The sequence below is a fragment of the Gemmatimonadaceae bacterium genome (genome assembly GCA_016720905.1).
Taxonomy (GTDB): domain Bacteria; phylum Gemmatimonadota; class Gemmatimonadetes; order Gemmatimonadales; family Gemmatimonadaceae; genus Gemmatimonas.
Map to the genome: position 1 here is coordinate 1 of JADKJT010000011.1, position 57,671 is coordinate 57,671.

At 64.4% G+C, this 57,671-nt stretch carries 43 protein-coding genes and 2 pseudogenes (1 of these 45 running past the window's edge); 29 read left to right on the forward strand and 16 right to left on the reverse strand.

Annotated features, from left to right (window positions below):
• Positions 1-160: 160 nt before the first annotated feature.
• A complete protein-coding gene (locus tag IPP90_10585) occupies positions 161-1,495 on the reverse strand; it encodes an AarF/ABC1/UbiB kinase family protein (GenBank protein MBL0171159.1) in 1,335 nt (444 codons plus the stop codon).
• A 651-nt stretch (positions 1,496-2,146) separates the two neighbouring features.
• Here IPP90_10585 and IPP90_10590 point away from each other — a divergent pair.
• The 4 genes from IPP90_10590 (at position 2,147) to IPP90_10605 (ending at position 3,983) form a co-directional block, all read left to right on the forward strand.
• Positions 2,147-2,557: a hypothetical protein gene (locus IPP90_10590; protein MBL0171160.1), complete on the forward strand. Its 411-nt coding sequence runs from the start codon at positions 2,147-2,149 to the stop codon at positions 2,555-2,557.
• 290 nt (positions 2,558-2,847) lie between these two features.
• On the forward strand, positions 2,848-3,219 hold the full coding sequence (locus IPP90_10595; GenBank protein ID MBL0171161.1) for a hypothetical protein: 372 nt from the start codon (positions 2,848-2,850) through the stop codon (positions 3,217-3,219).
• Positions 3,216-3,431, forward strand: a complete 216-nt coding sequence (locus IPP90_10600) for a hypothetical protein (GenBank protein ID MBL0171162.1) — start codon at positions 3,216-3,218, stop codon at positions 3,429-3,431. Before IPP90_10595 ends, IPP90_10600 begins: the two co-directional genes overlap by 4 nt.
• A 39-nt stretch (positions 3,432-3,470) precedes the next feature.
• Positions 3,471-3,983: a hypothetical protein gene (locus tag IPP90_10605; GenBank protein MBL0171163.1), complete on the forward strand. Its 513-nt coding sequence runs from the start codon at positions 3,471-3,473 to the stop codon at positions 3,981-3,983.
• A 21-nt stretch (positions 3,984-4,004) separates the two neighbouring features.
• Here the strand turns inward: IPP90_10605 and IPP90_10610 are convergent, their stop codons facing one another.
• The 8 genes from IPP90_10610 to IPP90_10645 all read right to left on the reverse strand — a co-directional run bounded on the left by IPP90_10610 (position 4,005) and on the right by IPP90_10645 (position 12,695).
• Complete coding sequence (locus IPP90_10610; protein MBL0171164.1) at positions 4,005-4,400, reverse strand: TonB-dependent receptor; 396 nt, start codon at positions 4,398-4,400, stop codon at positions 4,005-4,007.
• Positions 4,303-5,238 (reverse strand): TonB-dependent receptor, encoded by a 936-nt coding sequence (locus IPP90_10615; protein MBL0171165.1) that lies wholly within the window; start codon positions 5,236-5,238, stop codon positions 4,303-4,305. Before IPP90_10615 ends, IPP90_10610 begins: the two co-directional genes overlap by 98 nt.
• 62 nt (positions 5,239-5,300) lie before the next feature.
• Positions 5,301-5,945, reverse strand: coding sequence for a TonB-dependent receptor plug domain-containing protein (locus IPP90_10620; GenBank protein ID MBL0171166.1), 645 nt, complete (start codon positions 5,943-5,945; stop codon positions 5,301-5,303).
• On the reverse strand, positions 5,872-6,513 hold the full coding sequence (locus IPP90_10625; GenBank protein MBL0171167.1) for a carboxypeptidase-like regulatory domain-containing protein: 642 nt from the start codon (positions 6,511-6,513) through the stop codon (positions 5,872-5,874). The genes IPP90_10620 and IPP90_10625 overlap by 74 nt, the downstream gene beginning before the upstream one ends.
• A gap of 95 nt (positions 6,514-6,608) precedes the next feature.
• A complete protein-coding gene (locus tag IPP90_10630; protein ID MBL0171168.1) occupies positions 6,609-8,702 on the reverse strand; it encodes a GAF domain-containing protein in 2,094 nt (697 codons plus the stop codon).
• Positions 8,703-8,850: 148 nt separating this feature from the next.
• A complete protein-coding gene (locus IPP90_10635) occupies positions 8,851-11,502 on the reverse strand; it encodes an AAA family ATPase (GenBank protein ID MBL0171169.1) in 2,652 nt (883 codons plus the stop codon).
• Positions 11,474-11,779, reverse strand: a complete 306-nt coding sequence (locus tag IPP90_10640; protein ID MBL0171170.1) for a hypothetical protein — start codon at positions 11,777-11,779, stop codon at positions 11,474-11,476. The genes IPP90_10635 and IPP90_10640 overlap by 29 nt, the downstream gene beginning before the upstream one ends.
• Before the next feature lie 31 nt (positions 11,780-11,810).
• Positions 11,811-12,695: a methyltransferase domain-containing protein gene (locus tag IPP90_10645; protein MBL0171171.1), complete on the reverse strand. Its 885-nt coding sequence runs from the start codon at positions 12,693-12,695 to the stop codon at positions 11,811-11,813.
• 330 nt (positions 12,696-13,025) lie between these two features.
• Between IPP90_10645 and IPP90_10650 the strand changes: the two genes are divergently transcribed.
• The 11 genes from IPP90_10650 (at position 13,026) to IPP90_10700 (ending at position 28,732) form a co-directional block, all read left to right on the forward strand.
• Positions 13,026-13,508 (forward strand): hypothetical protein, encoded by a 483-nt coding sequence (locus tag IPP90_10650; GenBank protein ID MBL0171172.1) that lies wholly within the window; start codon positions 13,026-13,028, stop codon positions 13,506-13,508.
• 19 nt (positions 13,509-13,527) lie between these two features.
• Positions 13,528-17,061: a hypothetical protein gene (locus tag IPP90_10655; GenBank protein ID MBL0171173.1), complete on the forward strand. Its 3,534-nt coding sequence runs from the start codon at positions 13,528-13,530 to the stop codon at positions 17,059-17,061.
• Positions 17,062-17,092: 31 nt separating this feature from the next.
• The gene (locus IPP90_10660; GenBank protein MBL0171174.1) at positions 17,093-17,500 is read left to right on the forward strand and encodes a hypothetical protein; all 408 of its coding nucleotides are present in this window, start codon (positions 17,093-17,095) and stop codon (positions 17,498-17,500) included.
• The gene (locus tag IPP90_10665) at positions 17,497-19,236 is read left to right on the forward strand and encodes a M28 family peptidase (protein ID MBL0171175.1); all 1,740 of its coding nucleotides are present in this window, start codon (positions 17,497-17,499) and stop codon (positions 19,234-19,236) included. The genes IPP90_10660 and IPP90_10665 overlap by 4 nt, the downstream gene beginning before the upstream one ends.
• Entirely contained in the window at positions 19,233-20,528 is a 1,296-nt protein-coding gene (locus IPP90_10670) for an amidohydrolase family protein (protein MBL0171176.1), read from the forward strand. Before IPP90_10665 ends, IPP90_10670 begins: the two co-directional genes overlap by 4 nt.
• A gap of 282 nt (positions 20,529-20,810) precedes the next feature.
• Positions 20,811-22,406 (forward strand): hypothetical protein, encoded by a 1,596-nt coding sequence (locus IPP90_10675; protein ID MBL0171177.1) that lies wholly within the window; start codon positions 20,811-20,813, stop codon positions 22,404-22,406.
• The gene (locus tag IPP90_10680; GenBank protein ID MBL0171178.1) at positions 22,400-23,611 is read left to right on the forward strand and encodes a hypothetical protein; all 1,212 of its coding nucleotides are present in this window, start codon (positions 22,400-22,402) and stop codon (positions 23,609-23,611) included. The genes IPP90_10675 and IPP90_10680 overlap by 7 nt, the downstream gene beginning before the upstream one ends.
• A gap of 71 nt (positions 23,612-23,682) precedes the next feature.
• Positions 23,683-24,789 carry an alkaline phosphatase family protein gene (locus IPP90_10685; GenBank protein MBL0171179.1) on the forward strand — a complete coding sequence of 369 codons (1,107 nt, stop codon included), beginning with the start codon at positions 23,683-23,685 and terminating at the stop codon, positions 24,787-24,789.
• Positions 24,790-24,823: 34 nt separating this feature from the next.
• Entirely contained in the window at positions 24,824-26,179 is a 1,356-nt protein-coding gene (locus IPP90_10690; GenBank protein MBL0171180.1) for an Ig-like domain-containing protein, read from the forward strand.
• A gap of 8 nt (positions 26,180-26,187) precedes the next feature.
• On the forward strand, positions 26,188-27,531 hold the full coding sequence (locus IPP90_10695; GenBank protein MBL0171181.1) for a hypothetical protein: 1,344 nt from the start codon (positions 26,188-26,190) through the stop codon (positions 27,529-27,531).
• Between the two features lie 46 nt (positions 27,532-27,577).
• Complete coding sequence (locus IPP90_10700) at positions 27,578-28,732, forward strand: FAD-binding oxidoreductase (protein MBL0171182.1); 1,155 nt, start codon at positions 27,578-27,580, stop codon at positions 28,730-28,732.
• Positions 28,733-28,747: 15 nt separating this feature from the next.
• Here the strand turns inward: IPP90_10700 and IPP90_10705 are convergent, their stop codons facing one another.
• Positions 28,748-30,658, reverse strand: coding sequence for a serine hydrolase (locus IPP90_10705; protein MBL0171183.1), 1,911 nt, complete (start codon positions 30,656-30,658; stop codon positions 28,748-28,750).
• Between the two features lie 212 nt (positions 30,659-30,870).
• Between IPP90_10705 and IPP90_10710 the strand changes: the two genes are divergently transcribed.
• The 4 genes from IPP90_10710 (at position 30,871) to IPP90_10725 (ending at position 35,488) form a co-directional block, all read left to right on the forward strand.
• Entirely contained in the window at positions 30,871-31,524 is a 654-nt protein-coding gene (locus IPP90_10710; GenBank protein MBL0171184.1) for a PorT family protein, read from the forward strand.
• Positions 31,525-31,527: 3 nt separating this feature from the next.
• Entirely contained in the window at positions 31,528-32,187 is a 660-nt protein-coding gene (locus IPP90_10715) for a hypothetical protein (GenBank protein MBL0171185.1), read from the forward strand.
• Between the two features lie 170 nt (positions 32,188-32,357).
• Positions 32,358-32,846 (forward strand): RidA family protein, encoded by a 489-nt coding sequence (locus tag IPP90_10720; GenBank protein ID MBL0171186.1) that lies wholly within the window; start codon positions 32,358-32,360, stop codon positions 32,844-32,846.
• A 23-nt stretch (positions 32,847-32,869) separates the two neighbouring features.
• The gene (locus tag IPP90_10725) at positions 32,870-35,488 is read left to right on the forward strand and encodes a serine/threonine-protein kinase (protein ID MBL0171187.1); all 2,619 of its coding nucleotides are present in this window, start codon (positions 32,870-32,872) and stop codon (positions 35,486-35,488) included.
• A gap of 43 nt (positions 35,489-35,531) precedes the next feature.
• Here IPP90_10725 and IPP90_10730 read toward each other — a convergent pair whose 3' ends face one another.
• Positions 35,532-36,896, reverse strand: a complete 1,365-nt coding sequence (locus IPP90_10730) for an aminopeptidase P family protein (GenBank protein MBL0171188.1) — start codon at positions 36,894-36,896, stop codon at positions 35,532-35,534.
• Between the two features lie 162 nt (positions 36,897-37,058).
• Here IPP90_10730 and IPP90_10735 point away from each other — a divergent pair, with 162 nt between their 5' ends.
• Complete coding sequence (locus tag IPP90_10735) at positions 37,059-38,339, forward strand: amidohydrolase family protein (protein MBL0171189.1); 1,281 nt, start codon at positions 37,059-37,061, stop codon at positions 38,337-38,339.
• Here IPP90_10735 and IPP90_10740 read toward each other — a convergent pair.
• The 3 genes from IPP90_10740 to IPP90_10750 all read right to left on the reverse strand — a co-directional run bounded on the left by IPP90_10740 (position 38,326) and on the right by IPP90_10750 (position 40,665).
• Entirely contained in the window at positions 38,326-39,687 is a 1,362-nt protein-coding gene (locus tag IPP90_10740) for an L-serine ammonia-lyase, iron-sulfur-dependent, subunit alpha (protein MBL0171190.1), read from the reverse strand. The genes IPP90_10735 and IPP90_10740 overlap by 14 nt on opposite strands.
• A 38-nt stretch (positions 39,688-39,725) precedes the next feature.
• Positions 39,726-40,028 carry a DUF4342 domain-containing protein gene (locus IPP90_10745; protein MBL0171191.1) on the reverse strand — a complete coding sequence of 101 codons (303 nt, stop codon included), beginning with the start codon at positions 40,026-40,028 and terminating at the stop codon, positions 39,726-39,728.
• 85 nt (positions 40,029-40,113) lie between these two features.
• Positions 40,114-40,665: a Uma2 family endonuclease gene (locus tag IPP90_10750; GenBank protein MBL0171192.1), complete on the reverse strand. Its 552-nt coding sequence runs from the start codon at positions 40,663-40,665 to the stop codon at positions 40,114-40,116.
• A 255-nt stretch (positions 40,666-40,920) separates the two neighbouring features.
• Here IPP90_10750 and IPP90_10755 point away from each other — a divergent pair, with 255 nt between their 5' ends.
• Positions 40,921-43,254, forward strand: coding sequence for a carbohydrate binding family 9 domain-containing protein (locus tag IPP90_10755; protein ID MBL0171193.1), 2,334 nt, complete (start codon positions 40,921-40,923; stop codon positions 43,252-43,254).
• Between the two features lie 110 nt (positions 43,255-43,364).
• Positions 43,365-45,327 (forward strand): annotated as a pseudogene (locus IPP90_10760) (hypothetical protein).
• Between the two features lie 68 nt (positions 45,328-45,395).
• On the opposite strand, the gene IPP90_10765 reads toward IPP90_10760, so the two are convergent.
• A complete protein-coding gene (locus IPP90_10765) occupies positions 45,396-46,406 on the reverse strand; it encodes a YncE family protein (GenBank protein MBL0171194.1) in 1,011 nt (336 codons plus the stop codon).
• A 112-nt stretch (positions 46,407-46,518) separates the two neighbouring features.
• Between IPP90_10765 and IPP90_10770 the strand changes: the two genes are divergently transcribed.
• From IPP90_10770 to IPP90_10785, 4 genes and pseudogenes are all read left to right on the forward strand, one after another.
• Positions 46,519-49,155 (forward strand): VCBS repeat-containing protein, encoded by a 2,637-nt coding sequence (locus tag IPP90_10770; GenBank protein MBL0171195.1) that lies wholly within the window; start codon positions 46,519-46,521, stop codon positions 49,153-49,155.
• Between the two features lie 36 nt (positions 49,156-49,191).
• Positions 49,192-49,533 (forward strand): annotated as a pseudogene (locus IPP90_10775) (gamma-glutamylcyclotransferase).
• A gap of 45 nt (positions 49,534-49,578) precedes the next feature.
• Positions 49,579-50,103, forward strand: coding sequence for a DinB family protein (locus tag IPP90_10780; protein MBL0171196.1), 525 nt, complete (start codon positions 49,579-49,581; stop codon positions 50,101-50,103).
• An 85-nt stretch (positions 50,104-50,188) separates the two neighbouring features.
• Positions 50,189-51,772 (forward strand): hypothetical protein, encoded by a 1,584-nt coding sequence (locus tag IPP90_10785; protein ID MBL0171197.1) that lies wholly within the window; start codon positions 50,189-50,191, stop codon positions 51,770-51,772.
• A gap of 33 nt (positions 51,773-51,805) precedes the next feature.
• Here IPP90_10785 and IPP90_10790 read toward each other — a convergent pair whose 3' ends face one another.
• Complete coding sequence (locus tag IPP90_10790; GenBank protein MBL0171198.1) at positions 51,806-52,657, reverse strand: alpha/beta hydrolase; 852 nt, start codon at positions 52,655-52,657, stop codon at positions 51,806-51,808.
• Between the two features lie 69 nt (positions 52,658-52,726).
• On the opposite strand from IPP90_10790, the gene IPP90_10795 reads away from it, so the two are divergent.
• The 3 genes from IPP90_10795 to IPP90_10805 form a co-directional block, all read left to right on the forward strand.
• Entirely contained in the window at positions 52,727-54,010 is a 1,284-nt protein-coding gene (locus IPP90_10795) for a metal-dependent hydrolase (GenBank protein ID MBL0171199.1), read from the forward strand.
• 145 nt (positions 54,011-54,155) lie between these two features.
• Complete coding sequence (locus IPP90_10800; protein ID MBL0171200.1) at positions 54,156-54,974, forward strand: hypothetical protein; 819 nt, start codon at positions 54,156-54,158, stop codon at positions 54,972-54,974.
• Positions 54,975-55,211: 237 nt separating this feature from the next.
• Positions 55,212-57,671: the 5' portion of a DPP IV N-terminal domain-containing protein gene (locus IPP90_10805; GenBank protein MBL0171201.1), read on the forward strand. It continues 306 nt past the right edge of the window; 2,460 of the gene's 2,766 nt are visible here — the first part of the coding sequence; it begins with the start codon at positions 55,212-55,214; its stop codon lies off the right edge, out of view.

A 57,671-nucleotide genomic window follows, 5' to 3' on the forward strand; every position in this document is an offset into this window, starting at 1 on the left:
GCATCCAGATTGCCACGAGTCCGACCCGCCGTCCACCACGCGTATGGCCGCACGGCTTCGATTCCAGGCGTCAGGAGCCCCGGCAACCAGTCAACCGGCAGCCGTGGTGCGACGAATAATTCGAGGCGGTCGCGGTCACCGCTAGCTTCTACCCGCCCGATCAACCGCCGTACCTGCCCGGGCCGACCGGCTGATGGATCGCGTTCGCGCGTTCGCCGACGACGCCGGTTTCCTGGAACGCTTCACGCGTCGACGAGGAGGTCCGGCCCCTCCACCGCCAGTTCGATCGCCGCGCGGGCGTTGACCAGACTCGGTCCACGTTCGCAAAGATCGACGGTCTGTCGAGTCGTTCGTCCGCTACGAAATCGCGAATGAGACTCTGCCTGTTCACGCTCCGGGTCCAGCTGCGACACGACCATGTCCCCGATGATGATGGTGCGATAAAGCCGTACCAGCGGCGCGGCAGTCGCAGTCCGCACGACGCACCGCGCCAGGGTTTGCGAGAACAGGTGAAAATTGCGCGCCGCTCAACGCCGCTAGCGTCCAGGCTCCTCACTGGGCTGCTCCACCTCCGCGCCAGCCAGTCACGCAGGATGCGCCTAGAATTCCGCCTCGAACTGCGAGATCGGCGGGGCGGCGGTTCGACGGTGGCCAGCAGGTGACGATAAGCGGCATCCAGTAAGCCCTCGGCGATCGCCTCGGCGCAACCGGAATTCATGTTCCCCACAGGCGCCTCGTCGAGCCACCCGATCATGCCCAGATCGATCCCGCCAACGTACCGCCCTTCATGACGATCATATTCGCCGCGTGCGGATCGGCGAAACAGCCGATGTCGCATGGCTTGTTCGAGAAACGAGCGCACCAGCAACCGCGCGGTGCGTTCCGGTGATGCCGAGTGCGCCCATTGGGCGAGTTGCGCGATGGCCGCCAATCGTTCAGGACGGTCCGCCGACCTACGGTCCGCCGGTGTGCCCCGCGCCGCCGACGACGCCTGCATCAGGGTCTTCACCGACACGCCCACGATCTCTTCCATCGTGATGACCGTCAGCGCACTGAGCTCCGGATAGACGACGGGACAATAGTGATCGATGTCGTCGTCCAGCATCCGTTGCCGGAGCTGCCGGAAGTTGCGCACCTCTCGGGTAAAGTCGAGTTCCTCGCACGTCAGCTGATGAAGCTCGTTGGCCAGCGCGCGAATACCCATGCGACGAAATGCCTGATGCCAGGCCAGCAGGCGCGCGCACGTGCCGGCGATTGCCAGGTCGACACGGAATCGTTTCTCGATGCCCGGCCGCATCACTTTGACCACCACCCGCGTGCCGTCCAGCAATCTGGCCCGATGGACTTGCGCAATGGACGCTGCGCTGAGCGGCATCACTTCGAATTCGGCGAAGCGCTGTTCGAGCGATTCCAGATGCAGGGCGCGCACCATCCGCTTCGTGATCAACGGCGTGGGTACCGACGGGAGGTCGTCGAGAATGCTCGCGAACTCCATGCAGTAGCGGTCGGGCAGACATCGTGACGGTGCGCCAGCAGCTGCCCGATCTTAGCGAAAGCCTGCTGCTCAACCTCTCCAGCTGCCACCGGAGCAATCGCGGCCCGAACACCGGATATCGGCGACGCAGCAGTCCTCGGTCACTCGCACGACGATGACGCCGGGCGAGGAGGAACGGTGCCCGGATCGACCGCGTAATCAGCACGACGGGCAACGGAAGACCCGCGACGATCGTCGCCAGCAACACGTCGTCTTCAGGCCTTCGTCGCTGTCGAGCCAACCGCCCCCAGTTTTGTGTCAGTGCCACTGGAAGGCCGCCCAGTATACTTTCTGCCAGCCGGAAAGTACGAGCGCGAACCAACCCCGACTAGACGCAATGACCACTCGCCCGAAGCCGAAGAAGATGCGCGTTGCCATTCTGGGCGGTGGCGTCGGGCGCGATTTCGGCGGCCTTTGCGCTCACCTCGCCGGACAATCCGGCACATCAGGACCACGAGGTCACCATCTACCAGATGGGATGCGGCTTGGCGGCAAAGGCGCGAGCGGTCGGAACGCGCGGTTTCATCAGCGTATCGAGGAACACGGACTCCACATTTGGATGGGATGGTACCACAGCGCTTTTCGCCTCATCAGGAGAGTGTTACCGCGAGCTTGGCCGCGACGCTGGGCAAGCCACTGGCCAGCTGGCGGGAGGCGTTCAAGCCGCAAAGCCTCGCCACCTTGATGGACAGGCACAAGACGTTGTGGAAACGATGGGACATCTGCTTTCCCCGCACCCCCGACGTGCCGGGCGGGCGCTACGCCTCGATGTACGGACAACTGCGCATGCTGCGCGGCTGGATACTGAGCCGCGCGGGCGATGCTGCGCGCGGATCCAGAGGGGCAGAACGTTTCTCGCCACGGTGTTTGGCGTACGGTCTCACTGCCCGGCGTGCTCGAACAGGGCTGCCCGACGTGCTGCTGTTTCTGGCGCAATCAGCGCGGATCAACGTCAGAGCGCGGCGCGATGCCGCCGCGTCCGGCGCCTCGCCGACGCACTGCGGGGACGGGTACACGCGGTGATGCGCGCCGGCGAGTTCGACGACCATGACACGCTGCGGCGATTGACCGCGATGCTCGACATGCTGTTGACCGTGACGGTCGGACTGATCGACGAAGGCGTCGGCACCGGCGAACGCACCTTACGCGCTGGACGAACTGGAGTTGCGCGAGTTCCTGCGCACCCACGGCTGCGAACCGGCCACGCTGGATTGTGCGTTTCTGCGCGCCTACAACCTCGCGCTCGCGTATCGACATGGCGATTGGACCGACCCCGCCAATGAAAACGCGCCGCCGGGGTCGCCATCAACATCATGCTGCGCGGGTGCTTCCAGTATCAGGGCGCCTTCATGTGGGAGATGCAGTCGGGAATGGGCGACACGATCTTTGCCCCATACTACGACGTGCTGGTACAGCGTGGTGTGCAGTTCAAGTTCTTCCATCAAGTACGCGAGCTGGAGCTCTCACCGGATGCGTCGCGCATCCAGACCATTCATATCGAGCGCCAGGCGGAACCGCGCGACGGACGATACGATCCGTTGATCGACATCAACGGACTGCGCTGCTGGCCATCGGGCCGCGCTATGATCAACTCGTTGATGGCGAGCGCCTGCGCGCGCGGGTGGCCGCCAGTGACAGCCGTCTGGAAGCGAATGCCGGTGGTGGCACAACGGCGGGCGCCGTGACGTTGCAGGCGGGACGCGACTTCGACCGCGTCATTCTGGGCATCCCGGCCATGGCCCTGTCAATCCACCGAACCGCTGGCCCGGCAGGTGTGAAGTGGAAGCACATGCTGAGCGGCGTGGAGACGGTGGCGACACAGGCGGTGCAACTCTGGCTTCAACCGTCCGTCGAGCAGATGGGCTGGCGCCTGATCCCTCCCCGATCAGGTCAGTAGGCGAGCGGTGCTTGGTGCGTACGCCCAACCGTTTCACACGTGGCCGACTTCCAGCCATCTCGCCGCCAGCGGGTTGGCCGGACCATCTTCGGCCGCACACCGTGGCCTACTTTCTCGGCACGATACCACGACGCGGAAGACGCGGCACAGGCGACCACCGTCAAGGGCAACAGTCAGTATGTGCTACGCGAGTCGGTGCAATGGCTCTCGGCATACGCCACGGCGCTCTGGCCGGGCTTTGTCCGCGAGGACGGCGAGCTTGCCTGGGATCTCCTGGTCGATCCCGAGGCGGCCCTCGGTGCGGCGCGCATGGACGCGCAATATCATCGTGCCAACACGCACGGCACCGAGCGCTATGTGCCAACACGGCGGGCACGACGAAGTATCGCCTCAAGGCCCACGAATCCGGTTTTGAAAATCTGGTGCTTGCCAGGGACTGGACCGATACCGGCATCTGCGGCGGCTGCGTGGAGACCGCCACCATGTCAGGACTGCAGGCCTCGCGTGCTATCTCCGGGCTATCCGCGTACGGTGATTGGCGAGTCACGCTAGCGGCGCCGGCACGACCGCCGTTCAGAATGTGCCGGTCACGCCGGCGAGGACGCGTCGGCGATCGATCGATCCACCGTAGATCTGGTACGTGCGCTGGTCGAACAGGTTGGTGGCAATCGTGTGCAGTCGGACGCGTGGACGCACCAGATAGCCCGCCCCAGCGTCAATCCGCTGGCTGGATGGAATACGACCCTGAAAGAACCCCGATGACCATTCGTGGGCGGAGGTGACATTCACACCACCCCATGCATCGAAACGTCCGGCCGTGTACGACGCCCGCAGGTTTCCTTTGTGTTTGGGCGTGTTGGGCGCAATCAGATCACCGGGCACCAACGGCACCCCTTCGTCGATGGTGTACCCGAAATACGAGTAATTCCCATCCACGCGGATGCGCTTTGCTGAGTTCGACAGCGACACCGACTTCCACTCCCGTTCCGTCGCCCGACCGGCGTTTCCGTAGGGTAGACAATGGCCGTGGTGCCTGCGGCGTCCTGCAGGCGCGTAAGGCCCGAGGCTGGCCCAGCGCCGCCACCACGGCGGATTCCACGGCCCCGCGCGCCGATGCGTCGACCGATGCGGGCGCCGTCCACCGACCGAACGTCGGATTCGCATACGGCAGCAGCGCACTGACGAAATCCCTCACCACCGAGTAGTACCCGTCGAGCGTGAGGTTGACACGACGCGCAATCTCCCGCCGGAATCCGACCTCGTAACTCGTCACGTGCTCCACGTCGAGTGTGGGATTGCCCAGGGCCAGCGCGGGAACGGCACCGGACTGCGTGAACAGCGTGCCGGACGGCACATTCGCCAACGCCGATCCAAGCGCGGTGCGCAGCCCTCCCTCCAGCGCGCGCAAGTCCGCCGGCAGTCCCAGCGGCACGTGGAGAAAGAAATTCGTCATCCGCGGCGTCTGAAATCCCTTGCCGACCGACGCGCGCAGCGACTGCACCGGCGTGGGTGCATACACCATCGCCAACTTCGGTGAGAACTGTGCGTCGTACAGATCGGACCCATCCGCGCGACCGGCCGCGACGATGCTCAGACCCGGCCTGAGTTCGAATTTCACCTGACCAAACGCGCCGCCCGACCAATCGTTACGCGCATCGTCTGCGGCGGCGACCAACGTGCCGCGGGAATCCACCAGGCTCCGTCGATAGGATCCACCCAGCACGAATTTCACCCGGTCATTCCGCGCCGCTCCGTTCCATTGCGTTTCCACATGCAACAGGCTGGACTGCTCTTCGATCGGCACCACTGGCCATCGAATGCTGGTCGGAACTGCGTCCGGAATACCAGCCCATGACGTAGTACCGCCGATCAGTCCACGCGGCCCGCCCACGGTCGCCAGGCGTGATCCACCTGAAAACGCCCCACATTGGTCATGAACAGTTGATTGGCCGTGCGTGCCGCACCGCCTTCCAGCGTGCCGATGGCACCGCTGGGGCGATAGTAATCGAGCCGCGCGGTCCCATACACGTTTTCGACCGGATCAGGGGTGCCGGTGGCCGCGCCTGGCAGGCCAGTCAGACGCTGCCCGTTCAACGGCAGCACCTCGAAACCCGGTGCGGGTGTGTGCACGGGATAGTCCGCGGTATCCACGCGGCGCCCATACTCCCGCTCCAGATCTCCGAGGTTCGTGCGTGAAAGATGCCAATCGTCGCTGCGCGAAAGACCCACGTTGGCGCGCACGCCGAACTGTTGCGCGCGGCCGAAGACCTTCGCATGCCGCAGGTCAACGCGCACGGTGCCGAGTTCACCACCAGACACCGCCACGCGGCTGCCAATGACGTCGCGCGGAGCGGGGCTGATGAGGTTGATCACGCCGTTGTACGCATTGGCGCCGTACAGCGCCGCCGACGGCCCTCTCGCGACTTCAATGCGCTCGAAGTCATCGATGGGCAGGGACAGCGCACTCCATTCCTGAGCCGCGAGGAACGGGATCGCCAGGTCGCGTCCGTCCATCAGCACCAGCATGCGCTGGGCCAGATCGGAGTTGAAGCCACACGTGTTCACGTTGAAGTCGTGAATGCCATTCGGCGAGACATCCATGCCCTGGCAGGCCTTTGATGACCTGCGGCAGCTGCCCGGTGGCGGCGTAGTTGCGAGCCTCCACGCGGTCCACGACGGCGATGGCGATGGGGGCCTCGACCACCCACTGTGGCACTCGGGACCCCGCCGTCACCCGGATTTCCGACAACGCAAACGGATGGCTGCGATACTCGATGCGCAATTCGATCGTGCCGCGTTTCGCCACCTGTATCGGCACCCGCTGCGAGCCCGACGACATCCAGGACACCATCAACGTCCGTGCGCCGGCGGGAACGTCGGCCAGACGGAATCGTCCATCGCGATCTGTCACCGCACGCACGCGGGTTCCCTCGACCTCCAGTCGCGCCGACTCGATGGCCAGCTGGGACGTGGCGTGCACGACAACGCCCACCACCGTCCCGCCGTCTTGCGCTGACACGCGCGCGAGCGGGCGCACCGACAGCCAGCATGAAGAGAGCAGCCCGATGCAGCCGGCGAACACAGCATCCGCGCGAGAATCCGGAATCCTGACGCATATCGGTGCTTCTCCTGAGTCCGAGGAAACGACCGCGAGCGTCCAGTGCTGTGGCTGCCCGTTTACCGCGTCGTGCCAAGATCGGCTGGCCTTTCCGCATCCAGCGAGTAGATCCACACGGGTTCGGCCACGTTCTTCAACACGCGTCGACCCTGATCGGACAGCGCGAACCGCGCTTCGATGCGCCGAGCCGTATCGGACGTGAGGAGGATGGTCCCTTCGGTCGCGACCGCACCGACCCGCGCTGCCAGATTCGTGGTGGAGCCTGAGGCAGTATACGTGTATCGTGTCCCGGCCGCACTCTCGAACTTCGTGGCGCCCAGCGAGACGGGCCCCGAATTGATCCCGATATTCACCACCACCGCCTCGCCGTCCCGCGCGGCGGTGGCATTGAGCTCGAGCGTCTTGCGGCGGATCGCCAGGGCGGCCCGCGCGGCATCGGTGGCATTCACGCGGGGGTCCGGGTCCTGGAAGAGAATCATCAGGCCGTCGCCGGCCGTTTCGGCAATTTCACCACCGTTGTCGATCACTTCCACCAGATAACTGGAGAAGTAGCGCTGCACCGTGTCGTGGGCGCGATCAGTCCCCAACACCTCACACATGCGCGTGTAGCCCGCGAGATCGAGGAACAGCACGGACACATCGGCCGCGCGCTTTTCCAGATTCGGCGCATCGGGATTTTCCTCGATGGCCCGCTGCACCGACTTGGGGACGAACTTCGCCAACTCCACCTTCGCCTTCTCCAGCAGGTCAACCTTGCTTCGGGCAATTTCCAGGGCGTGCGCGCTGAGCAGCAGATTTTCGCTCAGGCGCGCGTTCTCGATCGCTGTTGCCACCTCGGACGCGATCAACTGCAGCACCTGCAATCGCTGCGGCGTGAACGCGCCGGTGGTCAAGTTGTTCTCGAGGTATAGCAGGCCAATCAACTCGCCCTGCTTGAGCACCGGGAAGCACAGCACCGACTTCGGTTGCCGGCGAACGACGTACGCATCGGTCCTGAAGCGCGCGTCACTGCGCGCGTCGGCCAACACCAGATCGCCCTTGGTGCGTGCGACATACTGCACGATGGGATAGCACAGTTCGGTACTCGCCTCCGCCGACTCCGCCTGCAAGACCGTGATCGCGGCGTCCTCCACCGAACCGCTTGCCTCGATGAGCAGCTCCCCGTTGCGACTGACCATCACGCAGCCACGCTCGGCACCGGCATTCTCCAGCACCAGCCGCAGCAAGCGATCCAATAGCCGGTCAAGCTGCCGCTCGCCGGAAATGGTCTGCGCCGACTTGAGCAGGGAGTCGAGATCCATCGTCTCCCCTGTACCGCCGACGTCCCAGTGGCCCTGCGTCGGGCGGGCAATCGGCGTATCCGGAGCCGCGCTCACTCCCAGTTCGGAGAACTCGGCGGCGAGTCTGCGCACTTTCGCGAACGCGCCCCAACGCGCGTACGCGTTCACTGCGGCCCGCAGATAGACCGTGGCGACCGTCCGTCGCCCCAGTGCCAGCGAGAGCCGTCCGGCCAGTTCGTTTCCGGTGCCGGCGTTGTGCGTGAACCCGTGTCGCTCGGCCGACGCGATAGCCTCGTCAAATTTGCCGAGCGCCGACTCCGGGTTCTTCAGCGCCTGCGATTCCGCGTCAAGCAACAGCATCCGGTCTTCGAAATTCTCCGCACACGTGGTCGTCCACTTGGCGAGCTTCCGTCGGCACTTGTTGACCACGCGCACCCACTTGGACCGCTCGGCTGGCCGCATGCGGACCATGGCTGCGGCCGACAGTCCGAAATAGAAGTAGTGCTCGGAACACTGGATCTGGCCGAGCACCCGGTCGATCAGTGCGTCAGTCTGCTCTCCCGTTACGGCCGCCGTCTCGTATTCACCCAGGTGATAGGCCAGACGCAGCTGGTACAGCAGCAAGTGCACCAGTCTGGTGGCGTTGTCACCGCCAACAATCTCGGCGGCGTATGGCGACTGGGCGAAGGTAAGCGAGCTCCCGTTCACGCCATCTGCGCGATCCTGAAGCACGTTGATCCACTGCCTGCTGACATTCATGAGAATGCCGAAATCGTTCTTCGACTGATCGGCAAATCGCTGGTGCCGATCGACGATCGCCCGGAGTTCGTCAAGCGGCGTGCCCAGCGCCACATGCGTGAACGTCTCCGTCATGATGGCGTACACCACATAGTCATTGTGCCCCGCGTCGATGGCCAGTTGATAGGCCTGCCCCAGGATTGGCAGACTCGTGGCGATCGGTCTGACCCAGGGGTTGATGAACCCCGAGAAGACGTAAAGTGCGTTGCAGCGGACCCCAATATCATCGAAGCGTTCGCTCAGGGGTGACCGCGGCCTGTCCGAAGTCGTAGCCCGCCTGGTAGTCGCCCGTGAGCGACCCGATGACCAGACCGTGCAGCACGTATCCCTGCGGCGACGCCGGACCATTGCCGAAGCGGATGGACATATTGGTGATCTTCGCCGCGATCAGTGCCATCAAGTACGGATTCTGGATATACGCGGCCACAGAAATGACCTTGAGGATCTGCAGCACCGCTTGCAGCCTCCGGTCGCTCATTTCGGGCAGGTTCACCAGGTGGGTGGGTCGGCGACGCAACATCATGAGCCGGTTCTTCACGAGTTCAACGATCACGTGAACGGCATTTGCCTTGGCCGGGATGCGGACACCGAGTTCACGGAGCGCGGCAAGACCCAACGCGATCGCCGCGTCGGCGCGGTCGGACGCGGTGTCGATGATGATCTTCTGGGTCGCCACGTACGCACGGTCAATCGGATCGGTGACCTTCGCCCGCAGCACGGCGAAGGTCCGGTCGGCCGCATCGAACGCGCCCGTGACAAAGTCCACCTGCAGTCGGCGGGAGTACAGGTCGTAGGCCAAATCGTAATCCCGCTCCCAGCAATCGTCGCCGAGCAGCGACAGGCCCGTGTTCAGGTAGGTGAGCGCGGCGTCGTACGCCGTGGTCGACTGTGCCCGGCGCGCCGCGCGGCGATTCAGCTCAGCCAGCTGGCGTCGCTCGTCCGCCCCTGTCAGGAGGTCGATCCCGCGATTCAGGTTGTTCACCACTTCAAACGGCGCGAGCGCGAGTTCCTCCGCCGACATGGCCGCCTGCAGCAGTCGGCCAATCTGCACATGTATCGCGGCCCGCTCCGCCTGCGGTGTCAGGGCGTACGCCGCCTGTTGCACCCGATCATGCAGGAATCGGAATGTGTTCCCCTCGCCCGTGTGCGGCCGGAGATCCGCGGCGCCGGCCCGATCGGCGCGGGCCACCAGCAGTCCCTCACGTCGCGCGCTGCGCAATTCCTGCAGCACATCCGCGGACGTGCGTTCGCACACCGTGGCGATGGTCCGCAACGTGAACTCGTTGCCCAGAAACGCCGCGAGTTTCAGCGTCCGCTGCCCCTCTTCCGACAGTCGCGTGATCCTGGTGGTCATCAGGTCCACCACGTCGTCGGTGATGCCCTCCGACTCGATCCGCTCCAGATCCCATGTCCACCGGCCGAACTCCCGGTCGAAGGCGAGCAGTCCTTCGTCGTACAGGAACTGCAGAAACTGACTCACGAAGAACGGATTCCCCTCGGTCTTCTTGTGCACCAGCTCAGCGAGTGCGTGCGCGGCGGATTCACCACATCGCAGCGTATCCTGCACCAGCCCCTGCACGTGCTCGACGGCGAGCGGCGGGAGGTCGATGCGCTGGACATGCACGTTGTCGGACTCGAGCGCGTCGAGTGTGCCCAACAAGCGACTGCCGGGCTGCACTTCACCATCCCGATAGGCCCCAACCACGAGCAGGTGCTGCGTGGCGGGATCGGTCAGCAGCAGCTGCAGCAGGCTGAGCGAACCGGCGTCCACCCACTGCAGATCATCGAGAAACAGCACCAGCGGATGTGCGGCATCCGCCAGTGCGCGCGTGAAGTCGCGAAAGACGAAGTTGAAGCGGTTGCGATCTTCCTCGACCGGCAGGCTGGGCACCGGCGGGCACGGTCCGGTGATCAATTCCAGTGCGGGAATGACATCAACCAGCACTTGTCCGCGGGATCCGATGGCGGCCAGCAGCTTTTCACGCCACGCCGCCAGTTCATGATCCGATCGGCTGAGGATCTGCCCCACCAGATCCCGCAGGGCGCGCACGATGCCCGCATACGGGACGTCGTTGCGATACTGATCGAACTTGCCCGAGACGTAGTGTCCGTTGGCCCCGAGAATGGTTTTCTGCAGTTCGTTGACGAGGACCGACTTGCCGGCACCCGGTGCGCCCCGCACCAGCACCAACTGGGTGGCACCCTTCGCCGTGCGCGCAAACGCCTCGAAGAGCGCGGCATGCGCCGCATCGCGCCCGTACAATCGTTGCGAAATCTGAAACGTTTCGAACGAATCGTGCGTGCCGAGAAGAAACGCCTCGACGCGCGCGCTGGCGCGCAACTGGACCGCGCACGACAGCAGGTCGGCTCGCAGACCGTAGGCGCTCTGATAGCGCTCGTCCGGTGCCTTGGCCAGCAGCTTCATGACGATGCCTGACACCGCGGCCGGGATCGCCGCATCCAGCTCGTGCGGTGCCGTGGGGATGCGGGCCAGGTGCGCGTGCACAATTTGCAGCGGATCCACGGAACTGAACGGGAGTCGTCCCGTCAGCAGTTGATACAGGATGATGCCGATCGCGTAGTGATCGGCCCGGTGATCCACCACGCGGACCAATCGACCGGTCTGCTCGGGCGCGATGTGTGTCAGCAACCCCTCGATGTGACCGGCCAGCGGAATCTGGTATCCGTCGTCGGCGATACGCCCCGCGATGCTGAAGTCCGTCAGCCGAATCTCGGATCGCGACTGATCATACCAGACGCTATGCGGGGAAAGATTCTTGTGGATGATGCGCCGCGCGTGCACCTGCCCCATAACCGTGGCCAGACCGGCGCCAATCTCGAGCACTTCAAGCAAGTCGGGCCGTCGTACCGCCACCACTTGATGCAGCGGGGGCGCCGCCGTCCTCGAGGACCAGCGCGACCCCCGACTCGAATCGTTCCAGCGCAATCGGCGCCACCACCAGTTCAGGTGGCAAGCTCCGCGCGATGTCAAAATCGCGGCGCAGCCGGTCGGCGCTGTCCGGCGAGCGACCAGCCACTCTCGGAACCCGAATCAGGACGCGACGATTCGTTCCCGTCTCGGTCGCGGTATACACGGCAGACGCAGACTCTTCCCAGACGGCGTCGCCCACGGAATAGCCACCCAGTTTCATGTCACGCGCACCGGTCGCAAAACGTGCCGGACTATACCGGCTTCCTTGCCGTCAAGACGGCGTAGAACCATGTGTCGCGCATCAGCGCCTGATACTGGCGTCGGATGGCGACGGCATTGCGGTGTTGGATACGGTTGCGGACGCCGAGCATGTGGCAGGCCGTCAGCAGGGGATGCGCCATCCGCGCGCGATCGTGTGCACGTCGCAGGGAGGGACGCGTGGCGTCCGTGTGATCTTCAACGCCAACAGACACCAGACCGGCCCGTGCGGCCGCCTCGACGTGCTCGTCCCGCGTGTCGATGTCGGGGATCTCCCAGCCGTCGAGCCACTCTCTGACCACCGCCTCGTCGGCTGACGGCATCCCACGCCGGGTGCGAAAGTACTCGGCGACAACCAGTCGCCCGCCGGGGCGCAGGACGCGGACGGCTTCCCGATAAAACGCCTCCTTGACCGGCGCGTGACAGAGGCTCTCCAGCGCCCACACCACGTCAAAGGATGCGTCGTCCAATTTGGTGTCGGTGTAGTCGGCGACCTCAAAGCGCACCTGCCCACCCAGTCCCTGTCGGTCGGCTTGGAGACGCGCGCGTCGCACCTGACTGGGCACCAGGGTGATGCCAACCACCTCAGCGCCGAGGTTGCGCGCCAGCCACAAACTGCTGCCGCCGATCCCGCAGCCAGCGTCCAGAATGCGTTCGCCGGCTTTCACACCCACGATGTCGGCCAACACACGGTTCGTATTCTCCAGCGCCGCGCCGTGGGCTCGGTGCCGCTCGTCATGGAATCCGAAGTGAATCGCCATGTTGCTGCCGTTGAGCCACGCCAAGCGATAGTCCACCCACGTATTGTCGTAGTATTGGACTACCGCGCGACGCACATCGCCGCCAACTCCAGGCTGAGAATCGGTCGATCGCTGCATTGCTTGGGTTAGAGGTTTCGCGAAGTGGGCCAATCCGGGAACGAGGTCGCGTCCGTAGCGAGGACGCATCTCCGCTGGATTGGCTCGGGTAAGAGACATCCCGGGCTCCACGATTGTCAATCGCATGAGGTCGCCGCCTTTGGGCCGCCATGGCAATTTTGCGTCCCTCTGCTTACCAGGCGCGCATGGTGGGCCGTGGCCAGGTACTCAGTTCCGGCGCCTGCGAGGGGGGGCACGTGTGGGGGACGCGACCGTGTCCTCCGTGCTATCGCTCGCGTGAGTCACGCTGTATCGTGATCGTCAATCAGCGACCTTCCCCCGAGGACACACGTGAGTGAAAAGCAGCCGGAGCACGGTCCGAGCGACGTCTGGGGCCCGTTGGGACCCGTGATTCAACCGCTGTTGGGAACATGGATACAGGCGGCCAGGATCGTCGGCAACTCACTGTCGGCGGTGGTTCCCGGGGGCGCTGCGGCGATGAACCAGTTTGCCACGGCCATGTCCGGCGGTCCGCGCACCCTCGACGCGCGACAGAGTGTGCAAGTAAGCTCGCGGGCGCCGGCAACGGTCACGGTAGCGTTGGATCCGGACGCCGAATACATGCTGCTGACGGTAGATCCGTTGTCACCAGCGAAAGACGCCGATGCGCTGCCTCTGCTGGGCGTGGCCATTGCGTGCCGCGAGGGTCATGTCACGGTGAGTGTCACGGTACCCGACGATCAGCCTCCCGGGGTATACGAGGGTGAAATCAAGGACGGCGGGGGCAATCGCCGAGGCCAGGTCACCGTCCAGTTGGCCTCCCTTGTCGGATAATCCTGGGAGAACGCCCATCGTGCCCCCGTTGCCGCTGCCGAAGTTCGTGGAGATGCCGGGCGTCTCGCTGCCGGTGCAGCCACCATTCCCGTTCGAGGGCATGTCGGCGCGCGCGTTTCCGTTGCGGGCCAGTCTGGGATCGCTGCAGCGGTTCGTCGACAGCTACCTCAATCACATCCCGCCAGAACTCGGGCGCTTTCGTGTGCCCGCACCGTTCGTCACCCTGATGTTGCTCGATTACGGCCGCATGGCGATCGAGGTGGGAAACTACGGGTGGTTGGCGCAACGCGAAATCCTGTTCAGCATTCCGCTGGAGTGGTACAAGGTTGTAAACGGGAAGTGGCAGTTCCACGACTGGGCCACGATTGCGCCGTTCATCTACGTGGACGACGAACTGTCCATGACCGTGGGACGCACGGTGTATGGCTGGCCCAAGACCAATGCCGCGCTGGAGCCCACCACCAACGACTGGCTGCGCGATGCCAAGGCGCCGGTGCGCGAAGCGCTGGTTCGCACGTCGGTGTTCTCCGAGTTGTATTCGGGCAAGCGGCTGGAAATGAAACCGTTGTTGGAAGTCCAGCGCGATGCGCCCATGTCGCACTTGCGGTTGCCGTTCGACCCCAATTCACCGTTGGCGCCGTGGACCATTGCCCGCAACCTCGCGGAATCGGTGGTGGGGCTGTCGCGCGATGCGGTGGGCTTGCTCGCAGGACTCGGCGTGATGCCGACACATCCCGGAGCCAGCACCGACAACTATCTCGCCATGGTCAATCGCCTGGCGAAGATGGTGGTCCCGACCCGGCCGAACCTGTGCGCCAACACGATCAACCTGAAGCAATTCCGGCGTGCCGAACGCCCCGATGAATATGCCTATCAGGCGGTAACGAACGCCCCGATGCGACTGACCGCCTATAACGCGGGTGGCATGATGGGCGAGGAACGTCTCCTCGCGGGCGACGCGTCGGGCGGGTACTCCGTCATCATGCATCGCTGGCCGTCACTCCCGATTGTCGAGACGCTGGGCCTTGAAGTGGCGCGCCAGTGGAAGGGGACGGGATGTGACGTCGCGGTGCTCAAACCGGTCGCGCCGTACTGGTTCAACGTGGACATGGAATATTCGCCGGGGACCAACCTGGCCTGGCGATCGCATGAGGGCATCTGGAACGGCCCGGACGGCCGGAAATATCCGCTCACCGTGGGGAGCGACCGCAAGGAAGACAAACTCTTCAACACCACGCTGGGATCGGCCAATCGCACCGTGGCCGGCCCGTTTCATTTCACGAACACCACCATTCGCGTGCTGCCGCTGCTCGCGTGGAAGGACACGCTGCAGGGTTTCCTGAACACCACCTACAACGAAGCCCTGTCGCCGGGAGACTGCGCGAACAACCTGCCCATGTCACTCTGGGCCCCGGACGAGGGCGAGTTTGCGCATGTCTACCTCGTGGCGACCAGCGTGGGTGAGGTGACATCGACATCAGACAATGTCGGCGATTGGGCCAACTACGAGTTGTCCTTCCTCATTCCGATCCGGCGATTCGAAATGAAGGAGGGAAAGCCCGTGTTCGTTGGCGTCGGCGTCGTGTCGGCGTTCACCTTCGTTGACAATGCGACGGCGGCGGCGGCGAACACGGAAGTGCTGGGGATTCCCACCACGAGTGCGGGATTCGTGGTGCCGGAGAACCAGTGGATGTCACTGGACGGGCCATCGAGTGATGTGGTGCAGTCGCTGCTGCAGGTGCGTGCCGAAGTGCTGCCGGCGGTCGGGCTTGGCGAGAAGGCGCAGCAACGCACCATTCTGCGCGTGGAGTCCGGGCGACCGGCCGAGCTGGACGTGGAAGAGGACTGGCGGTCGCTGGCGGATACGTGGGGGAACATCCTCAAGTCCGAACTGCGGCGCAAACGGGCCATCAGCAATTGGCATGTCACGCAAAACACCCAGGAGTCCGAGCAGGACGTGTCGTCAAGCCTGCTCGATGCCGGGCGTCGGCTCGCCCTTGAAGTCCTCGGCAACGGCATGCCGGTGTCGTATTACACGCTCAAGCAGTATCGCGATGTCGCCGAGCCATTCTCTGCCTGCTACCAGTCGCTGGTGCGCGTGCAGCGGACGCTCACGGAAGTGCTGGATCTTCGTGAGATCGAAGAGCCCTTGACCGTCTTCATCCACGATTATCCCACACGCCCGGTGGCGCAGCTGCTTGGATTGGTGGGCCAGCAGATGCCGGGCGATGGCATGGGAATCATTTTCGGCCTGCAGCCGCAGCGCCCGTTCTGGATGTCGGTGACGATGGATGAGTCGCTGGGAGAAAACGTGGAGTATCGCGCGGGCGGTCAGGGCTGGACAGCGTCACGCGCGCTTCCCACGTTCTTCGGCGACACCGAACATGTCCGCGTGCCGGACAGCGCGGTGGACATGCTGGACCAAGGCGATGCGCGGCGCCTCACGCGCGCCGCACGCGAGGGCGGCAGTGCGCAAGTGACGCCCTCGCCGACACTGCACATTTCGGCGGAGTCCGCACTGCTTAGTCTCGACCCGCAGATCATCCTGGAATCACTGCTGTCCCGGGAATGGGGGAACTGGAGCGAGGACGCGCGGTGGCGCGCGGGACGACGGTCGCTTGAGGCCCGATACGCCGAGCGCCTCGCCGGTGTCTCCGAAGGTGGCGTCGCGCGCATGGAGTCACAGTTCTTCAGTGAAATCCTGGCCGAGGTGGGACGCCGCCCGGGTGAGCCGCCGGTGCGGCGAGTGGAGGCGATGGTGACCCAGTTGAAAGCGTTTGGCGAAACCCGCCTGTCCATGGAACACACCTGGGAAAAGCTGGCGTCGCTGGTGGGTCGTTCCGGAGTGCTCGGGGCCCCGTCACCCGGTCCCGTCACGGCCGCCGCCATCGCTGATGCGCGACACGAGTTCCTGGAATTGGTCACGAAGATTGCGAGGACGCCCATCACCGGTATCGCTGACTCCCCGGGGAAGCCGGCCGACTACCGGCCCTCGGCAGACCACAGCCGGCTGAGCGACGCCAATATGCGTTTGTTCGAGCTGCTGCTGGAGGAGTACCGCGCCTTCGAAAACGCGCTGCGCGTGGCGACTGGCGTGCCACCGTGGAAACACGCGGACGCGGCGGCCCCCGAATCAACCAAGGCCGCGCACGGGGCGGAACGTCTGGACCTCGAGGAACTGCTCAAGAGGCTTCAGGCGATGGACGCGAACATTCCCGCAACGGCAGCAAGCGAATCGCCGGATTCGCCTGGCGAGACGGCCGACAAACGCATGCAACGACTTCGCGACGAGACCGTTGCGCGACGTGATACGTTGCGCGAGTTGGTCCGCCTGTCACGGGAACGCTGCGACATGCAGCGCGAAGCGCTCTTCAACGAACTCTCGCGGGCCGCGCAGAAACCCGACCACGTGGTGTGGCGCGGCGCGACGGGCACGGAACGCGATCGCATGTTCCCGCTGGCGCAATCGTGGGATGAATCCTGGTACGTGGGCGCGGAAGCACGGACACCGATGGTGACCAGCGCTCCCGGACCGGATCAGTCGGTGGGATGACCTGTCACTACTTTCGCGGCGAGGTATCGGGGTGAAGATCCGAACAGGTGCGGTGGTGTTGGTACTCGGAGCCGCAGGGTGCGCGCACCGTCCCAGCACGAGTGACTCCGGTGCGGCAACTGCTTCGACGCGCGACGGCGATGTCATTACGGCGCAGGAGTTGTCTGACCCGTCGGTTGGCGCCAGCAACGCGTTGGACGCCGTGCGGCGATTGCGTCCACGATTCCTCGCTTCTCGCGGTCGACAAAGCATCATGATGGCCGACGCCGGCACGGTGCACATTTCCGTCAACGGTGGTCCACTGCTGGTCGTGAATGACTTGAGCCGCATGCGCCCCGGCGAGATTTTCGAGATTCGCTACCTGAACTCCAGCGATGCCGCGCAGCGATTCGGAACGTCCTCCGGCAGCGGACCCGTGCTCCTGGTGAAGACCAAATGAACGCGACTCGTCCGTGTGCCAGGGCTATTGGATTGGCCGCGCTGCTGGTTGCCTGCACGCACCAGTCGGGTGGGCCCGCCGGCGGCACCCGCCCCATCATGACCACCGCGGCCATCACCGAGGCCGATCTGCGGCAACGCCTGTTTCGCGTGACCGATGACTCCACCATGGGTCGCGAAACCGGCAGCAAGGGAGCGTACTCGGTCACCGAATACATCGCCGCCGAGTTCAAGCGCCTGGGACTGGAGCCAGGCGGTGACAACGGTGGGTGGTTTCAGGTGGTCCCGATGTGGCGAGTGGCCGTCGATCCCGCCTCAAGATTATCGGCGGGTGGGACGTCACTCACGGTTTTCCGCGACTTCATGCCCGGCAGCAGCCTCGCTCCCGCACGCGTACTGAACGCCGCTGCGGTGGTATACGGCGGAAGCATCCGCGATACCACGCCGTGGATTCCGGCGGCAAGTGCGGCGGGCAAGGTGGTGCTGATCGATGTACCGCTGGGCACGTCGTTTCGCGCGGCGTCCGCTGTCGGATCGCGCTATCGTGACGCCATCGCCCTGCTGGTATCCGGATTGGAAGACGTTCCCGCCGAGCAAGTGGCGCGGTTGCGCGAGGGTCGACCGGTTCCCGATACGTCGCGCAACGCGCGCGGCGTACCCATAGTATGGGTCAGCCGCAGCGCGGCGCGCACCATCATGGGTGCCGACGTGGCGGCGCTGGCGCCGGGAGCCGCGGGTCTGCCGCTCAGCGGGCGCTTTGACTATCCGCGCACGCCCGTGGCGTACGCGGCGCGTAACGTGGTGGGCATTCTGCGCGGCAACGATGCGCGGCTGCGCTCACAGTATCTCACCCTCACCGCGCACAATGATCACGTGGGCTATGATCACAGTCCCGTGGATCACGACTCGCTGCGCGCCTTCAACACCGTAGTGCGTCCCATGGGCGCCGACTCCCCGGTGCGCTCGGTCACGACGGCCGAGTGGGCGCGCATACGCGCGATGCTGGACAGTCTCCGGCGCGTCAACACCCCGCGACTCGATTCCATTCGCAATGGAGCCGACGACGATGGGTCGGGCACAGCATCCATTTTGGAAATCGCCGAAGCGTTTGCGCTGGGCGGCACGCGACCGAAACGGTCGTTGATCTTTGTCAGTCACACCGGCGAGGAAGCCGGCCTGCTGGGCTCACGCTGGTTTGGTGATCACGCGCCCGTGCCGGTCGATTCCATTGTCGGCGAGATCGACCAGGATATGGTGGGGCGCGGAACGTCCAGCGATTTCCCGCGCAACGGCACCGGGGCCGGGAGCGACACGTACCTAGAGGTGATTGGCGCCAAGCGCATCTCGCGCGAATTCGGCGAGTATCTCGAACGGGCGAACGCGCAACAGCCGATTCCGTTTGCGTTCGACTACACGTTTGATGCGCCGGGACACCCGCTGCAGTACTACTGCCGGGCCGATCATTACAACTACGCGCGGCACGGCATCCCGGCGGTGGCATTCTCGCGAGGCGAGCATCAGGACTACCATCAGGTGACCGACGAGGCGCAGTATATCAGCTACCGGGACCTGCAGCGCGTGTCGAAAATGGTGTTCGACGCCGCGATGCTGATCGGCAACGCCGCGGAGCGACCGAAACGTGATGGTGCGAAGCCGACAGATCCGAATGCGCCGTGCCGACAGTGGGCAGGAACGCGGGCAGGAACGCGGGCGGGCAGGAACGCGGGCACTCCATGATGGGACGCGCATCCGCGGCTTGGCTGCTGGCCGTGCTTCTGACGCCGATACAGGCAACGAGCCAGCCGTCACCAATCACCGCACTGCGTTTCGGCGCCATGGCCGAGCCGTCGGGACGCACCACCCGTAACGTCACCATTCTGGTGCGGGGTGATTCGATCCTGCGTGTGGGCAACGGCACCGGCATCATTCCGAAGGGTGCCACCGTCGTCGACTTGCGACGCTACACGGCCATTCCCGGCCTGATCGACGTGCACACGCACCTGACGTTTGTGCGCGACAAATCGAATCCGCTGGTCAATGGCCCTCGCAGCCGCGATTCCGTCGTGGCAGCAGCGGCCGAGAACGCGCGCCGCACACTGGAGACCGGTGTCACCACGGTGCGCGACCTGGGTGCCGCCAACTATGCGGACATCGCCTTGCGTGATTCCATCAACAAAGGCGTGATGGTGGGCCCCCGCATGTTCGTGGCGGGATATGGTCTGTCCAAGGTGACCACCACGGCGTCGGGAGCCACGTCGCAGGCCGCGCGCGGACGGGTGCGTGACACGCTGGAAATCAAGGAAGCCATCAAGGCACAAGTCGATGCGGGTGCCGACTGGATCAAGATGTATGGCTCGACCGGCACGTATGCGAACGTCACCGGTGTGCAGACGTTCACCGATGTCGAGATGCGCGTGGCCGCGGAGACCGCGCATCACTGGCAGCGACCAATCGCCATTCACTCATATGGCGACTCCGGTGGCCGCGCCGCCCTGCGCGCCGGTGCCGAGTCGGTGGAGCATCCGGCTGGATTCGACGACGCCACCCTGTCCGAGTGGGCGCGCCGTGGCACGATGTACGTGCCCACCATCGATCACAATCGGTTCTACGCCGAGAATGCTCCGCTGTTGGGCTACACGCGCGAACAGGTGGCCGGGCTCGATTCGTTTCGAATGCTCAACCTCGAAACCGCCCGCCGCGCGCACAAGGCCGGCGTACGATTCGCCATGGGATCGGACGCGGTGTGGTGGATGTTCGGCGAGAACACGCGCGAGTTGGGGTGGTTCGTGAAGGCCGGCATGTCGCCGGCGCAGGCGCTGGCTGCCGCCACGACCAATGGTGCCGCCCTGCTCGGACAGTCAAAGAAGCTTGGGCGCATTGCGCCGGGATTTCTTGCCGATATCGTCGCGGTGGAGGGGAATCCACTGCGGGACATCACGGTCGTTCTCGATCAGGTGGTGTGGGTGATGAAAGGCGGCGCGGTCGTCGTCGACAACCGCCGGAGCAGCACGCGAACCGAGCGGCCGTGACGATCGCTTGACCGGTCGTTGTTTCGGAGGGATAATCGAGGACCGCACCACGGGGCCGTAGCGTTTCGTGGTCGGCGTTCTCGCAGGCACCTCCAACGGAATCCGCCGATGCCCACCATGCGTGCCCCGACGTTTCTATTCGCCGCGTTGACTTTGCTGTCGACAGCGCCCCTCGTAGCTCAAGGGATCGGAGGTGTTCCCGCACCGGCCGTCCCGATGATCAATCAATCGGCGGACCCTTTGCTGAGGAGCTTTCGGTTCCGAAATATCGGACCGGCCAGCATGGGTGGCCGCATCCACGACATTGAGGTTTCGGAAAGCAGCCCGTCCACGATCTACCTGGGCTACGCGGTGGGCGGCATCTGGAAGTCCGAGAACAACGGCACCACGTTCGCGCCGGTCTTCGACACGTATGAGGTCGCGTCATTTGGCGATCTGGCCGTCCACCCGAAAGACCCGAACATCGTGTACGCCGGGTCGGGTGAAGCGAACAATCGCCAGTCGTCGTCATTTGGCGGCGGCATGTACAAGACCACCGATGGCGGCAAGACGTGGCAGTTGCAGGGCCTTCGCGAAACGCAGTCCATCGCGCGCGTCGTGATCGACCCCCGGAACCCGGAGACCGTGTATGCGGCGGTGATCGGTCCGCTGTTCGGCGCCAGCCCGGATCGCGGCGTGTACAAGACCACCAATGGCGGTCGCACGTGGAACAAGATCAAGTACATCGACGAGAACACCGGATTCACCGATATCGCGATTGATCGTTCCAATCCCAGTGTGCTGTACGCCGCAAGTTATCAACGGCGGCGCACGCACTGCTGCTTCAACGGCGGCGGTCCGGAGAGTGCAATCTGGAAGACCACCAACGGTGGAAGCTCGTGGACGAAGATGACCGGCAACGGCCTTCCGCCGGGCACGTATGGTCGCATTGCGCTGGATGTGTCGCGCTCGAATCCCGGCGTTGTGTACGCCCAGATCGAAGCCGGTGAGATCGGACGCGAAGTGGATCCCGAATCGGGCCGGGGCGGCGGTGGGGGCGTCGGTGGCGGTGGATTCGACTGGTGCAACAACGCGGGACCCGGTGGTGGCTTCGGTGGTGGCGGTGGCCGAGGAGGCGCGTCCTCCGGGCAGCCGCAGACCGCGCCGGCTCTCAATCCGGCCGCCGGTGGCATCTTCCGCACGGATAACGGTGGTGGTGCCTGGCGACTGGTCAGCAACTGCAACGCACGACCGATGTACTTCAGCCAGTTGCGTATCGATCCGCAGAATCCCAACGCCGTGTATGTCGCCGGGCTCCCCATCGCCAAGTCACTCGATGGCGGACGGACGTTTGCCACGCTCAACGAGGCGGGCGGTCATGGCAATCCGGGACACGTTGATGTCCACGCGATCTGGATTGATCCGAAGAACCCGAATCACATCATGAACGGCAATGATGGTGGTCTCGACATCAGCTACGATCAGGGCCGCTCATGGACGTCCGTCAAGACGATGGTCACGTCCCTGGCCTACGATGTGTCTGCGGATATGCGGCGTCCGTACTACGTCTGCGCGGGATTGCAGGACAACGGCAGTTGGTGTGGCCCCAGCTCGCGTCGCACCAACAACGGCATCCTGAATTCCGACTGGTTCAATGTGGGCGGCGGCGATGGCTTCTTCACCGGTCAGGACCCCAACGACTACAACATCGTCTTCGCAGAATCGCAAAACGGCAACACCAGCCGTCTGGACCTGCGAACCGGCCGTGGCGGCAGCATACGGCCCAGCGCGCCGCCCCCGCCCCCGCCGATGGATGTTCCGTCAGCGGCGGCAGTGCCCGGTGCGGGTGGGGCGGCGGCGGCGGCGGCGGCGGACGAGGCGGCAACCCCAACGTGGTGAACGCCACCCCGGGAGAACAGTACCGGTACAACTGGAACACACCGTACCAACTGTCGTCGCACAATTCCAGCGTGATGTGGCTGGGTGGCAACCGGTTGTTCCGCTCGTATGACCGTGGCGAAACCTGGATTGCCGGCCCCGACGTCACCAAGATATTCGACCGCAGTACCGTCGACATCATGGGTGTGAAAGGCAGCCAGTCCATGCTGTCCAAGAACGACGGACTCACCCAGTACAGCACGATTATCGCGGTGTCGGAATCGCCGATCAAGCCGGGCCTCGTGTGGGTCGGCACGGACGACGGGAGCTTGCAGCTGACCCGCGACAACATGGCGACGTTTACCGATGTATCGAAGAATCTCCCCGGCCTGCCGACGGGGCACTTCCATTGGGTGTCGCGTGTCGTCGCATCGGCGTTCGATTCCGCCACGGCCTATGTCGCCGTGGACGGGCATCGCAGCAACGATCTCAAGCCATACATTTTCGTCACCAAGGACTTCGGTCGCACGTTCACATCAATCACGAAAGGGCTGCCCGCGTACGGGAACGTGCAGGTCGTCACGGAAGATCCGAAGAACCGCAACTTGCTGTACGCCGGGACGGAGTTCGGACTGTATGTGTCGACGGACGCGGGTCAGTCGTGGCAGAAGTTCATGAACAACTTCCCCACGGTGCGGACGGACGACATTCTGGTGCATCCGCGCGATGGCGACCTCATTGTCGCCACCCATGGGCGTGGCGTCTGGATCGCGGACGACATCACCCCGCTGCAACAGCTGACGCCCGCAGTGCTGGCATCTGACGCCACCCTGTTCGATCTCCGCCCCGCGGTGGCGTGGCTCAATGATCGCAAACTCGGCCAGCAGGTTACCGGCCAGCAGGTGTACCGTGGCGAGAATGCGCCGCGCGGTGCCAGCGTCAACTACTACCTGCGGACCGCCGCCACCGGTGACGTGCGCATCACGATCACCGATGTCATGGGACGCGTGGTCCGTACTCTCACCGGCACGAAGGACGCCGGCGTGAATCGCGTATTGTGGAACCTCGCACCGACGCCAACCGCAGACGCGGGAGGTGGTCGTGGCGGCGGCGGCGGCCCAGAGGCGGTTCCGCCAGGCATGTACAAGGTCACCCTGCTGGTGAACGGACTGACGCTGTCCAAGACCATCCAAGTGCTGGAAGACCGTTGGATGGAGGAACGCTAGCGTTCGGAGTCGTTACCAAACTGAGTCCAAGGCGTGCAAACCGAGCTGGTCGGTGTGGGGTATCCTTCGATATGCCTATCCGACCAGCCGGGGCGCTGCGCACAGTAGTCAGTCTGGCGTTGGCGTGTGGAGCGCCGCTTGCTGCGCAATCGAGTGACGGTCCGTCACGCTCGCCGTACGTTATCCTGGTGATGACCGACGGTTTCCGCTGGCAGGAAGTGTTTGCCGGCGCCGACCCGGCCATCACGCGGACCATGAGCGCCCCGGAGGCCGTTGCGCTCGGCCAGTCGTTCGAGCGAGAGACAGCGGTCGAGAGTCGCGCCGCCCTGATGCCATTTGTGTGGGGCACTATCGCGGCACAGGGTCAGATTTTTGGCGATGCGGCGGTGGGCAGCGCCTCGTTGTTGACCAACGGATTCAAGTTCTCCTACCCGGGGTACAACGAGGCGCTCACCGGTCACCCCGATCCGCGCATCAACAGCAATACCCACCCGCCCAACGAGAATCGCACCGTTTTCGAGTGGCTTAACACCCAGCCTACGCTGAGCGGTCGCGTAGCGGCCTTTGCCACATGGAAAGCCTTCGGGCGCATCCTCAACACGGCGCGCAGTCACCTGCCGCTGTTTGACGGACGCGAGCCGCGCGCCAATGGTACCGAGCAGCCGCGGCTCTACCGGCGTATCCTGGCGACGATTCGGGACCATATCCGCGGCAGTGTGCGCGATCGACTCACCCAGCGAGCGGTGCGCGACTATCGCCTGGCATCGACGCCGCGCGTGCTGTTCATCGGGTACGGCGAAACGGATAACTGGGCACACGCCGACCGCTACGACCGGTACCTGCAATCGGCACATCAGGTCGATGCCTATCTCGCGGAGCTGTGGGCCAACGTGCAGGCCAACCCGGCCACGCGTGACAGCACCACGCTGATTGTCACCACCGATCATGGCCGCGGCGCCGGGCTGCGATGGACGGAGCACGGCGCCGACGTCGACGGCGCAGAACGCATCTGGATTGCGGTCATGGGCCCCGGCATTCCCGCTCTCGGCGTGCGTCAGGGTGTGCCGAGCACCGGGTCGCAGGTGGCCGCGACCGTTGCGGCGGCGCTGGGGCTGGATTGGACGGAAGCGGAGCCGAAAGCGGCGGCGGCGTTGCCGGTGTTCAGCGCCCGTCACTGATTGCGAAGGCACGTCTGATATCGCATTAATCAGGATGGGAAAGAATTGGCGGTCACCGGCGAGTCGATGGGCCGGCGCGGTGGTCCTGCTAGGCGTTGCCGCCTGTGAGAGCGACTCGATAACGGCATCGGCCCCTTTCACGCTCGCCAGCCTGACGGCTGACTCGGTATTTGTCGGTCGGACGGTACGCGTGGTGGCGCTCTCGTCGTTCGACAACGCGGTGATCACGGCAGCGCCGCTGGCGTGGAGCAGCACCGATACCAGCGTCGCTCGCGTCACAACGAACGGAACGATCATCGGCGTTGGCGTGGGGCGTGTGACCATTACCGGCACCCTCGATGGTCGCGCGTTGTCCACGAACATCCGGGTAGTACCCCGTCGTGTTGACGGCGGCGCCTTACTTGCTCTTTCCGCTCCCGGAGCCGGAGCCATGTGCGCCCTGCGGACAGACGGTGCGCCGGTCTGCCTGCCTGCCACTTCGCTTGACTCGTCGAGCCTCATGTCCGCGTGGGCCGGCGCTACTGGCCTGCGCCTGGCGACCCTGCACACCGCCGAATCGCACAGCTGCGGACTGTCGGCGACAGGCACCATGTATTGCGCGGGTGTGAACGCGTATGGGCAGCTCGCGAATGGCCACACCAGCACCCAGCGTGTCGCGGCCCCCTTCGAAACAGGCAGCGGGCTTCCCTATCGGTTTGTCAGCGTTGGTGGATCGGAGGCGATCGGATTCACCTGCGCCATTCGTGCGGCCGACTCGGTTGTCGTCTGTGCGGGGCGAAACCTGGGGTACCAGACCGGCCACACACCACTCAGCGACTACGACACCCTCTTTGCACCGGTCACAGGAAGTCTCAAGGCGCTGACCGTCTCCACCGGCCGCAATCACAGCTGCGCCGTAGCGCTCGATCACAGTCTCTCTTGCTGGGGAGCGAATGACCACGCGCTGTTCGGCGTGCCGACGACCACCGTGTCCCAGACTCATGTCCCGCAGCGCATTCCCGGCGGCACCACCTACCGATTCGTGAGTAGCGGGAGTCACACGTGCGCGGTGTCGACCGCCGACGAGTTGTCCTGCTGGGGAAGCAATGCCTCGGGGCAATTGGGTATTGGCAGCCTGGACACGTTGCCGCACTCAACACCGCAGAGAATTGACCTCGGCGCGCCCGTCAATACGGTCACGGCCGGCAATGGTTTCACCTGCGCGCTCACAACGGCGGGCAGACTGCACTGCTGGGGTGCCATCCCCATCAACGCGGATTTCGTCGCGGTGCTTGGGAGCGCACGGTACGCGCCAGTGCGGCTGGCGAACGGGATCGACTTTCAGTCGATCAGCGCCAATGCCCGACAGATATGTGGCGTGACGACGGACGGCAGAGGCATATGCCTGTGACACGATGGATGAGACCGCGAACGTTGCTCGCCGTGGCAAGTTGCGGTGTGGCGCTCTGTGGTTGCCACGAGAATACGGCGGCGCCAGTCGTACACGTCACCGCCGTGACGCTGCAGGCTCGCGGCGATTCGCTGTTTCTGGGGCGCGCCATGCGATTGAATGCGGCGGCCATCGGCGATTCCACCATCGGCACGGCGCCGCGTTTCATCTGGACCAGTTCCGACACGAACGTGGTCGTCGTCGATTCGCTGGGCACGGTGCTTGGCGTCGGCGTCGGCACGGCGACGGTGCGTGCGGAGCTTCAGGGGCAGCGGGCACAACGCGCAGTGCGCATCGTGCTGCAACGCGCCGATGGGGGGGTGACGTTCACCGATGGCTCGGCGAACGACAGCAGAAGTTGTGCGCTGGCGTCGGGCGTCGTCTACTGCCGCGCTGCTCCAACAGCGGCCGACTCGACGCCATTGTTGGTCCGGATGCCCGGCGCGGCGGGACTCTCGTTCACAGCGGTGGAAGGTAGCCTGCACGCGGCCTGCGCTCTCAACGTGGACGGTCGTATCATGTGCTGGGGCAACAATGGCCACTATATTTTCGGGCGTGCAGGCACGGTGGCCGCCGACACAGGACCGGTCGCCGTCAGCACGGCGCGCCGGTTTTCGAGCTTCACGCATGGCGGTCACGCGCAGACCTGCGGCGTGGATCGTACGGATGGCATTGTGTACTGCTGGGGGCACAACGATGGCTATCAGCTTGGCCGAGGCTTTCTGAGTGCGCAGGATTCCACACCGGCACCGGTTGGAGGGAATCTCCGGGGAGCCGCTGTGAGCACGGTGAACTTCTCGACCTGTCTCTTGGACCCCGTTGGCGCCGCATTTTGCGCGGGGAGCGCCAACGTCAACCGATCACGGCTTGGTATCGACGAGACTGGCCTCCCGGCGGAAGTCCCGATGCCGGTCACCGGCGGTTTGCTATTCAAACGCCTGTCCGCAGGCGACAGCGGGGTCTGTGCCATTTCCAAGTCCGATGATGCCTTCTGCTGGGGACTCAACAGCAGTGGCCAACTTGGAATCGGCTCCACCGTCAACCCGCCGACTGGCCCTCAACAGGTGCTTGGGGGGTTGAAGTTTTCCCTGATCGCCACCGTGTACCGCTCATCCACCTGCGGCATTACGCTTGAGGGCGACCTGTATTGCTGGGGACAGTTTGCCCCGATCGTGATTTCGAGTCGTTTGGGAGAACGAGCCCTTCGCCCATATCACCGGATCAAGGGCATCAAGTTCAAATCGCTTACGAAAAGTGAGTTTGCCGCGACGTGTGGAGTAACAACCGACGGACGGGTGTATTGCTGGAACTGACATCAACAGGTTCGGACGAACGCCATTGGCCACTGAGGACCACACCGTGATGCCTTCCAACGCCGACGTCGTCATCATCGGCGGCGGAATCATGGGCGCCAGCACCGCGTACCATCTCGCCAGGCGTGGCGGTAGCAGCGTCGTCCTGCTCGAATCCGAATCAATGTTCGGATTAGGCTCCACCGGCCTCAATGCCGGCGGCATGCGCTACCAGTTCGGCGCGGCCGTGAACATCGCGCTCTCCACGCTCAGCATCGGCATGATGGAGCGATTTGCTGACGAGATGGATCAGGCGGTGGGACTTCGTCGCTGCGGCTATCTGTTCATGCTCGACAACGACGCCGATATGGCGCAGTTCACGCGCAATGTCGCCCTGCAGAACGGGCTGGGCGTTCCCAGCCGAATGGTGAGCGCGGCGGAGATTGCCGAGTTGGCACCAGAAGTGGAACTCAGCGGCATTGTCGGCGGCAGCTGGTGCGCGCGCGATGGACTGGTGGATCCCAACAGCCTGCTGCAGGGCTATGTGTCCAACGCCAGACGCTTCGGGGCCACGCTCGTCAATTGCGCCAAGGTGACGGGTATCGATGTCGCCGCCGGGCGCGTCACGCGCGTGCATTCAACGGCCGGCGTCATCGAGGCGAAGCAGGTGGTGATCGCCGCCGGCGCCTGGTCAGCGCAGGTCGGGGCGCTGGTTGGCGTGGACATCCCCATTCGGCCCATTCGCCGACAGATTGCCGTGACCGCGCCCATCGCGAATCTCCGCAAGGATTTTCCGTTCGTCATCGACTTCTCGCAAGCGCTGTACTTTCACCGTGAAGGGAATGCGATTCTCACGGGCATGTCAAATCGGGATGAACCGGCTGGCTTTGACACCAGCGTGGATGAAGGGTGGCGCCTGACCCATCTGGAGCAGGCCATGCAACGCCTGCCGATGCTGTCCGATGCCAGCATCGCGGCCGACTGGGCCGGATTGTATGAAGTCACGCCCGACGATCAACCCATCCTCGGCCCGATTCCGTCAGTGGATGGGCTGTACCTCTGCGCCGGATTCAGCGGGCATGGTCTGATGCACGGTCCGGCGGCGGGGCTGTTGATGGCCGAGGAGCTGCTGGACGGACGCGCGCACACCATCGACATCGACCCACTGCGGTGGCGAACCTTTGGTGCCGGTGACGCGGTTGGCGAATACAACGTCGTCTGACTGCACGTCAGCACGTCAGAGCCATGTTCGCCACCCGATCCATCCGTTGACCAGCAGGTAGGTGGCCGCCACCACGTTGAGTCCTGCAACCGCGCGTACCGACCACCGCGACACCAGCGCCCATCGGCTTGGTGATGCCGGCACCCGAACGGCAACCCACGCGCACAGCAGTGCCAGAAATCCAAACAGCATGCCGATAACCCAGATCGACACACTGATGGGCGTGGGATTGCCCAGCGTCTGAACACTTTCAATGCCCACGCTGAAGAGCGCGATCTGCACAACCACCAGCGAGGCCGCAGCTGCGGCGATTCGCCACGCGGGCGCCGTCGAAGCCCTGTGCACGGATCGACGACGGACGCGCCGAATCATGAAGCGCAACGCGCCAAAGGCCATCGCCACGCCGGAGAGGCACAGCCCGGCGATCCACACTACCGCGACGGCAAAGCGGCCCACGCCGTCCACGGCCGTCACGCGGGCCATCGATACGCCGAGCGTCGCGCCCACCCACTCAATACCCTCGGCGCGTCCGTTTGCGTCGTCGCGAACGAACACCAATGTGGCCTCCGATTGACCCGGCTGACGAAACCGAACACTGTCAACCGCCACGAAGTCGATGGCATCGCCAAGTATGGGCTTGAGCCGCATCGTACTGTCGCGAAACGTCACGTGCACGATGCCGGGAATGCGCTCGATCACATACAGATGCTGGGTTCTCGGCGATACACCGCGATACCAACCAGTGAAGCGCGCGGATGTGCTGGCAGGCGCCGTGACCACGGCAGGCGGCGGCGGTGGAACAATACCCTGGGTGAGAAACGCCCGCACCAACCGCGTGATCAGGCCAAACGCTTCGCCGTTGGCGGCGTTGATCTGGAATGCGTAACCCACGCCGAAGCCTGGCAGATAGCTCATGTCGGAAAGGCCGCCGTCCACGGCGCCATTGTGCCCCGTCCATGAAAACCCGGTGGTGTCCGCGGTGTGGTACAGGTGCAACCCGTAACCAACGGCGAGGCCGGTGCGTGCCGCCATCGATGACGCTGATCGTTCCATGCGCTCGATTGACGTCGATGGCAGCAGTGCTTTGCCATCAATTGTTCCGCGTCCGAGCAGGAATCGCACATAGGCCGCCATGTCGTGCGATGACGCATTGATGCTGCCCGCAGGACGCACGAAGACATGCCAATATGGAACCGGAGATGTGCCATCGGCACGATAGAGTGTGGCGGCGCTCACCTTCGTGCTGTCTGGACGGAAATACGTGGCCGTCTTCATCCCGATTGGGGTGAACCATCGGTCTTGCACCACCTGCTCGAACGGTTTGCCCTCAATGCGCTCGATGATCAGCGCCACGATGGCCGGTCCCGTGTTGCAGTACGAGAAGCGCGTCCCGGGGCGCCAGCGCGACACGCGCGTGGCCGAGTCCAAGGCCAGGCCAGCGGGCAATGGCAGTGGAACGGGATTGCTGTTCGCGTACGACTTGAGTGAGTTGTCATCGAATCCGCTGGTGTGCTCCAGCAGATGCACGATGCGCACCGGATCGGTGGACTCCCACGGGTTCTCGAAATAAAACCCCGGGAGCGCCTGCGACAGCGGCTGGTCAAGCGACAGTCGCCCCTCGCGAACCAGCGCTTGCACCGTGAGCGCCACGAACGCCTTGGACGTGGAGCCGATGCGAAACAGCGTCGAATCCGTGGCCTTGACTGTCGGCGCAACCCGCGCGCGCCCTAGGCCGCCGGTGTAGATGACGCTGTCGTGACGCACAATGGCGAGTCCGATACCCGGCACCTTGGCGCTGTCGAGCACTCGCTGAATGCGCGACTCCAACTCGGCAATCGTCCGAGGTGCGACGAACTTCGGCGTACTGTCGGCGGCGGTGGCGCTGACGGCGGCGAACAGCGCGACAAGAATCGAAGAGGCTGACATATGTCGAGTGTCGAGGGGTCACCGCGCGGCGGCGTGCGCCGTCACGAACGATTGGTGCGCATGAAGGGGGGGCGGCGCGGGCGGCTCACGCTGCCCCAATATGCGGTGCCGCGACGTTCCAGTGCCAGCGGGCGTTGGCGAACCTGCTGATTCGAGCCGATATTGCTGGATCCCATGTCGTGCGTCCGCCTGACGACCATCTCCGGAGAGCCATGTTCACGCGCCATGCTGCCCTGCTTGCTCTTGTCGTGTCTGCATCGCTGTCCCCCCGGTCCCTGCGCGGACAGTCGCTTGGGACCACCGCCGTTGGCCTCATCGCCGGCGTGTCTCGCACGACGCTGGGGGGAAAGGATGTAGCCGCCGATATCGAGAGTCGCACCAACGTGCTCGCGGGATTGTCATTCGTGCATGCAAACTCGGCGAGACTCCACGTCGAGGTGGACGGGCTGTACGCCCGAAAAGGGTTTCGTTCCCCCGGGGCCACCAGCACGTTCGACTTCACGGCCACCTATCTCGAGGTGCCGTTGCTGCTGCGGCTCAACATCGCACCCGAGAGGCAGCTGCGTCCGTTTGTCGCCGGCGGTACGGCGGTGAGCGTGCGACTTGGGTGCCGAGGGGTTACCACGTCGTCGACTGGTTCAGTCACGCTGTCATGCGACAATCTCGTGGCGCGCAGTGGTCTCGACGTGAACAAGACCGACGTCGCCGCCGTTCTGGGTGGCGGTGTGGAATTCCCGGTCGGCGCCGCACAACTCACGCTGGCCACGCGCTACACCATGGGGTTTTCCCGCGTGATCGGCGGCAACGACAACTACAATCGGGCGCTGAGTTTCTACGTGGGCCTTGCCAAGGCGCGACGCGAGTAGGCGGTGAACGTCGCCCTGAAATGCCTGCTGGGTTGGAGCATCTGGCTGGGTGCCGCTACCGAGCTGTCGGCCCAGCACGTTGGCGGCTCGTATGCCAGAACGGCGTCGACGGTGGATTGGCAGTATCCCGCTCCGCCCGCTGGCTGCGATTCCTGCATTTCCGATGCCGAACCGAACGCCGGTCGCCACGCCACGGCGCTCGGAATTGTGGCACAATGGCACGTGGACCGGTGGTTCGGCGCTGCATCGGAAATCCGGTTTACGCCGAAGGGATTTGCGGTATCGCAGCCGACGCTCGCCGTAGACTATCTAGAAATCCCCTTGCTCCTTCGCGTTGGCAGACTCGTGCACCAAAGTGTCACCGTCTCGCCGTTTGCCGAGGCCGGTCCGGCGATCGCCTTTCGCACCACATGCCGGGTGCGATACAACAGCACCTCAGAGGGATGCTACAATGGCGCGGCGTTTGGACAGGATTGGCGTATCCGCCGACTGGATGTAACAGCCGTGGCTGGAGTGGGCGTCGCCCTGCATGTGCACGGCAATCTGCTGATGGCCGGTGAACGCGTGGATTGGGGACTGCGCCACATTGGTGGCGCCGAAGGTGTGCCCACAAAGCACCGGTCCCTCTTGACCTATGTGAGTTGGATGGTTCCGCTCCCCTGACTCGCCAAACTGCGCTCGCCTGTCACAACATCACCGCCAACCGCCGCTTACATCGAGTGTACGGAATCGTTCAGCTGACATGGCGTCGCGGGTTTCGCCCTTTACAGTGGCGGCGAGGGCAGCGAAGATGTTCGCGGCAAGCGCAGACTGAATCCTCGATGGAGAACCGCGTGTCCCGGATTGACGCCAGACTGAAGGAACTTGGCCTGATTCCTCCCGTCACCGCTTCCAGATGCCGCCGGGTGGTGCTGCCCTTCCCCTGGGTTCGGATTGTTGGCCGACGAGCGATTTTTTCCGGACATGGCCCGACCAACACCGATGGTTCGCTGGCGACTCCATTGGGCAAAGTCGGCAGCGAAGTATCGCCGGAACAGGCGTATGCTGCGGCGCGCCTGACCGCCTTGGCGATTCTCGGCAGCCTTCGCCGCGAACTGGGCGATCTTGACCGCATTGCTGCTTGGACCAGAGTGTTTGGCATGGTCAACTCCGCGCCGGGGTTCAATCGGCAACCGGCAGTCATCAACGGGTTCACCGACCTGATTCTCGAGGTGTTCGGCGCGGCGATCGGCGCGCATGCCCGAAGTGCGGTGGGGCTGGCGGAACTCCCGTTCAACATCCCCGTCGAAATCGAAGGTGAGGTCGAGATCGTCCCGCGGTGAGTGGCATCCCGTCGTAGCTGGAATTGGCGCTTGCGGACCGCTACCGATTGGAGCGGGTGCTTGGCGTGGGCGGCATGGCCACGGTGTATCTGGCTGAGGATCTGAAGCACCATCGTCGCGTGGCGGTGAAGGTGCTGCGGTCGGATGTGTCCATGGCGTTGGGGGTGGAACGGTTTCTGCGCGAGATCGAGACGACGGCGAATTTGCGACACCCGCACATTCTGCCCCTCTACGACTCGGGCGAGGCGGCCGGCGCGCTGTTCTATGTCATGCCATACATCGAGGGCGAGTCGCTGCGCGACCGACTTGATCGCGACAAGCAGTTGCCGATTGCCGACGCGCTGCAGATCACGCGTGAAGTTGCCGATGCACTGCAGTACGCGCACGGGCGTGGCGTAATCCATCGCGATATCAAGCCGGAGAATGTGCTGCTCGAAGGTGGCCATGCCGTGGTGGCGGACTTTGGCATCTCCAAGGCCATTCAGGCGGGTGCTGGCCCCGCGCTTACGGAGACCGGGCTGGCCATCGGTACCGTGCGTTACATGAGTCCCGAGCAGGCGTCGGCCGAGTCGGACCTTGATGGTCGCAGCGATCAGTATGCGTTGGCGTGTCTGTTGCACGAAATGTTGTCCGGGCAACCACCATTTACGGGGCCGACGGCGGAAAGCGTAGTGCATCAACATCTGGTGGCCACACCGCCGCCTCTCACGCAGTTCCGACCAAATGTGCCGGCCGACATCGTGACGGCGGTGCAGCGGGCGTTGGCCAAGACGCCAGCCGATCGATTCAGTGGGGTTCAGCAGTTTTCCGAAGCGCTCCGCTCAATCACGGGTCCGACACCGGCCCGGACCGTGAAGCATTCGCTGCGTATCCTCGCCGCCGTCACGGCCATCGTGGTAGTCGCCGCAGTCATGACCACCGTGTGGTGGCGCGGCCGGCGTGATACCGCGCCGATGTCCGTGCTCGGTCGCAATATGCAGATCACGCGGGAGTTCGGTCTCGAGCTCGATCCCGCGCTGTCTCCCGATGGACAGTTCGTCGCATACGCCGCGGGTCCAACCACGCATCTGCAGCTGTTTGTCCGTCAGGTTGCGGGCGGACGCACGGTCCAACTCACCACGGACTCGACGCAGAACAATCGTTGGCCCCGCTGGTCGCCGGACGGCACACGCATCGCGTATCAGTCCAACGACGGCGTCTATCTGGTCCCTGCACTTGGCGGCGCGCCCCGACTGCTGGCCCGGGCGCCAAACGATGCCGCCAAACTCGGTGCTGCGTTCACGTCATTGCTTGGCCTGACGTGGTCGCCTGACGGCCGGCGCATCGCGTTCGCTGCGAGTTCGTTTGGACGACCTCTGCTCCACGTGATAAGTGTTGAAGGCGGAGACGCGACCACACTGGCCGCGCCTCCCGAGGTGAACTCCCCCGCGTGGTCGCCGGACGGGCGACACATCGCCGTGGTGTCCGGCAACATCACGTTCACGTTTGGCACGGTGTATCTGGGGAACGTGGGGGCGTCATCGCTGTTCGTGATTCCCGTCGCCGGTGGTGCACCGGTGCGCGTGACCGATGCATCGAGCCTGAACAGCAGTCCGCAGTGGTTGCCGGACAGTCGCTCGCTGGTGTTTGTATCCGACCGCAGCGGCAGTACGGATATTTTTCGCGTCGGAGTTGACGGCGACGGCGCGCCCGCTGGTACGGCGGAGCGTGTGACCGCAGGCCTGAGCCCGCACACCATCGCGATGGCGGCCGACGGCGTGCACCTGGCCTACGCGCAGCTCAAATCCACGTCCAACATCTGGTCCCTGCCGGTGCCGCGTGCTGGTCCTGTCAACGCACGCAACGCGGTGCCCATCACCACTGGCAACCAGTTCATCGAGAACCTCGACGTGACGCGCGACGGCGCGTGGTTGGTATTCTCCTCCGACCGCAACGGACTGACCGCCATCTACAAGGTGCGCAGCGCGGGGGGAGAGCCGACGCAACTGACGACGGATTCTGTCGGGAGTTTTGCACCCGCCTTTGCGCCCGACGGGACACGCATCGCCTTTCACCAGATTCTGCGCAGCGGCCATCGGCAGATAGTCGTCATGAATGCCGACGGCACGGACCGCAACCAGCGACTCGAGCCGCTGGATCAAGCGCTGGTGCCAACGTGGTCGGCAGACGGTGACACGTTGGCCGTGCAGACCGCCCTCACGGGAAACCAGGTAGTTGGCCTGATGACGTCTGGTGGCGCAAGCCACATACGCCGGTTGCCGCTGGATGTTGGCGGTGACATGGTGGTGTGGTCACCCGTCGCGTCGGAGCTTGCCTATCATGCGTTCGACGGGATTCGCATCATCCCCGTGGCGGGCGGCGCGTCGCGCTTGGTGGCCAGCAATGCGACCGATCACATGGAGGCATTCGCCGCCGCCTGGTCGCCTGACGGCGCGATGCTCTACTACCTCGCACGCCGTCCAAACGGCTACGCGATCCGCGCCATTGCGCGCTCGGGCGGCGCGAGTCGGCTGCTGGTGCAGTTTGAGGATCCGGCGCACCAACCGGCCCGTTACGGGTTTCGCACCGATGGTCGTCGGTTCTATCTCACCATGGGCTCGCAAGAGAGCGACGTGTGGGTGCTGGAGCTCGGACGTCGCTGACGCGCGCACGCCCGCATCGGGTGCCAACCCAGCCCGGAGCGCACTACGGCACCAGCGAACGAACAAGATAGAATTGTTCCTGACGCGGACGGAAAAACCGGTAACCCTCTGCCGTGAGATAGGCGTCGTCTTCAAGCATGATGAACACCTTGCGGCCGCCCCATTCGGGCACCGCCGTGGCCGCGTTGAGCTCCACCGACAGATACGATCCCAGGCGCAGGCGCGCGTTCTGCGTGGTGGTGTCGCTGCGCAGCGGACTGCGGAAATCGATCGATGACCCGAGTCCGTGTCCCTGATTGCCAATCGGGTGCGAGTAGATCATCGCCTCGATGCCCTGCTGCTTCATCTCGGCCATCACGCCGTTGAAGACGCTGCCACCCGTCATGCCGGGGCGAGCAACGCGCTGGGTGAGCGCATCCTGCAGCGCGTTGGCGTTGGCCATGGCCTTCTTGAGCCCCGTCGGCGCGTCGCTCTCGCCGGGCTGCAAGAGGTAGCCCATCTTCTGCCAATCGGTATCGAAGCCCATGTAGCTGATCCCGAAGTCGATGTGCACGACATCACCAGGCCGCAGCACGGTTGGTTCCGGCGCCACCGCCAGAAAGCCGCGAGACGTGGCGACTTCGCCCACCGCGCGTTGCACGCGCAGGTCTGGTTGAAACCAGGTGCGAACGCCGGCGGCGCCAAGCATGTCATAGAGCGCGCGTCGGACATCGCCAACGGTGGTCTTGCCCGGCGTGATCACTGCGTTCGACAGGGCGCGCTTCACGATGGCCTCCGTCACCGTCACCGCCGTGCGATAGTGCTCCAACTCCTCGGGCAGGCGCGTGTCGAGGTATTCCTGTGTCAACTCCGCAGCACTGACGAACGTTTTCTCGGCCTCCGGTCCCAGCGTTTCGGCGAGAAACCGATAGGCATCGAAACCCAGTGAGCGCGTCTGGCCGCGCGTGCCCTTGATGGCGAGGCCGATGGAGAGCGGCTTGTACTGCTGATACAGATCGCGCAACGTGGCCGCGGGCGGACGCGGTTCGGTGAACGGGGCGTCGAAGAAGCGGGCGAGGTTCTCCTCGGTGTAGCCGGTGATCGCAAACTTCCTGAGCCGCGCCTCGCCGGCATAGATGAATACGAAGAGGTCGCGGTTCCCCGTGTAGGGGCGCGGCGGCGCGATGAATGGCGTGATGGGATCGTCGTGGAACTCCTCGTTCACCACAATCCACATCCCGATGTTGTGGCGGCGCATCATCGGCAGCAGCATCGTGTGCCGTTGCGAGAGCCAGCGTTCACGCACCTCGATCTGCTGCGACCAGGACAGCAGGGCGTCGGCTTCGGGAACGCGCGCGCCCTTGGGCGGCTGCGCGGGCAACGAGGACGTGGCGAGGGCGACAGCGACGGCACAGGTAACGGAGAGCATGCGGCGCATAAGCAGGACGGGAGGCGAGACCACCGTGACGTTGAGGACAGTAACGTAGCCCGGATTGCGCGCGGGGGGACAGGGCGCCATCGTCGAGGTGGCGCCGACTTTGGCATTTCGCTTCCCATCAGGCGCGCCCCTCTCTTTCTTCCAGGCCGACTGATGCGCCGTATGTTGCTCGCGGGTTCGCTGTGGTGTTCACTGTCACTCGGCGCTCAGCCGGGACCCATCACCGCCATTCGCGCGGACCGCGTCATTGTCGGCGACGGCACCCAGATCGCGAATCCGGTGGTGATCGTGCAGGGCGAACGCATCGTGGCGGTCGGCCCCTCGGGCCAGGTGCGTATTCCGACCGGTGCGAAGGTGCTGGATCTCACCGGCTATTCGCTCATGCCGGGCTTCATGGATGCGCACACGCACCTGACGTCAATCGACAACGACGGCGGTGATCTTGCCGTGCTGAAGGAGACGGCGGCACACGGGGCGATCTACGCGACCATCAACGCCAAGAAGACCCTCGATGCCGGCTTCACCACGGTGCGCGAGGCCGGGTCGACGGACTACGTGGACGTGGTCGTGCGCGACGCCATCGCGCGCGGCCTCATTCCCGGGCCGCGTATCCACGCCTCAGGCCTCGCACTCGGCAGCACGGGCGGTCACGCCGACGTGAACGGATGGAGTTCCAATCTTTTCATCCCCGGCACCGGGGCGATTGTCGACGGCGCCGATGCGATTCGAAAACAGGTGCGGCTCAACGTGAAGTACGGGGCGGACCAGATCAAGATCGTCGCCACCGGCGGCATTCTATCCGTTGGCGATGCAGTGGGTGCGGCGCAGTTCGATGCCGATGAACTGCGGGCGGCCGTCGAAGAAGCGACGCGACTTGGCCGACGCGTCATGGCGCACGCGCACGCGGGCGACGGCCTCAAGATGGCGGTCAACGCGGGGGTGGCCTCCATCGAGCACGGCAGCCTGGTGGACGATGAAGCGATTGCGCTTATGAAGGCACGCGGCACGTATCTGGTGCCCACGCTCATCATTCTCGAGGAGATTGTCACCGACGGCGCGCGCAAGGGCGTTCCGGCCAATTCCATTGCGAAAGCGAAAGCCATTGCCGTGGAGCGCCGAGTGCGGTTGCGCGCAGCCTACCAGAGCGGGGTGAAGTTTGCCCTGGGCACCGATGCCACCAGCGACATCCATGGTCGCAACGGTGAGGAGTTCAAGTACATGGTGGACATCCTTGGCGCCACCCCGATGGACGCCATCACCATTGGCACGATGAACGCCGCCACGCTGATTGGTGTCGAGAAGGACCTCGGGAGCGTGACAACCGGAAAACTGGCTGATCTCGTTGCCGTGAAAGGCAATCCGCTCACGGACATTGGACTCTTGGCGCACGTGCAGTTCGTCATGAAGGGCGGCGTGCTGATCAAGGGCCCCTGAACGCCGTCCGCGCTGCCAGTTCCGCGCTCAGTCGAAGCGCCGTGGGTGTCGTCGCCAGTCCTCCCTCCGCCGTACACCGGTGCTCACGAGGCATCCGTTCGGCTACGCGCTTCGCGGCGTCGACCACCTCGTCGAACGGGATCATCGCGTTGAACCCGGCCAGCGCCATGTTGGCGCAGGACACGGCATTGCTGGCGGCAATCACGTTCTTGCCGAGACACGGGATCTCCACGCGCGCCGCCACGGGATCACAGATGAGGCCAAGCATGCTTTGCAGGGCCATCGAGGCCGCACTGGTGGCTTGGGTGAGCGTGCCGCCGGCCAGCGTGACGAGCGCCGCGGCCGACATGGCCGCGGCGGATCCGCCTTCGGCCTGACAACCACCGACTTCCGCGGCAAAGGTCCAGGGGCCTGCGATGAACACGCCTATGAGGCCGGCGGCGAGCATCGCGCGTGCCATGTCGTCTTCGGTGAGGTGCATCTCCTCGGCCACCGCAATACACGACGCCGGCAGCGCCGCGCACGCACCCGCTGTTGGGGCGGCGACGATGACGCCCATGGAGCTCTTCACCTCCATGAGCGCGGTGGTGTAGAGCACCGTGCGATTGAGCACCCCCGTGTTCAGCAATCCGCCGCGGTTCATCGTGTCGGCGAACATCCCGGATTGATGCCCCAGCAGTCGATCGTGGTACTCCGTACCGGCGACGCCTTCGGCAATTGACTTGCGCAAGATACGCACGATGTCGAGCATCATGCCGTGTACGGCCTCGTCGGACAGTGCGCCACGGGCCTTTTCATACTCCACCGCCCACTGCCACAGCGGCATTTCGCGTCCCGCATCGTACGCCAGCAGTTCGTTGCATGTGCGAAACGGCAGAACCGCCTCGGGATGCGACATCACCGGCAGCACCGGCTGCAGCACGCGACCGCCGATGTTCACGCGCGCGCCGCCGTCCAGTGACACGCGCTGTCCGTCGATATCGAGCACCTCAATCATGCCGCCACCGGTGGAGATGGCGATCATGGTGTGTCGCTCGGTCGCGTTTGAGAGCGTGAGGCGGTACGTGTTCGGATGCGGGTCGTGGCAGTCGATGTAGCGGATGTCCACGACGACCCCGGCCTCCCGCAGATGCGTCGGCGACAACGGCAGCCGCTCGTCGGCCGCATCCCATCCCAGCAGGCCGCCGAAAAGCCCCATATCGGAGCCTTGGCTCTGATGCGTATTGGGGAGCGAGCCGTTGCGGTCGAATTCGATGAGCACGTGATCGATCGTGCCGCCCATCAGGTCACGCCCCAACCGTCCGATACGCAGCGCGGCGGCACAGTGTGAGCTTGAGGCCCCGCGCATGACGGGACCGATCACATCATTGAAGATGCTGATCACGCTCACTCCACCTTGGTGACGCGAGTGTCCGGGTCGCGCTCCACCACGATCGTGAACTCTTTTGTGAGCGCCACAATGCCGGCCACGGCCGCCCAGAACGGCGCCAGAAACGCACCGGCCAGACCCGCGCTGAGTGGCATGTCGATGAGCGTGCGACCGGTGGCGTTGCGCACAATAATGCGCCGCACGTTGCCTTCCCGAATCAGTTGCTTGAGCGTCGACTTGAGTTTGTCGCCCGCCACCTTGATTTCGTCCATGGTCACCTCGCTGCGGGTGTGGCCATCGGTCGAGTGTGCGTTGGACACGCCGACCGGCCGATGCGGCACACGACAAGCTACGGGGGCGTGGTGGTATCGGGAAGGACAGCAGTGGTTGGTGCGTGTACCCGTGCTACCGCGGCCCAAGCGCCTCGTCGAAGTACGCCACGACATCGATACGCAGCGGCTCGCTCGCCCCTTCCGGATGCCAGTCCAGTTCCGATTCGGTGACGAGGTCTTCCGCGTCGCGGCGAACGACACAAATGCTCCGGCTCCAGCGGTCGACAATCCAATACTCGCTTACGCCGACGCGCAGATAGAACCCGCGCTTCTGCTCGTGGTCACGCCGACGTGTGGTACGCGAGAGTATCTCCACCACCAGTGACGGCGTGGGCATCTGCTCCCACGTCTCCGGCAATGTGGGTGTCGCCGGGCGCACCATGAGATCGGGTTCCACTTCTGATCCATCGGTGCGAACCACCGCCCGCGGCGTGTAGACATATCCAAGCCGCTGCGCCCACACATATGGCCCGAGAAACCTGTGCAACACCGCCGAGAGCCGTTCATGCGCCGGGGATGGTGCCGGCGTCACAAACAGCTCACCGTCAATGAGTTCGTACTTGTTGCCGTCGTCCGGCAGCCGGTCAAGCTCGGCCAGCGTCCAGGCGCTTGTTGAAACAGCCATGAGCATATTCCGCGTGTCCTCGGCGATTGGGGTCCGTTGCGCATGAGGCGAAGATGCGCACGGTCGCCGAAGTGTCCGTCACCATTTTCACTCGCCCCGTCCCCGAACGTCGCCAGCCTCCGGACGCTACGCTCGGCGCCGCTGCCGAGTCAATACCGGGGCAGCTGGCACGGTCCTCGTTTCGAGCGCCTTTGCCACGAGCGCATCCAGGTGATCATCTGGCTGATGGGCTGCCCGAGGCACTATCTTGGGGAGATGCCCCGCCTCTTTGACGCCGAAGGCAACCCTTCGGTCCGCCCCTGGGTGTGGGCCGGTTTTGTTGCCGCGCTGGCCCTGCTCGCGGTGCCCCCCAGGGCGTCGGCTCAGCGCAATCTGGACGCGAGCGCAGCTACGGCGGCCGAGCCCGGCAGTCGCCGCACCATGGTCCGCGAACCATCGGGCAAGGTCACGGTGCGTGCCACGCCACTGTCCGCGCCGGTCACGTTTGATGGCGCAGTAGACGAGGCGATGTACCGCCTCACCGAGCCGTACACCGACTTTGTGCAGCAGGAGCCACATGAAGGTGCGCCGGCGACCGAGCGCACCGAGGCGTGGATTTTTTTCGACGACAAGTACATCTACGTCGCCGCGAAACTTTACGAATCGCACCCCGAACATCGCGTCGCCAATGACATGCGTCGCGACGCCCCCAACCTGTACAACAACGATCATTTGGCGGTGATGTTCGACACGTTCAATGATCACCGGAACGCGTATGGCTTTACGACCAACCGGCTGGGCGCGTTGTTTGACTTCTACGCCACCAACGAACAGCCCAGCGGGACGTGGAACGGCCTCTGGGAGGCGCGCGCCCGTGATTTCGACGGCGGCTGGAGTATCGAAATGCGGATTCCTTTCCGCTCGATCCGGGTCAAAGACCAGAGCCAGGTGTGGGGCGTCAATTTCCGGCGCATGGTGCGCTGGAAGAATGAAACGTCGTTCCTGAGCGCGGTACCGCGTTCGTGGGGCCGACGCGCCCTCACCAAAGTGTCCAACGCCGCGACGCTGCTGGACATCGTGCCGCCCAAGAACGGGCTGAATCTCGATGTGAAGCCGTATACTCTCGGCTCGCTGCTCACCAACCGTTCGGCCTCTCCGTCCGTCGCCAACAAGCGCGACGGCAACGCCGGGATGGACGTCAAATGGGGCATCACGTCGCAAGTGATCGCCGACCTGACCTATCGCACCGATTTCGCCCAGGTTGAAGACGACGACTCGCAAGTCAACCTCACGCGTTTCTCGTTGTTCGTTCCCGAGAAGCGTGAATTTTTTCTCGAAGGTCAGGACGCCTTTGCCTTTGGAGGCACCGGCGGAGGTGGATCGGGTGGCGGCTCCAGTGGAGGATTCAATGCCACCGGCGTGGGCAACACCACCGATCTCTCTCCTATTCTGTTCTATAGCCGGCGCATTGGCCTGACCGGGAACATGATTGCCCCCATTGTCGGTGGCGCCCGCGTACTCGGACGCGCGGGCGGTTGGCAGGTGGGCGCGCTCAGCATGCGCACCGAGGAAGCACCGACGGCGTCTGCACCACCGACCACGTTTTCTGTACTGCGGCTGAATCGGGAAATCGGTCGGCGCAGTCGTATCGGCCTGTTGGCCACCAGCCGTGATCCCATGGCGGACACCAGCAACGTGGTGGGCGGTGTCGATGCGCAGATCAATCTCCGCGACGACATCGCGATCACGGGCTTTGCGGCACGCAGCAAGACGGCCGGCCAACCCGGCGATGAATCCAGCTATCGCGGCAAGTTCGACCTGAACGCCGATCGCTACGGACTGCTGCTGGAACATCTGTTTGTGGGCAACGGCTTCGACCCCGGCGTCGGCTTCCTGCGTCGATCGGCGTTCCGCCGCTCGCTGGCGCTGGCACGCCTGAGCCCGCGTCCCGCCCACATCGCGTCGGTGCGTCGGTTCACGTATCAAGCCAGCGCCGACTACATCACAGATTCCATCGGGCGCGCGCAATCCGAGGAATTCAAGGGCGCCTTCATCACGGAGCTGTCGAACGGTGATGTATTCAACGCCGAAGTATCACAGGCCTTCGAACGCCTCGACCGCCCGTTCGCTGTCGCGCGCGGGGTGACGGTCCCGGTTGGCAGCTATCGCTACAACGTGGCGCGTGCGACGTACACGCTGGGCACGCAGCGGCCGGTGAGCGGCGCCTTGGTGCTTGCGCGCGGCAGCTTCTACGATGGGACGCTGTCGGAGATGACCTGGCGCGGGCGCGTGGACGTCTCACCACGGCTGGTCGCCGAGCCCACGGTGTCGTACAACCGGATCAGTGGACCATTCGGCCAGGGCGAATCGAATCTGATCGGTTCACGACTCACCTACACCATGAGTCCGCGCATGTTCGCCGCGGCGCTCGTGCAGTATCAGTCGCGCACGCAATCGATGACCACCAACGTACGATTGCGCTGGGAGTATTCACCGGGCAGCGAGCTGTTCATCGTCTACAGCGACGGTCGGCTGACCGACGGTCCGGGCTTTCCGGCGCTCGACAACCGATCGATTATCGTGAAGGCCACGCGACTGTTTCGCTGGTAGGCGGCAGGCGCTCCGCCGCCTTAGTTTTCCCGGCATCGAAACGCGGCGCGCTGCCCGCCGTAGGGCAGCGGACGGCCCGACAAACGCCCTTCCCTTCACCATCGAATCCGATGCATTCCCTCTCCTTGCGAACTGTGGCGGCCATCGCCGCCGTGGCGGCACTCGCCGCCTGTGCCCCCAAGGCCAAGCCCAACACCGCCCCGACGCCAGCCAGCGACCCCCGAAACAACCTCAAGGCGGGACTGTTCGACGCCGGCGAATACACGTCGAATCTCAAAGTGGTCGCCAAGGCCGTTTCGCCAAAGGGTTTCCTGGGCGAAACCAACTCCGACCTGGCCTTCACCGGCAACTACGTCATTCAGGGCAATTACAACGGACCGGTGGTGTGGGACATCAGCAATCCCGCGCAGCCAAAGCTCGTGGTGGCCTACGAGTGCCCCGCGTCGCAGAACGATGTGTCGGTGTACAAGAACCTGATGTTCATGTCGGCCGAAGCCATGAACGGGCGAGTGGATTGCAAACCGGGCGGTGTGAAAGACGTGGTAAGCAAGGACCGCGTGCGCGGTGTGCGCATCTTCGACATCACCAACATCCGCGAGCCCAAGCTCGTGGCCAACGTGCAGACGTGCCGCGGTTCGCACACGCATACCGTGCTGGAAGATCCGAAGGACCGCGACAACGTGTACATCTACGTGTCAGGGTCGTCGGGTATCCGGCCGGCCGGTGAACTGGCCGAGTGCGTCGCGGCCCCCAGCAGCGAAGCCAACTCATCACGCCTGCGCATCGAGATCATCAAGGTGCCACTGGCCAATCCGTCCAAGGCCGCCGTGGTGGGACGCGCGAACATCTTTGCCGGTTTGGGCGCGCCCACCAGCCATGGCGCGTCGCCGGCCGACAAGGCCGAGCTGGACGCGGCCAAGGCCAAGGGGGCGTTCACGATCATGATCCCGGCGATGAACGAAGAAGTCGTACTCCCTAATCAGTTCGTGAAGCCGGTGATTGACAGCATCATGAAGGCCCGCAACGCCACGACACCGAACGCGGCCGACACGGCGGCGGCAAGGCCGATCGTCAACGCCACCGTACAACGCATGATTGCCGCGCAGGGGCATGGGCGCCCCGGCGGCAAAGAGCACCACCATCAGCGAAGGGTCGCAGTGCCACGACATCACGGTGTATCCGTCCCTCGGGTTGGCCGGCGGTGCCTGCGAAGGCCACGGCATCCTGCTCGATATCAGCAACCCGGTAAACCCGGTGCGTCTCGATGCCGTGGCCGATTCCAACTTCGCCTACTGGCACTCGGCCACGTTCAACAACGATGGTACCAAGCTGCTGTTCTCCGATGAGTGGGGCGGCGGTGGTGCGCCCAAGTGTCGGCCGCTGGACAAACCCGAGTGGGGTTCGGACGCCATCTTCGAGATTGTGAACAAGAAGCTGGTGTTCAAGAGCTACTACAAGATTCCCACGTACCAGACGTCGAACGAAAACTGCGTGGCGCACAACGGCTCATTGATTCCGATTCCGGGTCGCGACGTGATGGTGCAGGCGTGGTATCAGGGCGGCATTTCGGTATTCGACTGGACCGACGCCGCGCACCCGAAGGAAATCGCCAGCTTCGATCGCGGGCCGGTGGACGGCACGCGCATGGAAATGGGCGGATCGTGGTCGGTGTACTGGTACAACGGCAACATCGTGAGCTCGGAAATCGCCCATAGCATGGACATGGCGCAATTGGTGCCCAGCGAGTTCATCTCGCAAAACGAGATCGATGCGGCGAACACCGTGAAGTGGGACTTCCTCAACGCGCAGGGTCAGCCGAAAATCGTGTGGCCGCCCAGCTTCTCGCTGGCCAAGGCGTATACCGATCGGTTGGAGCGCAAACGGTGTGTGAGTGCGTCGAAGATCAGCGACATTCGCGCGCAGATTGCCGGTGCGGAAAAGGGCAACAGCGGCGCGCGCAATGCCGCGTTGGGCAAACTGGTGACCGATCTCGAGGGCAGCCGCAGCTGTGATCCCAGCAAGGTCGACTTGCTGAAAAAGGTGCTGCAGGACCTGCGATCGCCGGCCATGTAGGATGCGACGGGGGCGCCGGCGTCTGCGCGCCGGCGCCCCGTCAGCGCAGTGCCGCGATGGCGATGCGTCTATCGCGATACGGTGGTGGTGTACACCACGCCGTCCGGGGTGTCGCCCGCCGGCACATAGCCCACCACGGCGCGAGTTTTCATGTCGATGATGGCGACTCGGGCCTGCGTGCTGAGCGACAGGAACACGTACCGCGCATCGGGGGTGATCGTGATCCCCTGTGGACCGGCTCCGGGCAAGGCAAGCCGTGAGATCTCGCGCCGAGTTACGCGCTCGATGAACCGCACCTCGTGGTTGCGAAGATCCGGAATCACGACGGTTTTCACGTCGGGCGTGAACAGGACGCGATAGGGCCAGCTGACGCCCTCCGCGGCTGACGTGAGCGTACCGGTTGACAGTTCGAGCACGCTGACGCGCCCGGTGGCGTTGCTGCCAACCCACACCTCTGCACCGTCCGGGGTCACGTTGATGGCCTCAGGCTGCGCTGGCACCTCGAAACTCCGCACAAACGTCCAGGACTTGAGATCGAATTCGGACACCGAGTTGCCGCCAATGTTGCCGGTATATCCGCGCGCGCCGTCGGCCGTGATACCGATCATGTGCGATCCGGCGAAGTTGGTGGGAATGGCGCGTCGAACCGCACCGGCGGAGACGCTGACGATCACCACATTCCGACTCGCCTCTGACGTCACGGCAACCAGGCTATCGCCGGGCAGGAACCTGATCCCGTGCGGCGAGCGGTAGTCTCCCAGATCGATGGTGCGCACAACCCGCCGTCCCGGCACATCGATCACGCTCAGCGTTTTGCGAGTTCCCACGGGGCCGGAGTAGTCGGTGACCACGGCCGTCGCCCCGTCAGTGCTGAGCGCGATTTCATGCGGACCAGGTCCCGTGGGGAGCGTGGCCAACGTGCGACCCGAGGCCACGTCAATGATGGTCGCGGTGGAGGGCGATTTATTCGTCACGACCAGCGTGCCGGTAAGGCCGGGCACCTGAGCCCTTCCTGCGGTCGCGAGCGACGCGACCAGCGCGACGGCCCAGGTCAACGGTATGCGGCGAGCACGGTCCATGCGATAGGCCTCAGCGTGAAGGGACGGCGTGATGATACCCGCTGGTTGGTCGAGGCACCATGCCACGACCGCTCCATTGCCAGGACGGCGCCGCAAGCGCATCCTGTCGGGTATGAGACCTCGCCATGTTGCGTTTGTCCTGTGCGTCGCCATCGCGCTCACCGCAGTTCCGGCGACTGCGGATGCCCAGGTGCCGTCCCCGATCACCATCCGGGCCGGCACGCTCATTGACGGACGTGGTGCCATCCGTCGAAACATGGTGGTCACCGTCAGCGGCGCGCGCATCCAACGCATCGCGCCCTACCAAGCCGGAATGGTCATCTCGCATGATCTCTCGGCGTACACGCTGCTGCCGGGATTCATCGACACGCACGTGCACATCGATTCGCACTTCGGCCGTGATGGTCGCGCCCAGAACCAGGGGGAGTCCGCCACTCAGCGACTGCGGGCCGCGACGGACAACGCCTATGTCACGCTCGCGGCGGGATTCACCACCATCCAGTCACTCGGCGCGGCCAGCGATACCGCACTCCGTTCGTTGATCGAACGCGGTGACGCGTTCGGGCCACGCATCATCTCGTCGATGGGATCGTTCAGCGACACCACTCGCACGCCGGAACAGGTGCGCGCCTGGGTGCGTGAGCAAGTGGCAAGCGGTGCCGACCTGATCAAGATTTTCGCCAGCAAGAGTATTCGCGAAGGCGGCGGCCAGACGCTGTCCGATGCACAAATCGAGGCTGCGTGCAGCGAGGCCAGGGCGTTGGGCAAGCGCAGCTGGGTGCACGCCCATGCGGCGTCCGCCGTTCGGGCGGCCGCCGACGCCGGGTGTTTTGCGGTCACGCATGGCAGCCAGGTCACCAACGCCGAGCTCGCGCTGATGGCCGCCAAGGGCACGTACTTCGAGCCGAACATCGGGCTTGTGTCCCAGAACTACCTCGAGAACAAGTCGCGATATCTGGGAATCGGCAACTATGACGAAGCCGGTTTCGCGTTCATGCAGGACGGAATTCCGCGCAAACTCGAGATGTTCCGCCGGGCCATGACGGTGCCCGGACTCAAGCTCCTTGCCGGCACGGACGCCACGGCGGGCGCGCACGGACAGAACGCCCGCGAAGTCGTGTATCGCGTGCAAGTCGCTGGCCAGTCGGCCATGGACGCGATTCTCTCCATCACGTCACGCGCGGCGGAGTCACTGGGCTTGTCCACGCGGATCGGCCGCATCGCCATCGGATACGACGCCGACCTCGTGGCGGTTGCCGGCGATCCGCTGCTCGACATTGCGGCGCTGCAGCGGGTGGCGTTCGTCATGCGAGGCGGCGCCGTGCTGAAGGGCTTGTCGCCGCAATTCAAGAACCTCCAGCCTCAGGTATTTGCCGACGGGGCAACTCTGGCCAACGCCTTCGCCGATTTCGATGGCGACGGTGACGCGGACCTGTTTGTTGGTTTCAATGGTGCGGCCAACCGGCTGTACCGCAACGACCGAGGGCTGTTCACCGATGTGGCGGGACCGGCCGGCGTAGCCGATGCGCGCGCCACGCGTGCCGTCGCATGGAGCGACTACGATCAGGACGGCGACCCCGATTTGCTGGTGGGATTTGCCCCAGGTGACGCATCGGTGATCAAACTGTATCGCAACGATGCCGGTCGATTCACCGACGTGACGGCGACCGCGGGGCTTGGACGCGATTCGGCCGCCGTGCGTCAGTTCTCGTGGATCGACTTCGACGGTGACAACGATCTCGATCTGTTCGTCGCCTTGCGCGACCGTCCCAACCTCATGTTTCGCAACGACGCCGGACGTTTCACCGACATCGCCGGCACGATTGGACTGGCCGACTCTCGGCGAAGCGTGGGCGCGGTGTGGTTTGACTACGACGCCGACGGTGACCTCGATCTCTACGTAGCCAATCAGGACGGGGACAAGAACGGCCTGTTCCGCAACGACGCGGGTCGGTTCACCGATGTGGCTGACGCGGCCGGCGTGGCGTGGGCAGGTCGCACACCCAACGACGCCACCAACGGCACGGTGCGCCCCTGCACGGCCGATGTCGACGGTGATGGTCGACTCGATCTGTTCGCTGCCAACTACGGTCGCAATGGACTGATGCTCAATCGCGGCAACGGACGGTTTGAGGATGCATCGGTCTCGTGGGGCGTGGCCATGGATGCCCGTTTCGATGCCTGCGCCTTTGAGGACTTTGACAACGACGGACGCATTGACCTGTACGTGAACGGCACGGTGACCGGCGGCGTGAGTTATCGCGACTACCTGTATCGCAACACCGGGCATTCGCTCGAACCTGTGACGCCGGATAACCTCTCCGCACTGCCGGCTGACCACGGCGTGCAGTGGGCCGATGTCGACGGTGACGGCGCAATGGACCTGGCGCTCACCGGCACCGCCGAACAAGGCATCCATGGTGTCTGGCGAAATATGCTGGACGCGGGCGCCGCCAGGCGTTCGCTTGCGGTCCAGGTGTCGGACGCGGCCGGGCGGCATACGCGCGCTGGCGCCGAAGTCCGCGTGTATGCGGCGGGAACGCGTCGCGTGCTTGGCGTTCGCATGCTGGACACAGGATCCGGTTATAACGCACAGAACGATTTGCCCGTGCACTTCGGCCTGCCAACGCGCGGACGGGTGGACATCGAAGTGATCTGGCCGGCAGCCGGAAAGCGGAATTCGACGGTCGTGCGCGGTGTCGACGCCGCCGCATTCAGCCACGGGGTGCTCAAAGTGACAGTCCGATAATCGTCTATGCAGGACGGAACCATGACCGGGGACGACATGCACGCTGAGTGGCTTTTTTCCTACGGCACGCTGCAAACTGAAAGCGTGCAGCTAGCAACCTTTGGACGCCTGATTGCGGGCACACCGGATGCCCTGCCGGGATTCACCTTGGCGAACCTGGTGATCGACGACGATGCGGTGGTGGCGCTGAGCGGTCAGGCCGTGCACACCATGGCCAAATACAGCGGACGCCACGACGACGTGGTGCGCGGCGTGCTCCTGGCCGTCACTCCCGACGAACTTCGGCACGCCGATCGATACGAAGTGGCCGCAGTCACGCGCACCACGGTAACCCTGCGCTCCGGCAGGCAGGCGTGGGCGTACATCGATGCGCAGTCCGCGACCGACAGCCGCACTGGCGTCGGGCTGATAACAGGACCATCCGTGCCCTTTGATCTGGCCGACGGCATGGCCATCCTTGGCCGCACGCCGTCCACCTTGCATGCGCTGCTGCACAACCTGGATCCTCGATGGACCAACGCCACGGAAGGGCCCGAGACGTGGAGTCCCTTTGTCATCGTGGGTCATCTCCTGCACAGTGAAATGACCGACTGGATGCCGCGCGCCCGGCTGATACGGGCGCAAGGCAGCAGCCGTCGTTTCACGCCTTTCGATCGCTTCGCGCAGCTGCGCGAGAGTCAAGGTCGGACACTCGCCCAGCTGTTGCAGTCGTTCGCACAGGCCCGCTCGGCAAGCCTGGCAACACTGACGGAGTGGGCGTTGACTGATGCCGATCTGGCGCTGGAAGGCGAACATCCGGAGTTTGGACCGGTCACCCTGCGACAGCTGCTGGCCACCTGGGTGGTACATGACCTCGGACATATCGCACAGATCACGCGGGTGATGGCGAAGCAGTACCGCGATGCCATAGGACCGTGGCGCGCATACCTGCCGATTGTCGATCGGTAGTCTGTTCCGTCGGGCATTTTTCGTTACCCAGTCACACCGAGAGGACGTTACACGCGAACCATCACACACGCCTCGGGAGCGTCCAATGATCCGCATCCGACGTATCCGCCAACTGACCCGCGCGTTCACCGGTGCCGCTGTCGCCGGCGTGTTTGGCACCCATGCATCACTCGCGGCGCAACAGCGTCCACCGAGGTCCTCGGGAACGGGCATGGTCATCGGCCTAGAGTACGCGGTACTCGACAATGCGCGCCTGGTTTCGTCCACGGCGGCCGCGCTTGGCGAGACGGGACTCACGGGCATGAAACACTACGTCGAGGCCGTGCAGTGGGGCGAAATGCAGAAGAGCCCAACCGCCGCCGTCGATTTCACCAGACTCGACTGGTTTGTGAAGGAGTACCAGGCGCAAGGCTTCGCGGAACTCACGCTCTCGCTCAAGCCGCACAGCGAATGGGGATCGAAGAGCGTGGGGAAATTGCGGAGCACGAACGCGGCGCCGAAGCCCGAGTACCGGGACCACTTTCAGCGATGGGTCAGCGCGGTGGTGGAGCGATACGATGCCGACGGCGTGAATGACATGCCCGGCCTGCGTTTCCCCATCCGGTACGTCGAAATCGGCAACGAATTCTCGAGTTATGAACCCGAGCCCGTCGATGAATACCTCGACCTGCTGAGACTCGCGTACCGCGCCGCGCATGGCGCATCGGCAACCGTCCTGATCGGCCACGCCGCATTTCTCACCACCCCGGTGAACCTGAATGTGGCCAACCCTGCCGATTACGACGCGGTGTGGCGGTCGACCCGCCGTGTGGACACCAGTCACGATCTGGCGGACATCCGGAAGATACTCGATCACCCGGAGTTGTTCGATTTCATCAACCTGCACGCGCTGGGGGATCCGTACGAAATCGAGTATCAGATGCGTTGGATCAAGTACGAAACGGGTCGCCGACACTACACGAAGCCTGTCATCATCAGCGACACGCTTCCCACATCCTATGCGGGTTGGGGCGGCGCCACCGTCTGCACCGGGATTGGCCTGTCCGTGATGGTACCGCCGGCCGTTGAATCCGATCGCTGCAAGCTGGCCGCGTACTTCACCAAGTTGGTGAACAGGGATGCGGCCACGCTGGCCTGGACGCGGGGTTTCGTCGCGGCCGATCACGTGCAGCGCACACTGGTGGCGGCCGAACAGGGCATCGCGTTGATCAACCTCTCGTTCATCACCGACATTGCCTTTGCCACGACGCCGGCCATGCGAGCCGGCGCCGGCATCTCCGCATGGGGCGGTGCGCTGCAAGTCAACATTTTCGGCGGAACAGTTGGCGAACGATACCCGCTGTTCTATGCGCTCAAACAAATGATGGGATACCTGAGCGGATATCGCAGTGTAACGCGGGTGGCCCTCTCCGACTCGCAAGCTCGCGTGTATCGCGTCGACGGGGCTAGCGGCGTGTTCTGGGTCGCCTGGCGCGATCCCAAGGGCGTACTGCTGCCGGAAAGCGGCATGCCTGGCCTGACGGTCCAGTTCCCATTCTCCGCCGCGCGTGCGACCGTCGAACCGGTAATCGTGTCCATGGGGCAAACCACGGCGAAGTCGTCGATCGTGACGGCCGTGAATGGCCAGTTACCCCTCTCGCTTACGCACGCGCCCGTCTATATCCGCTGAGCCGAGGGTCGCGCGAGGTCGCATCGCGCGCGCCTACGGTTTCACCGGCTTGAACACGGCACGAAACGCCCGCAGCGCAGCCGGATGATAGATCGTCGCGTGTTGCTCCTCCGGCATCGGCGCATACTGCCAGGTGAGGCCCGGAAATTCGCCCTGCTCCAGCACGGTCGCCAATCGCCGGGTCAATCCGGCGATAACCGGCTCATCGCTGTTGGCCAGGAACAGCGTCGACCTGCGTGCGCCCCGCGCGCGCATCAACGCGTCGGCATGATCGACCAGATCACTGCTGTTCCACCACAAACTGGGGTCGAATGCCAGATATGCGTCAAACAAGGCGGGCTCCCGCAGAAACGTTTCCACCACGAACAGACCCGCCAATGATTCGCCAACGATGGCCGTCTCACCGGTGGTGCGATAGCGACTGGCAATCAGCGGCATGAGTTCCGTGCGCAGGAACGACCGAAACGCCGCCGACCCGCCAACCCTCGGCGCGATCTTTCGGTCGTCGTCGTTGGACGTCGGCCCGGTCAGGTCGCGTCGACGCTCGGTGTTCTCGATGCCCACCAGCAGCATGGGACGCATCGTCCCGTTCCCCACCAGAACTTGCACGAGACCGGCCACGTGCAGGAAATCCTCGGCGAGGCCACCGTCGGGCATGTACAACACCGGAACACGGATAGCGGCTGGCGACCCGGTGTAACCCGGCGGCGCGTACACATTGATGCGCCGCACTTCACCGAGCACGCGCGAGGTGATGGTAAACGTCTCACCGACGCCCAGCGATGTGGCAGACGTAGCCGATAGGGACGTGACGCGGGCAGGCTGCGCCAACGCCGAGGCGGCCGGCAGCGCGAGCATGACGGCCAGAAGCAGCGTTCGATGCATGCCCAATGTAGGTTCCGACCGAGCCGAGCCGGAAGTCCTCCGGCCCGCCACCCACCGTTCAACGAGTTCATGGACAACGTCACACACGCACTGGCCGGACTCCTGATGGCCGACGCCGCGACCGCGTGGATTGAGCGCCGCACGAAAACGCCGGCCAACCGGAAGCTTCGTCGCGCGGCCATCGGTGTCGGCCTCATTGCTGCCGAATTGCCCGATGCCGATCTACTGTACTCGGGACCAGTCGTGGGGATGGGGAAACTGGGTTATCTCCTGCATCACCGCGGTCACACGCACACCATCGTCTTCGCCGTCGCGGGCGCGTTGCTGATGTGGTGGCTGGTGATGACCGTGCGACGACGCGCCGGCGAATCGTTCGACGCACGCGAGGGGCTGCCCCTGCTCGTCCTGGCGCTGGCTGGCACGTTGTCACATCTGCTGCTGGACTTCACCAACACGTACGGGGTGCATCCGTTCTGGCCGTTCGATAATCGGTGGGTGTATGGCGACGCGGTGTTCATCGTCGAACCCTGGCTTTGGGTCGTGGCCATACCGCCGCTGTTGTTTGGCGCCCGCCGCTTCAGCGGCCGTGTGGTGCTGTCGGTTCTCCTGTGTGTCATTCTCGCCGCAGCATGGACGCTGGGAGAAATGACGCGCACACTCGCATTGGTCATCACCATCGCCACGGCGTTCTGGTTGGGGCTTCAGCACTGGATCCCCGTGTCTCGGCGGGTCACCGCTGGTCTGGTGGCCTGGGGCGTCGTGGAGCTGGTGTTCGCCGCGTCCAGCGGGCAGGCGAAGGTCGCCGTGCAACGTCCGCGCTTTTCGGACGAGACTGTTGCCGAGGTGGTCGTTTCACCCGGCGCGGGCAGCCCGTTCTGCTTCGAGGCACTGGTGGTGACGCTCACCATGCGCGAGTACCGCGTGCGTTCCGCCACCATCGCGCCGTGGCCCAACCTGCACCTATCGTCAGCCATGTCGCCCCACGCCTGTCGCGCGCGTGCCCTGGGGTCGCGATTTGACGGCCTGCAGGGTGTGATCAGGCTTCCCGCCGGCAACGATCCCGGCGTGACGTGGGGCGAACAATGGTCGGCGCCGCGTGCGGAGTTGATCGCCCTGGCGGCTTCACATTGTGAGGTGTCGGGGGCACTGCGCTTTTTGCGGGTGCCGGTGTGGGTGCGCGAGAGCGACGCCAGCGTGCGACTGTCCGATGCGCGATTCGGCACCGGGACCGGTGGGTTTACCGACCTCCCAGTCCGGGAAGGGCCATGTTCACTACCGGCGCGGGCGTGGATTCCGCCGTGGACTCCTCCGCGGGCCGACGTACTCAGCCTGCCGCCGAGTCCGGCGCGCTGAATCGCGCGCGACGCCGGGGGCCGATCACGTCGATTGCCTCCGCCATGGGGACGCCGTACCTTCGGGCACGTGACACCATGCCCCCGGGATTCCCCTCGATTGATCGGTGATCCCGCGGTGGTGGACCCTGCACAGTGAGCGTGCCATGTCGAACCGGGGCAAGCGGGCTTTCGTGACGATGGTCGCGGTGATGGTCAGCACCGCGTGCGGTGGGTCGAGCGCCGATCCGTCGCCGACTTCGACTGCCCTCGCCATCGATCCCGCGGCAGCCGCCGTTATGATGACGGGCTCCGTGTCAGGTGTCGTGGGCAGTTGCCCGACGGTGACGTTCACGCTGGAGCGACGCACGATCAAGACGACGGGATCGACGAGTTTCGGGGACAGCAAGTGCACCGATCTCGTCAACAGTGCGCGTGTCGAAATTGGCGGCGTGGTGCAGGCCGACGGCAGCATATGGGCCCGCACGGTGCGACGCATCCCCACCACGAGCGCGCCGCCACCGGCGCCCACACTGGTCAGCGTCGTCGGTACGGTGAGTGGTCTCGCGGGCACCTGTCCAGTGGTGAGTTTCACGTTGGAACGCCGAGTGATCAGGACCACGGCAGCGACCGTGTACGGGAACGGCGCGTGCACGGATATCACGGATGGCATTCGCGTGGAGATTGCCGGGACTGTGCAGGGCGATGGCAGTGTGGTGGTCGTCAAGCTCTCCATGGTGCGGCCAGCAGGCACCCCAGCGCCTTCACCGACCGTTGTGCTGACCGGCGCCATTGTGGAGATGTCGGGCACCTGCCCCACCCTGCGCCTCAATGTCGGTGGCCGCGGTGCGACGACGTCCGCCACCACGGTGTTCGACGGCAAGCCGTGCGAGGAACTCAAACTCGGCACGATGGTCGAGATCACTGGCGCCGTGGCCAGCACCAGCACCGTTCTCGTGGCTACCAAGGTGGCATCACGCAAGTAGGCCAGCTCGCGCGTCCGAAGGGCTTGTGAACAGTCGCGGCAGGCGGCGCGTATGTCCGTGAGGGCCGGGCGTCGGGTTGCAGGTATCCCGTCCGCCGACCCTCACGCTATCGCGACACGACCTGCATTCTTGGTTGTCGGAAACGTCGCCTCTCATCCTCTCGCGGGAGTTCGCGAAATGTCGTTCAACGCTGGTCGCAGATCGCTCACGTTACTCGTCGGCCGTGCCGCAGTCGGCATGGCCTCCCTCGCCATGGCCGTCACCACGGTGCAGGCGCAGGCGCTGCCGCCCAATCCCAACGGTCCCAGTGCCAACTGGGCCCAATACGAGAAGTTCAGCACGGCCAACGTGCGGACCATGTCGTTCAGCACCACCATTACGCCGCGATGGATTGGCGAGACGGATTCGGTGTTCTACAGTTGGCGGGATCATTCGGGAGAGCGGTGGTATCTGGTGAACGCGCTCACGCGTGCCAAGAAGCCACTGTTCGATCACGCCAAACTGGCCGCGCAGTTATCGGTGCTGCGCAAGAAAGCCGTGGACGCGAACGCGCTGAATGATCAATTCTCGCTGATCAACATCACGAAAGACCACAAGCATTTGCGGTTTGCCGTTGACAGTGAGCGCTACAACTGGAACATCGTCACGGAAACCCTCACGAGCCTTGGCCGCTTTCGTGGCGCGCAGGACTCGTTGATGACGAAGGATGAAGAAGTGGATCAGGTGCTCGGCATTGGTGGTGGGCGGGGCGGCGGCGGGCGCGGCGCAGCACCACCGCAAGCCGGTCGCGGGGCCGCCCCGGAGTTCCGCAACTGGGCACCCGACAGCTCGGCCTTCGTGTTCGCCCGCAACTACAACTTGTATTTGTGGGAGAAAGCCAAGGGCGACACGGTGCAGATCACGCGCGACGGCATTGAGAAGTACAGCTATGCAGGCGGCGGGCGGGGCGGCGGCGGACAGCTCGACACGACGCAACTGCAACAGCAGGAAGACAACCAACTGACCGGCGCATCGGCGGCAAACAGACCGTCCCGCCCGACGGTCAACTGGTCTCAGGATTCCAAGGCGTTCCATCTCACCCGCACGGACAACCGTGGGGTCAAGGAGATGTATCTGGTGCGGTCGCTGACGGAGCCGCGGCCCACGCTCCTGTCGTACTCGTATCCGATGCCTGGTGAAGACAGCATCCCGAAGCCGGAAATATGGACCTACATCCGCGGCGACAAGGAGGCGAAGCGGGCGCCACTCGACAAATGGCGCGATCAACGCATCGTCGCCTCGGGGCAAGTGGGGGTTACCATCGGCGGCGGTCGCGGTGGCGGTGGTGGCGCGGCACCGCCTGCCGGCCCGGGTTATTGGATGGGGAAGACCGGAACGACCATTCGCGTGGTGCGTCGCGACCGGCTGCAACGCAACGTGGAATTTGTCGAGCTGGACATCGCCACCGGGCAAAGCAAGGTGCTGTTCAGCGACACCAAGGGCGATGCCGGGTCGTTGGAACTGCAAGGCCCGACCTATGTGAAGACCGGCGGTGATTTCCTCTGGTTTTCCGAACGAGACGGCTGGGGGCATTACTACCTGTACAGCTACGACGGCAAGCTGAAGCGTCAGCTCACGTCCGGCCCCTGGCGCGCTGATGCCATCATCGCCATCGACAGCATCAAGGGGTTCGCCTACATCCGTGGTCAGGGGCGCGAGCCGGGCGAGAACCTGTACAACACGCATCTGTACAAAGTGAGTCTCGCCGACGCGAGTATCAGCTTGCTCGATCCGGGGAACGCGTCGCACACATCGGTGCTGTCCAAGAATCAGCGCTGGATCATCGACCAGTCATCGCGGGTGGACACGGTGCCGCGCGTGCAGCTGCGTGATGCGATCACCGGCAAGCTGGCGCTCGATCTGGAAACCGCCGATCTCTCGAAGCTTCAGGAAGCCGGCTGGAAATTCCCCGAGACGTTCCAGACACTGGCCGCCGATGGGGTGACGCCGATCTTCGGCAACATGTGGAAGCCGTTCGACTTCGACTCCACCAAGAAATATCCCATCATCGCGCATGTGTATCCCGGTCCGCAAACCGAGTCGGTGACGGGTGCGTTCAGCGGGTCGCCCGCACCGCAACAGCTGGCGCAGCTGGGCTTCATCGTGATTCAGATTGGCAATCGCGGCGGCACGCCGGCGCGGTCGGGCGCGTACCAGGACTTCAGCTACTTCGACATGCGCGACTACGCGCTGGCCGACAAGAAGACCGGTATCGAGCAGCTGGCATCGCGTCACAAATGGATCGACCTGGATCGCGTGGGGATCTTCGGCCACTCCGGCGGCGGGTTTCTCACGGCGGCGGCCCTGTTGCTCCCGCCGTACAACGAGTTCTTCAAGGTCGGCGTGAGCGAATCCGGCAACCACGACAACAACATCTACAACAACAACTGGTCCGAGCAGTATCACGGGCTCAAGTGGGTAGCGGCCTCGGATACCGCGCGTCTGACGGCGGAAGCACGTTCGAAGGGACGCAGCGCCGACTTTGTCGCGGGGGCGGCGGTGGCCACCACCCAGTTGGGCGGTCGCGGCACGGTGAATGGACGTGGTGGGGTGCAGAATGGCGGACGAGGGGGTGGTGGCGGTGTCACCGGTGGCCGTGGTGCCACGGGTGCCGACAGCACGGCGGCGGCGCGTCCTGCGGGCGCACCGGCGGCAGTC

What these genes read in the sequence shown, in the direction of transcription:
- IPP90_10585 (MBL0171159.1), bottom strand. Translation starts at nt 1,495, where the DNA reads ATGGAGTTCGCGAGCATTCTCGACGACCTCCCGTCGGTACCCACGCCG.
- IPP90_10595 (MBL0171161.1), top strand. Translation starts at nt 2,848, where the DNA reads ATGCTGCGCGGGTGCTTCCAGTATCAGGGCGCCTTCATGTGGGAGATG.
- IPP90_10620 (MBL0171166.1), bottom strand. Translation starts at nt 5,945, where the DNA reads ATGGACGGACGCGACCTGGCGATCCCGTTCCTCGCGGCTCAGGAATGG.
- IPP90_10630 (MBL0171168.1), bottom strand. Translation starts at nt 8,702, where the DNA reads ATGACGGAGACGTTCACGCATGTGGCGCTGGGCACGCCGCTTGACGAA.
- IPP90_10640 (MBL0171170.1), bottom strand. Translation starts at nt 11,779, where the DNA reads ATGAAACTGGGTGGCTATTCCGTGGGCGACGCCGTCTGGGAAGAGTCT.
- IPP90_10645 (MBL0171171.1), bottom strand. Translation starts at nt 12,695, where the DNA reads ATGCAGCGATCGACCGATTCTCAGCCTGGAGTTGGCGGCGATGTGCGT.
- IPP90_10665 (MBL0171175.1), top strand. Translation starts at nt 17,497, where the DNA reads ATGAACGCGACTCGTCCGTGTGCCAGGGCTATTGGATTGGCCGCGCTG.
- IPP90_10670 (MBL0171176.1), top strand. Translation starts at nt 19,233, where the DNA reads ATGATGGGACGCGCATCCGCGGCTTGGCTGCTGGCCGTGCTTCTGACG.
- IPP90_10675 (MBL0171177.1), top strand. Translation starts at nt 20,811, where the DNA reads ATGGGTGGCCGCATCCACGACATTGAGGTTTCGGAAAGCAGCCCGTCC.
- IPP90_10685 (MBL0171179.1), top strand. Translation starts at nt 23,683, where the DNA reads ATGCCTATCCGACCAGCCGGGGCGCTGCGCACAGTAGTCAGTCTGGCG.
- IPP90_10690 (MBL0171180.1), top strand. Translation starts at nt 24,824, where the DNA reads ATGGGAAAGAATTGGCGGTCACCGGCGAGTCGATGGGCCGGCGCGGTG.
- IPP90_10695 (MBL0171181.1), top strand. Translation starts at nt 26,188, where the DNA reads ATGAGACCGCGAACGTTGCTCGCCGTGGCAAGTTGCGGTGTGGCGCTC.
- IPP90_10705 (MBL0171183.1), bottom strand. Translation starts at nt 30,658, where the DNA reads ATGTCAGCCTCTTCGATTCTTGTCGCGCTGTTCGCCGCCGTCAGCGCC.
- IPP90_10710 (MBL0171184.1), top strand. Translation starts at nt 30,871, where the DNA reads ATGTTCACGCGCCATGCTGCCCTGCTTGCTCTTGTCGTGTCTGCATCG.
- IPP90_10730 (MBL0171188.1), bottom strand. Translation starts at nt 36,896, where the DNA reads ATGCTCTCCGTTACCTGTGCCGTCGCTGTCGCCCTCGCCACGTCCTCG.
- IPP90_10735 (MBL0171189.1), top strand. Translation starts at nt 37,059, where the DNA reads ATGCGCCGTATGTTGCTCGCGGGTTCGCTGTGGTGTTCACTGTCACTC.
- IPP90_10740 (MBL0171190.1), bottom strand. Translation starts at nt 39,687, where the DNA reads ATGCGCGGGGCCTCAAGCTCACACTGTGCCGCCGCGCTGCGTATCGGA.
- IPP90_10750 (MBL0171192.1), bottom strand. Translation starts at nt 40,665, where the DNA reads ATGGCTGTTTCAACAAGCGCCTGGACGCTGGCCGAGCTTGACCGGCTG.
- IPP90_10755 (MBL0171193.1), top strand. Translation starts at nt 40,921, where the DNA reads ATGCCCCGCCTCTTTGACGCCGAAGGCAACCCTTCGGTCCGCCCCTGG.
- IPP90_10765 (MBL0171194.1), bottom strand. Translation starts at nt 46,406, where the DNA reads ATGGACCGTGCTCGCCGCATACCGTTGACCTGGGCCGTCGCGCTGGTC.
- IPP90_10770 (MBL0171195.1), top strand. Translation starts at nt 46,519, where the DNA reads ATGAGACCTCGCCATGTTGCGTTTGTCCTGTGCGTCGCCATCGCGCTC.
- IPP90_10785 (MBL0171197.1), top strand. Translation starts at nt 50,189, where the DNA reads ATGATCCGCATCCGACGTATCCGCCAACTGACCCGCGCGTTCACCGGT.
- IPP90_10790 (MBL0171198.1), bottom strand. Translation starts at nt 52,657, where the DNA reads ATGCATCGAACGCTGCTTCTGGCCGTCATGCTCGCGCTGCCGGCCGCC.
- IPP90_10795 (MBL0171199.1), top strand. Translation starts at nt 52,727, where the DNA reads ATGGACAACGTCACACACGCACTGGCCGGACTCCTGATGGCCGACGCC.
- IPP90_10800 (MBL0171200.1), top strand. Translation starts at nt 54,156, where the DNA reads ATGTCGAACCGGGGCAAGCGGGCTTTCGTGACGATGGTCGCGGTGATG.